We start from the raw sequence: 57,671 nt of genomic DNA, 5'->3' as shown, positions 1-57,671 counted from the left end.
TATGCCAGGCTTATAGAACCGGATTTGACTTATCCGGGGAGATTTAATTTCAAAAAAACAAAAATTCTTGATCCAATTAAAAAAGAATATTATGCTGGAAAAGTAGTGGTATTGGTAAACGAACAAACTCAAAGTATGGCCGAATATTCTACAATGTTTTTGCAAGCAGGAGATAATGTGGTAACTATTGGAAGTCAGACTGCGGGAGCAGACGGAGATATATCCAGAATAGAATTTTTAACTTTCAAATCAGCAATTAGTGGTCTGGGAGTTTTTTATCCAGATGGAACGCCAACGCAACGAGTAGGAGTTAAAGTTGATATTCTGGTTCGTCCTACAATTAAAGGAATTCAGGAAGGTAGAGATGAGGTACTTGAAAAAGCAAAGGAATATCTGGCAAAATAACTATTAAATAAAATTGCAAGAGGATACATAGAATACCAATAGTAATTTCGAAATAAAAAAGCCTTTATTGACATTGATCAATAAAGGCTTTTTTAAATATAGTATTTTCAGATTACATTTTCAAAATCGTTTTGTACTCCGTTTGATTGTTTAAAACATTCACTGCTTTCTTAATTTCCGAATTGTTTTTGATATAATATTGGTACAAACCTTCCTGATATTGATATCTCTTAATTAATTCCTCCTGAATCAGGTTTCTAATCTCTTTTTGATTTTTATCTAACAAAGTCGTTTCGCTTTTTTCAAGAGCGACTAGTAATTGCTGATATTCGGGAGCGATAGTTTCGTCGATTTTTTCATTTTTGGCTGCAGCCAAAGTATTCTTTAATGCCACTTCTGTTTCCGTATCAAAACTAATTTTATTCGCTTTCAGGTATTGTTTAAAGCCTGAATAATCAGCATCAGAAACTGTTGGGATTTTATCTCCAAGATTTGGATTCTTGTAGTAATAGGTTGTAGCGTAATCAAAAATCCCATCATTTTTTAATAAGGCAGTCGTAATCGGACTCATTTTAGCTTCGTCTAATTCGATATCTGGCAAAACTCCACCACCGTCATAAACCGTTCTTCCTTTTCTGGTTTTAAAAGCGTTAAAGTTTTTAGCATCGGTTTTTTGTGCAACACCATTTTTGTCTTTGTGAGCATAATCCAATGCCTGAATACAACGGCCAGAAGGCGTATAATAACGGGAAATAGTTACTTTAAGCTGTGTTCCGTAAGTCAAATCGACAGAACGTTGCACTAAACCTTTACCAAAACTACGGCTTCCTAAAATCACGGCGCGATCTAAATCCTGCAAAGCACCTGAAACAATTTCAGAGGCAGAAGCACTTCTTCCGTTTACTAAAATCGCTAACGGAATTTCTGTATCTATAGGCTCTTTCGTTGTTTTATAAGTATTATTGTGTTTTTCGATTCTTGATTTTGTAGTTACAATTACTTCATTCTTTGGAACAAATAAATTACAAATGTCAATAGCTTCGTTAAGCAAACCACCAGGATTTCCTCTTAAATCAAGAACAATTTGCGTAGCGCCATCTGCTTTAAGTTTTTCCAAGGCTTCTTTTACTTCATTTGATGCCTTACGGCTAAAGTGTGCCAAAACGATATAACCGGTTTTAGCATCAATTTTTCCGTAAAACGGAACCGATTTAATATCAACTTCATCCAAAATTAACTCCGTTGTAAAGGTTTTTCCCTGACGAAGGTATTTGATCTGGATTTTGGTGTTTTTTGTTCCTTTCAATAATTGTGAAGCATCATCTTTAAAATCAGCAATCAAAACATCGCCAATTTGTATAATCTCGTCACCAGCTTTTAGTCCGGCTTTATCAGCAGGATAATTTTTATAAGGTTCACGCACAATTAAGCGATCTTTTTTTCTGGAGATCAAAGCACCAATTCCGGTATATTCTCCGGTATTATTTATCTTGAAGTTTACAACATCCTGTTCGTTAAAGTAAACCGTATAAGGATCTAAACTTCCCAACATGCTTTTAATGGCTTTATCCATCAAATCGCCTGGGTTGGTTTCGTCGACATAATTCGTGTTAACAGCTTTAAACAATGTCGTGAAGATTTCGATTTGTTTGGCAATCTCAAAAAAGTCGTCTTTGAAACTGGTTCCAATAAATAAAAATCCTGCCGCAACAGTGGGTATGATAAATTTCTTTTTGAAATAAGGATACATGATTATGTTTTTTTTCTTTTAAATCTTTTTCTAATAAAATAGGCGAATATGCAAAATAATATAATAAACGGCCAAAGACTAATAATGGATATTAAAAATTCTGAAAGGCTAAAAAATCCGGATTGAATCGCTGTCCAGATCTTAGAACCGTACGAAGTTTTAACACCTTCTTTTTGAGCAATGGTTTTATAAAATTCAATGGTAACAGTACTTTCAGAAACGCGGTTTTCTAAATATTTCAATTGCCCTTCCTTAGCCTCAATTTCTTCGCGAATGGCTGAAATCTGTTTTTCAATTTCCAGAATTTCACTTATTTTAGTTGCTTTTTGAAGGATTTGAAGATAACGTTCTTCAAGTTTTCGTTTCGTTTTTAGTCTTGTCGTTAAGTCAATATATTCTTCGGTTACATTTTGCGAAGTAATATCTTTTCTTTCAAAATAAGAAACCCCTTTTGAAATAGCATTTATAAAAGAATCAAAATTTTGACTGGGAACGCGAACAGTTAAATTTCTATAAACATTGTTGTAATCTTTTCCTTCAGAATCATTTTGTATGCTGGCCTTATTCGCTGCAATTGCAGTTTGAATTTGATTGAAAGTATCTTGCAGATCATTGGTTTCAAATCTGAGAGAAGCTTCTTTAATAATTTTTTGAGGAATTTGAGGAGAAGCAGGGTCGGCCATGTCATCTGTTAGATCTGTACTGGCTGCCGATTCATTTTTTGGTGGAAGCTTAATGGCACTAACTGCCATCTCTTCCATTGGTGCTTCGTGTTTGCTACAACCTGAAAAGCTCAAAAGCACAAAGAATAAAAGGAAAAAATATTTCATATCTATTTCAAATTAAATCTAAAACTACAATTTTTTTATAATTCTTAGTCTAATTTGATCAATAAAGTTGTCATCGAAGGATTACAAATCAGTTTTATCTTCAGAATCACTGGTTTTGTTTACTTGCAGAAGGAATTTCTCGAACAACTGAATCGTTTTGGTATTGATTTCTTCGTAAGATAATTTGTCTTTTGTCTGATAAAAAAACATTACGGAATAAGGTTCCTGAATATTATCTAAAAGTAAATGTTTATTCAATCGGTACGTTTCTCTTAAAACACGTTTGAAGTAATTACGATCAACGGCTCTCTTAAAATATTTCTTAGAAACAGAAACACCCATTTTAATTTTTTCTTCTACATCAACTTCCGCTTGACGGTAAACCAAACGCAACGGATATTTAGAAACCGATTTTCCTTCGGAAAACAGTAAGCCAATTGTCGTTTTGCTTTTTAAGCGTTCGTTTTTAGGGTAAGTAAAATTCATTTAATTCAGAAAAAATTGCAATTCAAGGGGCAAAGGTACAATTGTATTGCAAATGCAAACTACTATTTAGGCAATTACTTTTCTATTATAATGTATAGAGGACAGTTCGTAATCTTTTAAAACTTAAAATTTCAATCATAATAGATGATTTATCATGATTAATGTGTTTTCTATAAATTAAAGATGATTTTCTATAAGGCAGATGGGTAATATCAGCCTTATATTTGTAAAATTCAATTTATAATGCCATTATAATTGGCGCAAATTTGTACGATTTGTAATAAGATTATTTTGGTAACTATAATATTTATTGGTAGTTATATAATTTTTATACAGCTAAAAATTTATTTATTACTTTTGGGCATTAATTTTTTAAGCATGCAAAAAATAATTTCCTATCCAATATCAGCAGTATACTATATCGTTTTTAGTTTGTGTTTGCTTGTATTTCATCCAATACAATGGATTTGCCTAAATGTTTTTGGCTATCAGGCTCATAAAAAAAGTGTTGATTATTTGAATTTTTGCCTTCTAAGATGCACTAATCTTGTGGGAACAACTTATAAAATCGAAAATAGAGAAACTATCCCAATGGGAGTGCCTATTATTTTTGTTTCTAACCATCAAAGTATGTACGATATCATTGCAATGATTTGGTACTTTAGACGTTTTCATTGTAAATTTGTAAGCAAGAAAGAGTTAGGTAGCGGAATCCCGAGTGTGTCTTATAATTTAAAGCATGGAGGATCTGTGCTAATTGATCGTAAAGACCCTAAACAAGCTATTCCGGCTATTAAAGGTTTGTCTGAATATATTGAAAAATACAAGAGATCTGCTGTGATTTTTCCTGAAGGAACAAGAAGTAAAACGGGAAAACCTAAAGAATTTGCACAAAATGGAGTGAAAATTCTATGCAAATACGCACCTTCTGCGTATGTAGTACCAGTGAGTATCAACAATTCATGGAAAATGGTAAAATTTGGGTTTTTCCCTGTAGGTTTAGGAAATCGCCTTACCTTTACCGTTCATAAGGCTTTGGCTGTAAAAGACTATAATTTTGCCGATTTAATGGAGATGACAGAGAAGGCAGTTGTAGAAGGAGTAAACGAGTATAAATAGATTTTTGATTTCGGCAATTAAACCGAAACAGAAATCCCAATCTTAAATAAGTAATGTCTATAAAAAACATTAGATTAGAAGTAATGCAGTTTTTGGAAAAAAACGTGGATAGCTTCGTTGAACAGTATTTAATTCCAGTGGAAAAAATTTGGCAGCCGTCAGACTTTTTGCCTAATTCTGAAGGAGATAATTTCTTTGAGGAGGTAAAAGAGTTACGTGAAATTGCCAAAGAATTACCATATGATTTCTGGGTTACGCTTGTAGGTGATACCATCACCGAAGAGGCTTTGCCAACATACGAATCATGGTTAATGGATGTAGAAGGTATAAATCAGATAGAAAATGGTGGAAACGGCTGGTCGAAATGGATTCGTCAATGGACCGGAGAAGAAAACCGCCACGGTGATTTACTGAATAAATACTTGTATTTGTCTGGTCGTGTAAATATGCGTGAAATCGAAATGACAACACAGCACTTAATCAACGACGGTTTTGATATTGGAACTGGATCTGACCCATACAAAAACTTTGTATACACAAGTTTCCAGGAATTAGCAACATATGTATCACACAATAGAGTAGCGCAAATGGCTAAAAAATTTGGTGATAACAAGTTGTCTAAAATGTGTAAAATGATTGCTGGTGACGAAATGCGTCATCACCATGCGTATAGCGAATTTGTTACAAGAATTTTTGCAGTAGATCCTAGCGAAATGATGTTGGCGTTTCAATACATGATGAAGCAAAAAATCGTTATGCCGGCACACTTTTTAAGAGAATCTGGCCAAAAGATCAGCTCTGCTTTCGAACAATTTTCTGATTCAGCACAACGTATTGGGGTGTATACCGCAAGCGATTATGTAGATATCATGCAGAAATTAATGGATAAGTGGGAAATTGATAAAATGACCGGTTTAACAGACGAAGCCGAAAAAGCACGTGATTACCTGATGAAATTACCGGCGCGTATGGCAAGAATCTCAGAAAGATTAGTAATTCCGCAAGAATCACACATCTTTAAATGGGTAGAACCAGCGAGATTGTAAAAATTTTAGATTGCAGATTTCTGATTTTAGATTAAAAATTGATTTTTGCAATTGACATTGATATTGCAATTGATTTCTGATATTGATATTTAAAACATATTGTTGATTGTTGAGGTTGAAAAACTTTGACAATCAACATTTTTTATTCGAAATAATTAGTGTAAATCCTTAAGTTGAAACATAAAAAGCAAAATAGCACCAATAGATACTCTAAAATTTGGAGCATTTTTATACTTGTTATTCTTTTGTTATCTATACTTCACACATTTTTAAAATGGCCTATTTACGATTTTTTACTTGAGAAGTATGGTAAAACAACCTCTGGAAAAATAGTAAAAGAGAAAGGATATAATGGTAAAGGAGGTCATATTTTAAGGGAAGAAAAAGGAGATGCCATTATTTACCAATATAGTTTTAGAATGAATAATAAAAGTTATTTTGGAGATTCACAAAGTTCTGATTATAATATAAATGACACAATTAATATAATTTATTTAGAAAATTTCCCCGGAATTAACAGACCAAAATATTATTTATACAAATAATTAATATCTGCGTAAACCCGTTTAATCCGTAAAATCTGTGCGCCATTAACCAAGCAGATAAACACAAAACAAAATATGAATAATTCTGAACTGATAAACAAAACAATTGCTTTCGTAAAAGAAAAACTAAACGATGCCGAAGGCGGACACGATTGGTTTCATATAGAACGCGTTTATAAAAATGCGCTCTTAATTGCAAAAGATACCCATTGTGATCTTACGGTTGTACAGTTGGGAGCTTTGCTTCACGATATTGCCGACAGTAAATTTCATAACGGAGATGAAACGATAGGCCCAAAAACAGCCCGTTTATTTTTAGAATCAGAAAATGTTTCAGAAGAGATTATTCAGCATGTTGTAAAAATCATCGAAAACATCTCATATAAGGGCGGAAATTTCGAAAAGAGTTTCTCGTCTATAGAATTGGATATCGTTCAGGATGCGGATCGTTTAGATGCAATAGGAGCGATTGGAGTGGCAAGAGCGTTCAATTATGGCGGATTCAAAAACAGAACCCTCCACGATCCTGAAATTGCGCCAATAACCAATATGACAAAAGAGGAATACAAAAAGAATAATGCACCAACGATAAATCATTTTTACGAAAAGCTTTTACTCTTAAAAGATAAAATGAATACCGAAACCGGAAAACAAATCGCTGCCGAAAGACATCGTTTTATGGAATTGTTTCTTGCTCAGTTCTACGCAGAGTGGGAAGGGATTAAGTAAGTTTACAGTCTCAGTTTCAGTTTTCAGTAAATAAAAAATGGCTTCAATTATGAAGCCATTTTTATTTATTATTGATTCAGTTTATTATTTACTGCGGCTATAATTTTTAGTTTATCAATTATCGAAAGTAAAACAAAGATCGCTATTAAGATGAAAAGCGAAGTAATTGCAATGATTGCAAAATATTTTATAGTCCATTCAAGGGCAACTTTTGTTCTGTGAATAAAGCTTATACTTTTTTCTGTCGCTCCTTCGTACATCGAAAATCTTACGGTGCAGAATTCATTTTCGGTATTAAAATTTCCAAGTTCAACTCCTAATCCCTGCAATTGCTCTTCAACTTCTAAAATTTTATCATTCAGGGAAATAAAATCTGCAATTTGGCCTCCTTTAGACTTTAGTTCAATAAGCGATTGAAGCATTTTTTCGATCGAAATCTTTTTAGCATTCAGTTGACGGTATTCGTTTGTTTTGTCAACTTTTGTGATTTCTGTGTCCTTCAGCATTCCAATTTTTTGAAGTTCAAGATAGAAATTTTCGAATTTTGCAGGATTTATTCCAATGAGTAAATGAATCTGTCTATTGCCTTTTTGTCCCAGATTTTGTTCATATTGAATAATAGCATTGTATGATTTTGTTTTTGATTTAATGAGATTCTCATCTTTATCAAATTCAGATGTTTTTGCTTTGATTGAAGCTGTCTTTTCAAATTTCTGACTCGATGCCATATTTGGTGCAGCCTGAATATCTCCTTTGATTGCGATTTTTTCTGAGGCATAATTTTTTCGCAGATTATCAATACTTCCAAAAAAATTATCGCTGTAATCATTGCGAGAAGCCGGATCTGCTGCGACATAACCGTAAAGCATTCTAAATGCAAATAATAAAATAAAAAGTCAGGCAGACCATTTACTTAATTTCCAAAATCTTGACCTAAAGTTTTTCGCCATTTCTGTAGTTTAGTTAGTTTATTAATTGCATCGAAAATAGCTAATTTTAAACTTATAAAGTAATTATCTATAAAAAAATAATAGAATTTTTACTACTAAATAAAATCTGGTTTCAGTAATAAAAAATGGCTTCAATTATGAAGCCATTTTTTTATGTTTTAATTCTAATCTACATTTACACATTGCTTTGTGAGCTTCTCGCAAAGCGAACTTTACGGATAATACAAAAAATCTTTGTGAGTCTCTGTGAATCCTTCGTGAATCTCTGTGGTAGAAAATCTCTGTGGATTTCGACTTCGCTCAGTCTGACAGTAATAATATAAATACTTTGTGAGTCTCTGTGAAACCTTCGTGAATCTCTGTGGTAAAAAACCTTAGCTACTTTGAATCTCAGCAACTCAGCACCTTTCCTCTAACTACACCCACAATTCCCCTCGCCGCAATCTTTTTTCTTTTTGGATTTCCAAAAGAACTTTTTGATCAAAAAACCAACGGCGATAAATAATATAACAAAGGCAATAATTTCTTGTACCATGATGTTTATTTTAAAAGTTGATACGCAAAAAGCGCTACAAAATAAGCAAGACCGCTCATCAGGAAAAGTTGCATGGCAGGCCATTTCCATGAATTCGTTTCTTTTTTGGTAATGGCCAATGTACTGGCACATTGCATCGCAAAAGCGTAGAATAATAATAATGAAATTCCAGAAGCAAAATTGAAGATCTTCTTACCCGTTTCAGGATTTATCTCTTCCTGCATTTTACTTTTTATAGTAGCTTCGTTATCACTGCTTCCCACGCTGTAAATTGTCGCAAGAGTTCCTACGAAAACTTCACGCGCAGCAAACGAACTGATAATCGCAATTCCTATTTTCCAGTCGTAACCTAACGGAGAAATAGCTGGCTCAATGGCTTTACCCATAATCCCGATATACGAGTTCTCTAATTTTTGCGAAGCCACTTCGTTTTCAAATGCTGTTTCGTCAAGAGGTGTATTAACAAATCTTTCTTTTACAATTTCTTCCGCTTCGTTAAAATCTCTTCCGGGACCGTACGACGCTAAAAACCATAATATTACAGATATCGCTAAGATGATTTTACCTGCTCCAACAACGAAAGCTTTTGTTTTCTCCACAACATTAATTGCAACGTTTTTGAAAAGAGGTAATTTATAACTTGGCATTTCGACTACGAAATACGTTTTGGCACTTATTTTTAATATTTTGTTTAAGATATAAGCCGATAAAATTGCTGTTCCAAAACCTAATAAATACAACAACATCAAGGCCAAACCTTGCACATTTAGAAAACCAAACAAACGTTCTTCAGGTATAACCAATGAAATGATAATCGTATAAACAGGTAATCTTGCAGAACAAGTCGTAAATGGCGTTACCAAGATTGTAATAAGGCGTTCTTTCCAGTTTTCGATATTTCTGGTCGCCATAATTGCCGGAATTGCACAAGCAGTTCCTGAAATCAAAGGCACGACACTTTTTCCGGAGAGACCAAACTTGCGCATGATTTTATCCATCAAAAAGACCACACGACTCATATAACCGCTTTCTTCCAGAATCGAAATGAACAAGAATAGAAAAGCAATTTGCGGAATAAAGATAATAACACCACCAATTCCCGGTACAATTCCCTGCGAGAGCAAATCGGTTAAAATTCCGCTTGGTAATTCCTGAGCCACCCAGCTGCTTAAAGAAGCAAAAGTGCTGTCAATGAAATCCATTGGAATTGTTGACCAACTGAAAATCGATTGGAAAATCAAAAACAAAATCGCTAAGAAAATAACATAACCCCAAACCTTGTGTGTTAAAACACGATCTAGTTGAGCTCTAAAGTCTTTTGCCATCGAGGCATCCACTTTTAAACCTTCTTTCAAAACATCATTGATGAATTGATATCTTTTTATAGTTTCTTTTTGCTGTAAGCGTTTTAATTCTGAATGCGATTTGGTAAAAGTACTTCTGATTTCATTTCGATCTAAATTCAAAAAGTTCACGTCTTGCGTAATAACCAACCATAATTTATACAATAATTGATTAGGGAAAGCGTGTTGTAATTTTTGAAAATATTCTTCGTCAATAACCGAAGCATTCATACAAGGTTCGTTCGGGATGGTTTTATAAGAAACAATGAGTTCTTTTAATGCATCAATTCCTAAACCTTTACGCGAACTTACTAAGGCAATTTTGGTTTTTAGTTTTTCTTCTAAGTAGGGAATGTCTAAAGTTATTCCTTTACTTTCCATACGATCCGACATATTAATGACTAAAATTGTCGGAATTTCAAGGTCTTTTATTTGAGTGTAAATCAGTAAATTTCGTTTCAGATTTTCAACATCTGTCACTACTACCGCTACATCCGGATATAATTTATCGTTTTTGTTTAATAAAAGTTCAATCACCACACTTTCATCCATAGAACTTGCGTTCAGACTATAAGTTCCCGGTAAATCCAGAATATTGGCTTTGATGTTGTGCGGTAATTTACAGAACCCGATTTTTTTCTCAACCGTAATTCCGGGATAATTCCCTACTTGTTGATTTAGTCCTGTAAGCTGATTAAAAACGGAAGTTTTACCTGTATTAGGATTCCCGATAAGGGCAACATTGATATTTTGAATGCTCATTACAAATTGGTTTTGATAAGTTCAACTTCAATTTCACGAGCAGTTTCAACACGAATGGCTACGTGTGAACCATTAATATCTAAATATAATGGATCTCCAAAAGGAGCAATTTGAAGCAATTCGACTAAGTTGCCCGGCAAACAGCCCATTTCTAATAATTTTAGAGGAATAAGATCGATATCAAAATCTTTGATAATGGCTTTCTCGCCTTTTTTTAGAGTGTGGATAGTATTTTGCAAAGCTTATTTAGATTGAATTTAGATTGCAAAAGTAGGCAATTATTCTTTATTTAAAGGCATTTAACACTTTTGTAAATGCTAAATGTTTCTAAAAATAAGGGATTTTACTCCTGACAAAGGAAATTGATGTCTTCTAAAAGGCGCTGAATTTCCTCTTTATTGGTTCCGTCATAAAAACCACGAACACGTCTTTTTTGATCTACCAAAACAAAATTCTCTGTGTGTACCATATCATACAATTGATCAGGGCGACCTAGTTTTACCGCCAGATACGATTTTCTGGCCATTGTATAGATTTCTTTTTTGTCTCCCGTAACCAAGTTCCATTTACTGTCTACAACATGATGTTTTATGGCATATTCTTTAAGAACCGGAATACTGTCAACTTCAGGAAAAACGGTATGAGAAAGCAACATTACTTTAGGATTGTTTAAAATTGCTTTTTGAACATCTTCAAGATTGGTTGTCATTTTTGGACAAATCGAACCACAAGTCGTAAAGAAAAAGTCGGCTACATAAATTTTACCTTCATAATTCTTTTGCGTAATCGTATCTCCGTTTTGATTTACAAATTTAAAATCGGCAATCGTGTGGTATTTGCTTTTATATTGTACCGTACTATCAACCAATTCAGGGTTTACATCGGCAGGATTATAAATTGGCAATGTTTTTTGTGGCTTTAAAGCCGAATAAAATAAAGATATGGTTACAGCCGAAAATACAATTAGAACAATAAAGAATTTGCGGTATTTATAAAGAAACGATTTCATAAAAATAATTTGGCGCAAAAATACAAAAAGCACATTTTAAAATACTAGTTGAGCTTGGTTTTTAACAAGTTTGGGCTATTGTTTAAGAAATAGATTATTTTTTTATTTTTTAATCTCGCAAAGGTGCGAAGGCGCAAAGTTTTTTGAATTTGCCTCCTGCTTTAGCTGGAGGTTTTTTAGAATACTACTAAAAAGGCTTTAGCGGAAACTTGCATTTGGCTTAAGCCTATGCTTTTGATCTTAATTTTTCCTCCAGCTAAAGCACGAGGCAATTCAGCAATTCATTAAACTTTGCGCCTTTTCGAGATTAAAAAAGAACCTTTTAACTCCTAGACTTTCTAATCGATTTATTTACCAGATATAGTCCAAGTAAAGTGACTAAAACCCCAACAGCAATGGCCGGAGTAAGTATTTCCCCAAAAAGAAGAACTCCTAAAATGATCGCTACAATAGGATTCATATAAGCATAAATACCCGTGATTTCTGTTGGAAGATGTTGCAGCATATAGATAAAAGCAACAAATGTTAGTATTGAACCTATTACGACCAAATACGATATGGCCCACCAGGATGTTGTCGGAATTTTGGTTAATGATATATTCATTCCAAAAGTTTCGGTAATTCCAAAAAGTAAAAAGCTTGAAAGCAACATTTGCAATCCCAAACTAAAATACGGATTAAAACTTGCTGCTTTTTTCTTGGTGTGTAAAATCCCAAAAGCCCAGGTAATAGTTGATATAACAGATAAGAAAATTCCAAATTGAAAATCAGGTTTTAAAAAATCGCCTAAATGATCCATGAAAATAATACAAATCCCGCCAAAGCAAATTAGCAAACCTGTAATCGCAAGTTTAGCAATTCTTTCGCCTTGAAAAAAACAAATAACAACAATCCAGATCGGGAAAATAGCACCAATAATAGCACCCAAGCCACTACTGATATATTGAACGCCCCAAGTACTTAAACCATTACTGCAGGCAAAATTTAAAATGGCTAAAATGAGAATCGTACGCCATTGTTTGCCTTTTGGCCAAGGTTCTTTTTTTAGAATAAAATAACCAACATACAGAATGCCTCCAACAAACTGACGAATCATTGCCAGTTGCAAAGCAGGCATATGTTTTACACCTTCTTTAGAAGCTATCCAGGTTGTTCCCCAAAAAAAACTTACCCAGAATAATGCCAATATTGGTAATCCAATGGCATCTATTTTTCCGGAAACGGCACTCTGAATTTTTGCTCTCACTTTTATTTCAATTTTTTGTAACAAATATTCCAAAAACTATTCTAATAATCAGTTAGAAACCGGTACTAAATACATGAAAATATTCGATGATATCGATTAAAATGTTAGGATGATTCGCTTTTTTGCGATTATTTCAATAATTTTAACATAGCCTTTCAGATATTAGGAATACGTTTGTATAAAGACCAAAAACTTAGATATAAATGAAAAAACAACTTAGCAGACCTTTGTTCTGCGCCTTTTTTGCGGCAGTTTCATTTACAGCTGTTCAAGCTCAAAATGCAACTCAAAAGGAACCGGGTATTAATGTTTCGTACATGAATACCAAAATTAGTCCAAGTCAGGACTTTTTTCAATATGTAAACGGTACCTGGCTTAATCAAACTGAAATCCCCAGCGATCGTACCACATGGGGAAGTTTTAATGAATTGATTAAGAAAACAGACAAAGATGCAATGTCGATCCTGAAAGAAGCATCAAAAAATCCAAAATATAAATCAAATACTGATCAGGGAAAAGCGGTTAATTTATTTTCAACGATTTTAGATACAGTTGGAAGAAACAAAGCCGGAATTGCTCCTTTGCAACCTTACTTTAAAAAGATTGATGCCATTAAAAACGTAGCAGATCTTCAAAAGTATTTGGTTGAGGTTGAACCGGAAGGTACAGCTGCTTTTTTCGGAATCTATATTGGTGCCGATGAAAAAAACAGTTCTAAAAACTCCGTAACTCTGGGTGTAAGTCAATTAGGTTTACCGGATAAAGATTACTACACTTCTGAAGATAAGGATTCGAAAGAAAAAAGAGCAAAATACGAGCTTCATGTAGCGAAAATGCTGCAGTTTATTGGCGAGTCTCCTGAAAAAGCAAAACAAAGTGCAGCCACAATTTTAGCTTTGGAAACAGAATTATCTAAGCCAAGATTAGATCGCGTAGAAAGCAGAGACAGCCGTTTGCAATACAACCCAATGACAATTGCTGAACTTCAAAAAATTACACCGGCTATCAAGTGGGATGCTTATTTTACAGGCTTGGGACTGGCAAAATTAGATACTGTAGTGGTAATGGAGCCAAAGTATATGAAAGCTTTGCAAACTATTTTTACCCAAAATAAAGTAGCGCAGTGGAAAGAATACTTAAAATGGGATTTATTAAATACCGTTGCTACAAAATTATCTACAGATATCGAAACGGCTAATTTTAATTTTTACAGTAAAACTTTAAGAGGAGCTATAAAACAATTACCAAGAGAAGAAAAAGCATTACAGGTAGTAAACACGACTGTTGGTGAAGCACTTGGTAAATTATATGTAGAAAAAGTATTTCCTGCAGAAGCAAAAGCGAAAGCAGTAGATATGATTCATAACATTATTTTGGCGTACCAAAATCGTATCAACAATTTAACATGGATGTCTGCGGCAACTAAAGTAAAAGCGATTGAAAAGTTAAATAAGATTACTGTAAAAGTGGGTTATCCTGATAAATGGAAAGATTATTCAGCACTTGAAATTAAAAGTGTAGCCGAAGGCGGAAGTTATTTCGATAATGCCCGTAACCTAAACAAATGGAATTTCAAAAAAGGAATTGAAAAACTAAACAAACCAGTTGATAAAACAGAGTGGGGTATGTCACCGCAAACTGTAAATGCGTATTACAATCCATCTTATAACGAGATTGTTTTCCCTGCTGCAATTTTACAACCGCCATTCTACAATTACCAGGCTGATGAAGCGGTTAATTATGGCGGAATTGGAGCTGTTATTGGTCACGAAATTTCTCATGGTTTTGATGATGCAGGAGCACGTTATAATGCTGAAGGTAATTTGGTAGACTGGTGGACTCCAGAAGATTTAACACAATTTACAGCACTTGGTAAAGCTTTGGCAGATCAATACAGTGCTTTAGAGCCATTGCCTGGAATTCACGTAGACGGTAATTTTACTTTAGGTGAAAACATTGGAGATTTAGGTGGTATCAATGCCGCTTATGATGGTTTGCAATTGTATTTGAAATCTCATCCAAATACTGGATTAATTGACGGATTTACTCCGCAACAACGTTTCTTTATTTCATGGGCAACCGTGTGGAGAACCAAAACGAGAGATGAAGCAATTAAAAATCAGGTAAAAACAGATCCGCATTCACCTGGAATGTACAGAGGATATGTTCCGCTTCAAAATGTTGATGCATTTTACGATGCTTTCGGTATTAAAAAAGGAGACAAAATGTATGTTGATCCAGATAAACGAGTTAAAATCTGGTAATTATAAAATAAGAAAAACGACGCTGATAATGCGTCGTTTTTTGTTTATGTTATTATTTGTAAAGACTAAATTTTAGATATTTTAGAAGACATTTTTGGTTAAAATAGTTGACCATAAATTCTCCAAATCAATTATTGATAAAATTTAACATAGAATTCAAAATAATAACAATACGTTTGTATATATACTAATTCAATAAATAAAAATGATAAAACAGCTTAACAAATCTGTGTTTTGTGCATTTTCAGCAATGCTTTGTTGTGTTACAATCGAGGCACAAAATGCTAAACCAAAAGAACCGGGAATTAATCTTTCTAATATGGATACGAAAGTAAGTCCGGGTCAGGATTTCTTTCGATACGTAAACGGAGCCTGGTTAGAAAAGACTGAAATTCCAAGTGATAGAAATTCATGGGGAAGTTTTAATGAACTACGTCAAAAGACAGATAATGATGCTCTTGCTATCTTAAAAGAAGCATCAAAAGATCCTAAGTACAAATCGAATACAGATCAGGGTAAAGCAATTGCTTTGTTCAATACAATTATGGATACTGTAGGACGTAATAAAAATGGAGTAAAACCACTTCAGCCTTATTTAAAGAAAATCGATGCGATTAAAAACGTAACAGATTTACAAAATTTCTTTATCGAAATGCAGCCTCAGGGCGGAATTGGTTTCTTTGGAGTTTATGTTGGTGCTGATGCAAAAAACAGTAACAAAAACTCGGTGAACTTAAGTCCGGGCGGTTTAGGATTATCTGATAAAGATTACTACAACGCAGATGATAAGGATTCGAAAGAAAAACGTGAGAAATACGAAGTACACGTTGCAAGAATGTTGCAGTATTTGGGAGAATCTCCGGCAAAAGCTAAAGAAAGCGCAAAACAAATCCTTGCATTAGAAATTGAATTATCTGCTCCAAGATTAGATCGTGTTGAGCGCAGAGACCGCAGAAAACAATACAATCCAACTGCTGTTGCTGACTTAAAAAAGAATACACCTTCTATTCAATGGGATAAATATTTTACCGGAATTGGTATGGCAAAACTGGATACAGTAAATGTAGCACAGCCGCGTTATATGATTGCGTTAGAAAAAACCTTAACAGAAAAGAAAGTAGAAGCCTGGAAAGAATACCTTAAATGGACTTTATTAAACAGAACAGCTTCAACTTTATCTACTGATATTGAAAATGCAAATTTCGATTTCTACGGAAAAACATTAACAGGAGCTTTGAAACAACGTCCGCGTGAAGAAGTAGCATTGCAGGTTATCAACGGTGCAACCGGAGAAGCTTTAGGAAAATTGTATGTAGAGAAATTATTTCCTGCTGAAGCAAAAGACAAAGCAAAAAATATGATTGCTAATGTAATGTTGGCTTACGAAAACAGAATCAATGCATTACCATGGATGTCTGCAGAAACTAAGACAAAAGCAATCGAAAAATTGAAGAAACTGACCATTAAAATTGGATATCCTGATAAATGGAAAGACTACTCTAAACTAGAACTTAAAAATGTTAATGAAGGCGGAACTTATTTTGATAATTCAAGAAATATATCAAAATGGGCTTATGCAGAAAACTTAGCGAAATTAGGTAAACCGGTGGATAAAACAGAATGGGGAATGTCTCCGCAAACTGTAAATGCTTATTTCAACCCGTCTTACAACGAGATTGTTTTCCCAGCGGCGATTTTACAACCACCTTTCTATAATTACCAAGCTGACGAAGCGGTTAATTATGGTGGAATTGGTGCTGTAATCGGACATGAGATTTCTCACGGATTTGATGATTCTGGTGCACGTTACAACGCAGACGGAAACCTTGTTGACTGGTGGACTGCTGATGATTTAAAACAATTTACTGCATTAGGTACAAAGCTTGCTGATCAATACAGCGCTTTAGAGCCTTTACCTGGAATTCACGTAGATGGTAAATTTACTTTAGGTGAAAATATTGGAGATTTAGGCGGAATTAACGCTGCTTACGACGGATTACAATTGTATTTGAAAGCAAATGGTAATCCTGGATTAATCGACGGATTTACGCCGGAACAACGTTTCTTTATTTCATGGGCGACAGTTTGGAGAACAAAATCAAGAGATGAAGCTATCAAAAGTCAGGTTAAAACTGATCCACATTCACCAGGAATGTATAGAGCAGTTGTGCCTATCCAGAACGTAGATGCTTTTTACCAAGCTTTCGGAATCAAAAAAGGAGATGCAATGTATGTTGAACCTGAGAAGAGAGTTAAAATCTGGTAATTTTCTACTGTAATCATAAAAAAAAGGGACTTTTTCGAATTTCGAGAAGGTCCCTTTTTTATGATTATTTGTTTAATAAAAGCAGAGCTTTTCACTTTTCTACGCCGGTTTATCATTCCGTAGGAATGTTTCGTAGGTAGAAAAATAATAGCGACCCAAGTTTACGTTCCGTAGGAACGTTTAATGTGTTAGATTGTTTTAAAAAAAATGATGATCTCAAAATCAAACGTTCCTACGGAACGTAAAATAACAATCACAATATAATTTTTCTACCGACGATATGTTCCTATGGAACAACGGAATATAAAAAACAAAAACAAAGTTTTTCACTTTTTTATACCTGTTTATCATTCCGTAGGAATGTTTCGTCGGTAGAAAAAATAATTGCCAGCCAAGTTTACGTTCCGTAGGAACGTTTGATGTGTTAGATTGTTTTAAAAAAATGATGATCTCAAAATCAAACGTTCCTACGGAATGTAAAATAACGATCACAATATATTTTTTCTACCGATGAAATGTTCCTATGGAACAACTGAATATAAAAATAAAAACAAAGTTTTTCACTTTTTTATACCTGTTAATCATTCCGTAGGAATGTTTCGTAGGTAGAAAAATAATAGCGACCCAAGTTTACGTTCCGTAGGAACGTTTGATGTGTTAGATTGTTTTAAAAAAAATGATGATGTCAAAATCAAACGTTCCTACGGAACGTAAAATAATGATCACAATATAATTTTTCTACCGACGAAATGTTCCTATGGAACAAAGAAATATAGGAATGGACAAATTAATATATGAATGCAATCAAAAATATATTAAATAAAAACGGCGCTAATTTTAGCGCCGTTTTTGTTTCTATATTTTATTGAAGCGCGATATAAATAGCAACTTCTGCTTTTTCCGGGTTTTGAGTCTTCTCACCATAAACTTCAAAATCTGTAGTAAAACTTCGATCTAAATCTGAGTTCCAGATTTCCAGCCATTTATTAAAAACAATTCCTTCGGATAAGTTTCCTTTGGCAATCAATTCTTCATAATTTGCTGACTCAATTGTTTTACCAATCATATTTTCAGGTACAACATCTAAATTTTCAACTTTACAGCCTAAAATAGTAGTGTACGGTTTGGTATGATCTTTTTCGTAATCGGTATAAATACAAAATAGATCCTCCGCAACTTTATTTGGAATTTTACTCTGAATTTCTTCAGTCATAAATTGGCTCCAAAGTGCCGGAATGTCTTTTCCTGATTGACCATTTTCGTTTGTCGTTCTTACCGAAATACCAATTACATTGAATTTTTGAATTATCATTTTGCGCTATTTTTTATTAAGCTGTAAATGTAAAACGATGCAATGACAACAGTATGTCAGCAGGAATCGTTAAAACTACTTTAAATTGCTGTAAATATAGCTTTCTATCGCTTTCAACTCCTCGTCAGACATTGCCTGAGTAATAGGTAAATTCGTTTTCATAACTGCAAACTGACTAGGGTCTACGATTGGTTCAGCATTTCCTTTTAAGAAAGTAACCATATCGCCTTTTTTGTCTTTATAAATTTTGGCAATTTCCTGAATACTTGGTCCAATTACTTTTTGATCAACCTGATGACAAGAAATACAATTTCCTCGTCCTTCAAAAATTTGTTTTCCTAAAGCTTCCGGAGTTTTGGCTTCCGCCGAATGTCCTTCTGAATAATTTTCTGTAGGATCCTGAACAGATTCTTCAGTTGCTTCTTTTTTACAAGATGTAAAAGCTAAAAGTGCGGATAAGAATAATACTTTTTTCATGATTATTTATTTAATAGTAAAGCTGCTTCTTTTGCAAAATAAGTTGAGATGATACTGGCACCCGCACGCTTAATGCAATATAGTTGCTCTATCATAATTTTGTCATGATCTAACCATCCTCTTTCTGCTGCGGCCTTTACCATAGCGTACTCACCAGATACCTGGTAAACCGCAACTGGTACATGAACGGCATTTTTTACCTCACGAACAATGTCTAAATAAGCAATTCCTGGTTTTACCATAACGATATCTGCACCTTCTTCAACATCTAATAATGCTTCACGAATTCCTTCAATTCTATTCGCATAATCCATTTGATAGGTCTTTTTATCTTTAGGAATATTTTGAGAATCTACCGGAGCAGAATCTAATGCATCACGAAAAGGTCCGTAAAATGCCGAAGCATATTTGGCACTATAACTCATGATTCCCACATTGTGATGTCCGTTTTCTTCTAATGCTTTTCTGATTGCTAAAACTCTTCCGTCCATCATGTCGCTTGGTGCCACAAAATCGGCTCCGGCTTCGGCATGACTTAAACTCATTCGGGTTAAAGCATCGACAGTTGCATCGTTTACCAATTGACCATTTTCGATAATTCCGTCATGACCATAAATAGAATAAGGATCTAAAGCAACATCCGGCATCACAATCATTTCCGGAACAGCATCTTTAATGGCGCGAATCGTTTGTTGCATCAAACCATCTTTGTTCCAGGCTTCAACACCTTTGTTATCTTTTAAATTGTCGCTAACTTTTACATAAATATTCACCGCTTTGATACCTAAATCCCAGGCTTCTTTTACTTCTTTAATCGTATTGTCTAACGAATGACGGTAGATTCCGGGCATAGACGGGATCGCTACTTTTACATCTTTTCCTTCGGCAACAAACATTGGAAGCATAAAATCCTGTGGACTCAAACTTGTTTCACGAACTAAAGAACGAATAGATTCATTGGTTCTTAAACGGCGGTTTCTTTGTAATGGGAACATATAATTTAAGATTTTTAGATTTTAGATTTCAGATTTAATGTGATTTCCTTGAAAGCAGATCGATTAATTCTTGTTCTAAAAACTACAGTTGTTTTTTTGTTTTTTTTGAAGATTGTATTGCTTTTTAATAAGTGTCGCAAAGTTAAAGAAAAATGAACAGAATAAGGCTGTTAGCGTAGAGTAGAATCCGTTAATATTATCTAAAAATTTACTGATTTTTTAGTTTTAGACTTTAAATTTTTTAAACTTCTCAAAACGCCCTTGTGTTTTTCATTTTATAAATAAGTTTAATGAATTTTTTAATCTTATGGTTTTTAAAAATTTTCCAATTAAATTTGTCTAATGAAGAAATTTCTCGCTTTATGCTGTTGTTTACTTTTAACAAGTTGCTTTGAAATAACAGAAAGAATCAAACACCACGACGATCAAAGTGGTGAATATACCCTCATGGTCGACTTTTCGAAATCCTGGTTTAAGACAAAATCAGCAATGTGGCTGGAAGAAGTCGATGGCGTAAAAATCCCTAACGAACAGGAAATCACCAAAAAACTGGAAGATTTTAAAATAAAAGCTTTAAAAATAGAAGGAATTACAAACGTAACGACCAAGACTGATTTTGACAATTATGTTTTCATTATCAAACTCAATTATGCCAATCTAAAAGCATTGAATGCGGTTGTGAATACGATAAACAATCAGCGCGATCAGATTCACTTTAGCGGAAGCGAAAAAAATTTCGAAAGAATTGCTTCTTATCCGGTTCCCGAAAAAGTGGTTAAAGATCCTAAGAAAAAGAAAGATCTGGAAGCAGCCAATATTATTGCCATTTATACATTCGATAAAGATGTACAGGCAGTACAAAACCCAAACAGTAAAATTTCGCAAAACAAAAAGACCGTATTTTTAAAACAAAGTATGTTCAGCGTACTTAAAAAATCGGCATTAATGAACAATACAATCCAATTAACTCCCTGATTTATGAAGCATTTTTATACTTTATTTTTATTATTCGCCACGTATTTAACTTTTGGATAAATTAATAAAAGCGAATACGATTATTTTGTTCAGTTTAACGGAAATCAGCTTTCTAAAAAAGTAAGCGTTGCCGAAATCCTGAATCATCCTATCATAACGAAATACAGCGCTAAAAAGCCTGATTTAGATTTTACAAAATATACCGAGCTTATTCAGTTAGATCAAAAAATAACCATTCACGGAAAATTCTCAGACAGTATTCCGTATTATCAGGTTACAATTCCTGTAAAAAGCAAAGAAGCGGTCAAACAATTTATAATAAAGGAATTTGGGAATGGATTAGCTGAAAATGTACAGATTCAGGATCTAGGTAAGTATGCTGTTTTTAATGCAAGAGGCAAGAACAAAACATTTGCATGGAACGATAATTATCTGGTTATTCTGGAATTAACCCAAAGACTTCCTTCGAGGTTTTATACAACCGAAAGTGAAGCTGTTTTGCAAGATTCTGTTGCTGTTGATGAGGTTTACGAAGAAACAACAACGGAAGAACCTTCTATCATAATAGATGCTCCAATAAATGATGCTCCAATTGTGGTTGAAGAAGCTCCGGTTCCGTACAATGGGGAACAAGAGTATACTGAAAGCGCACCGTACACAATTCAGGAAGCTACTTTTAATCTGGAACAAACAGAAAAGCTAAATCAGATTATAAAATCATTATTCGAAAATGGATTTACTGCACCAAGTTCAGAAAAAATAAACGCTAATGCCGATATTTCGTCCTGGATCAATTATAGCGCTGCAATGAAAAGTTTATATTCTATGTCCAATTATCCAATGGCCATTTTTGGAGGTTACGATAAATTTTTGCCTACGCAGAAAAGCTTTGGAAATTTTATAAAAGGTATTAATCTTGATTTTTATTTTGACAATAATAATGCGCGTGTAGAAGAAGTTGTCGAATATTCGCCAGAGCTTGCCGAAGTGGTGAGTAAAGTCACGAATAGAAAAATAAACAAGAATGTTTTTAATTATTTCCCTGCACAAAAGCCTTTGGGTTATATGTCGTATCATTTAAATACAAAGGCGGCTCTGGAAAATTTCCCGTCTCTAATGGCAGATATATTTCAAAGTCCAAAACTGGTAAAAGAAGATATTGCAGTTGTTACCGATTTAATTTCGACAATTGTTGATGAAGAAGCTGCCGCAACACTTTTTGATGGTGATTTAAGCGCATTTTTATACGGTTTCAAGGAAATTGAGGTTATGACCAAATCATACGAATATGATGAAAACTATGAAGAGAAAGTAATTGATAAAAAGACTAAAAAATCAGTTCCGTTATTTTCTGTGATTTTTACTTCCACACATCCTACTTTTGCTGATAAATTGATGCAGTTGGGCGTTCGCAAAAAAGTACTGGTGCAAAAAGACAATTATTATGTTGTTACCGGAACCAAAGAATACGGAGACATCTTCATCAAAAAAGACAAAGATGTTATTGTAATAGCGAATACACTGGATTATTTTAATGCCGGTAACGGTACATTTTCTGGCGAAGCCAAAAAAGATTTGAAGAAAAACTATATGTTTGGAAAACTGAATATGGCCGAACTAATAAATGCATTTGGCAAATCAGGTGAAGCTAACCCTTCGGATTTAGGGAAATTCAGCAAGTTTTCGGAGCAATTTTCAGACATCACATTTGAATCTCCTAAAAAGTTAATCAACAATAAATTGGTTTTTGGGTTTAAATTGAACTCGTTGAAATCTGATAAAAATATCATTCTGCAAACTTTAGATTTAACTCAGGAATTAACCTCTAAATAGTTGTAAAATTATAAAAAGCAAATCCCCGAAAGTTTTCAATTTTCGGGGATTTTTTATGTATTAAAGAATATTCGATTATGTGATCGAAGCTGCATAAATTTCTTTGATGGTTTTGCCCAGTTTAGTATTAAAATCAGCATCAGACTGACCTGCTGAAAGACCTTCAGACAATGCTCGCGAGAAACTGGCAATCAATCCGTGGTTTTGCGAAAGTTTATCATTGGCTTCATCCTGACCGTATCCGCCGGACAATGCTACAACACGCACCACATGCGGATCTGACATTAGTTCTTTGTAAAAATCATTCACAGTCGGGAGAGACAATTTCAGCATTACTTTTACCTCTTTACCCAGTAAATTAAGCTGTTTTTTGATTTCTTCTTTTAGAATTTCTTCAGATTTTTCTTTATCAGCGCTGTAAATATCTACTTCAGGTTCGATAATCGGGATAAGTCCTTTTCCGAAAATTTGTAAACCTACCGCAAATTGTTGTTCGACTACTTCACGAATTCCAGCTGCATTGGCTTCTTTAATTACAGAACGCATCTTAGTGCCAAAAACATTTTTTTCTACAGCACGAGTCAGCAATTCATCTAAATTAGCAATAGGCTTCATCAATTGTACGCCATTTACAAGGTCGGCAAGTCCTTTATCGACTTTTAAAAACGGAACTATGTTTTTTTTCTCCCACAAATAGTCGGCTGTCCATTGTTCGTCGATTTTACGATCCATAGTATTTTCGAACAAAATAGCGCCCAGAATATATTCGCGATCAAAGGCAGGACTTTTTATAATTCGGGTTCTCATTTCATGTACAAGAGTATACATTTCGTCGTCGTTTGTAAAACTGCTTTCCTGTACACCGTATTGTGCTAAGGCTTTTGGAGTGCTTCCGCCACTTTGATCCAGTGCGGCTATAAATCCTTTTCCGGAATGCATACGGTTTAGTTGTGCTATGTATCGTTCTCTATTTTTCATAATGTTTTGTTTTAAATTTAATGGCTATTACAAACCTATTTTCTGATTTACTTTATCGTAAACCTCTTTTACTTTTTTTGGCGGATCAAATCGGTAACCTGCAGAAAGTTTTAAAGTAACAATATTATCATTCAATCGCGGACTGACCTTATCGTCCTGAGCAAAACTTGTAGCATTCATACTTGCAAAAGCAAAGAAACGATCGTTATTATACGCCAGTTTTAAATTGAAATCACCTTGATATAAAGCAGATGTGTCTCCGTTGATGTCATTAATTCCAACACCTAAAGCAACTCCGGCACCAATTAAAACCCTATTACTAATTACAAAATTATAGAAATAGGATGGAGCTAAAGTAAAAACATAAATGTCTCCGGGTGGTGTATCGAGAGTGTTTAAGTCTATATTGGTATAGTAAAATGAAAAAGTTGGAATAAAACTTCCGGAACTTTTGGTTTGCCATTCGTTTTGGCTCACCAATGTTTTAAAAGAGAATTTATCATTGAAAACATACGACGTTGAACCGCCAATTTTCATAGTACGCATATTCGGTAATTGTGCCGTTATATTATCATCACTGATATAAAACCCTTTTTGATTGATGTAAGTAAACGACTGCATCCATTTTTTATAATAAAAACGGGTATTGAAATTAAAATGCTTGGATTTTGAATCGCCTTTGTTGCCACCAAGAAATTTTGGTGCAAAACCAAGAGAGATATCAATGATTTTATAGTTTAGATTAAAACCAATCTGTTCTCTTCTATTGGGAGTAAGATTAAGAAATGTTTCTGAATTTTGAGCTCCTGAAGCAATCTGAAAACTATTAGAAGTGTCTAAATAATAAATACTGGTGGTAATATTATCATTGTACGATTTGAAATAGGGATTTTGCAGCGAATCGTTTTGGGCAAAACACCCAAAAACGCTTCCAAAGAATACTATATAAATCAGTTTTAGATTCATTCGTTTATTTTTAATACCCAAAAAACAACCCTAAATTACAATTTTAAATCTATGTTTTTGGGTATTAAAAATAAAATATTATGATCAATTGTATTAAATCCAGTCAACAGGATTTTCTAACACATTCACTAATTTTTCTTCATCACTTCCTGCTTCTGCATGATGATCGTAAACCCATTGCACGTGCGGAGGTAAACTCATCAAAATACTTTCGATTCTTCCGTTGGTTTTTAAACCGAATAAAGTGCCTTTGTCGTGAACCAGATTAAATTCAACATAACGCCCTCGACGGATTTCCTGCCAGTTTCTGTTTTCAGGAGTATATTCCAGGTTTTTTCTTCTTTCTACAATCGGAACATAAGCTTCTAGGAAACTATCGCCAACTTCGGTTACAAAACTGAACCAGTCTTCCATCGACATTTGTTCATTTGCTTTGCAATAATCAAAGAATAAACCGCCAATTCCGCGGGCTTCGTTTCTATGCGCATTCCAGAAATAAGTGTCGCATTGTTTTTTATATTTTGGATAAAACTCCGGATTGTGTTTGTCGCAAGCTGTTTTACAGGTTTGATGAAAGTGTTTGGCATCTTCTTCAAACAAATAATAAGGCGTTAAATCCTGTCCGCCACCAAACCATTGTTCGATTACTTTTCCTTGTTCGTCATACATTTCAAAATAACGCCAATTGGCATGAACGGTTGGCGTCATTGGATTCTTTGGGTGTAAAACCAAACTTAATCCGCAGGCAAAAAAATCAGCTTCGCCAACACCAAACATTTTTTGCATGGCTTCCGGTAATTTTCCGTGAACGGCCGAAATGTTGACACCGCCTTTTTCAAAAACATTTCCGTTTTCAATAACGCGAGTTCTTCCGCCACCACCTTCCGGGCGTTTCCAAAGATCTTCACGGAATTTTGTAGTTCCGTCAACAGCTTCTAATCCGGCACAAATCTGGTCTTGTAACTTTTGTATGTATGCGTAAAATTTATCTTTCATTATTCCAATTCTTTTTTGTTTTCCAAATAATCAATAGCATTTAATTTATTGACCACTTTCTTACCTGTTTTTCTTAAAATTTCAGTTAGTTATAATTTGTAACCCACTCATTCGACATGTTTTTAAGAAGTCTATGTTTTATTATATTCTGATTTAAGCAATCCGAAATAAACAGTATTCTGCAGTTCGCCGTCACCATTTCTAAATTCGTCCCGCAAAATTCCTTCTTGTTTAAAATTATGTTTTAATGCAATTCGTTGGCTTGCTAAATTAATTTCTGAAGTACAGATGAAAACCTTGTTCATCTTCAATTCGTTGAAACAAAATTCAAGTGCATCCACAACCATTTTTGATGTAATTCCTTTTCCCTGATAATCTTCATCAACAAAATAACCTAATTCACATTTCGAAATGCGGTAATCAATGGTTTTTACACACAAATAACCAATTAAATTGTTGGTTTGGATATCTCTTGCGTAAAAATAAAAACCTTCCTTGGTTTTTTCTTTATTACGAGTGACTTCCAGAAAATCTTCTGCTTTTTTTAATGAATCGGAATTGGCCAGAGTTAGCGGGAAAGTTTTTCCAATATGATTACTGTTTTTATTTACTAAATTGTAAAATTCTTTAGGCAAAACATCTTCAATTCGGTCTATTTTCAAATCTGTAAAACTCATGTTTATTTATTTTTGGCCGAAGCAATTTTAGTATTTATTCCAAAAGAAAAAACTTTGCTTTCTTTTTGGATATATTGGTAAATAGCAAGTGCTTTTCCTAAAAAATCAAATTGTTTTTCCTGTGACAATCCTATCAAAATATCTGCAAATTGTTCCTGTTGATTCCAGTCGAGATGACATTGTTGTAAGAGAAGAATTAGATCTTCTTCAGGGATTTCAATTGTTCTTTCCAGGCTTAAGCCAAAACTCTTTAGCTGTTCATCTATAAGACTCGTATCTTCGGCATTCCAAAATTTTGGAACAAAAATTAACGCATGCAAAGTTCTTAGAGTGTTCTCTATTCTAATACTTTCTTCGTCTCTTAAACCTTTATTGAGCATGATTTTTTATCTTTTATCCGATTTAAACTTCTGAGTGTAAGTTGTTTTGCTAAAAATAAGTTTCTCTTCCTGAAAAGTATCACTATTATTTCTTCCAAAACTTTTGATAGTTCTGTAAATAAAATACAAAACCGGCAAAGAGTAGTATATAAAACCCATACATATTGGTACATATGGTTTTTCTATAAACAATCCGCTTGATTTTACAGTGTCAAAATACTTAGATTTTTCTAAAAATTCTTCTGTTAATCCAAATTGCGGAATTATACTATTTCCAAAACTAACAGCAAAAATTAAAAAGAAGTACAACATTGCTTTAGCAACAGATTTTCCTATTTGCATAGCCCGTACTTCCGGACTAACATCAGAAAAAGCAAATCGCATCCGGTTTAAAACCGTTAGCAAATAAATATATAAAATGTTGGTATTAATGACAGAATGATGAAAAGCCAGTGCAAATAATCCATACATGGGAAAAAACACAAAAAGCGACAATTTTTTAGGCATAACCGCCATAAAAACTCCTGAATGCACCATAATAAATTCGAAAGCCATTAGAATAGCCAAATCATTTATAAGACTTACCGGATGTTCTTCCGGATGCAGCCAAACCATCAAAAACACAGTCGCATAATACGCCTGAAATGCATATTCTACAAAAGAAAAGGGCGAGTTTCTGGAGAAGTTTAGGTTTGCGAACATCTAAGGTTTTTTTTAGTTTTCAGTCTCAGTCGCAATTTTCAGTTTAAAAGTAGACTGAAAACTGCGACTGAAAACCGAATACTCTGTTTAGTTCCCGTATTCCTTAACCGCGTCAATAAACGCTTTTGCGTGGTCTACAGGGATATTTGGTAAAATTCCGTGACCTAAATTTACAACATATTTATCTTTTCCGAACTCGTCAATCATTTGGTGAACCATTTTTTTAATGGTAGGAATTGGAGAAAGCAATCTTGACGGATCAAAATTTCCTTGTAAAGTAATGTTTCCACCAGACAAATAACGCGCATTTCTAGGCGAACAAGTCCAGTCTACACCAAGTGCCGAAGCTCTACTTTTACCCATTTCGCCAAGAGCAAACCAACATCCTTTTCCGAAAACAATTACCGGAGCGTGATCTGCCAAAGCCTCAACGATTTGATTGATGTATTTCCATGAAAATTCCTGATAATCAACCGGAGAAAGCATTCCTCCCCAAGAATCAAAAATCTGAACGGCATCAACTCCCGCTTTTACTTTTTCTTTAAGATATAAAATAGTAGTATCTGTAATTTTTTGTAATAATGTATGTGCCGCTGCAGGGTTTGAGAAAGCGAAACCTTTTGCAGTATCAAAACTTTTAGAACCTTTTCCTTCAACAGCATAACAGAAAATGGTCCAGGGCGAACCAGCGAAACCAATTAATGGTACTTCGTCGTTCAGCATTTCTTTAGTCAATTTAATGGCATCCATTACATAACCTAAAGTTTCCTGAATGTCCGGAACATAAACTCTGTGAACATCAGCCATTGAACGAATTGGATTTGGTACAAACGGACCAAAATTCTCTTTCATCAAAACTTCGATTCCCATTGCTTGCGGAACAACCAAAATATCTGAGAATAAAATCGCTGCATCCGGTGCAATTCTGCGAATAGGCTGAACTGTGATTTCTGCAGCCAATTCAGGAGTTTGACATCTTGTGAAAAAATCATATTTATCACGTAAAGCGATGAATTCCGGTAAATATCTTCCGGCTTGACGCATCATCCATACTGGCGGACGTTGAACAGTTTCTCCTTTTAATGCTTTTAAAAATAGGTCGTTTTTTAACATTTTTTTGTTGCTTTAGGCTTTAAGCTTTAGGCTTTAAGCGTTGTTTTCTGTTTTATTATTTGCTTACGGCTTAAAGCCTAAAGCGTATTGCTATATAAATTTTTTTGCTTATGGCCTAAGGCTTAAAGTTTATTGCTGTATTCAGCAATTACATCTTCGATGACGTCTTCAACCGTTGGCTGATCTGCAATGATGATGTTTTTTGTAATTTTATGTAAAGCTTCTGCAGTGGTTTCTCCAATACAAAAGCACTTTTCTTTCTTGATCGTGTTGTCTTTCAGATAACTTTCAACTCCGGAAGGACTAAAAAATAAGATCCCGTCAACAGCAGTTTTTATTTTCTGAGGCGTTAATGAAGTATCATAAACCTGAATTTCATTAAACTTCACATCAGCCTCTTTTAGAGCTTGTGGTAAAGTTTCTCTACGAAGGTTTCCGCTAAAAAAAGTATAACTTTCAGTACGGTAAATCAAAGTGATGATTTCTGCTAAATCTGCTGCGTAACCGGTATACGCAACAACATTGAATCCGCTTTCTGATAAAAGAATTTTGGTTTTTAAGCCTACGCAAAATACATTTTTACTTTTCAGTTGTTCAGATTTTGGATCAGCTAAAACACTGTGAACCGCATTCTGACTCGTGAAAATCAGATTCTCGTTGATATCTTTAAGTTCGAAAGGTTTGTTTTGGGTTTGAATAAAATCAGATTCGGTTACTTCAATATTGGCTTTTACCAATGCTTGTTTTTGTTCGCCCGGCAGCTTTTTTGTAGATAATATTTGAATTGATTTTGCCATTATTTTTTTAAAGATTCTTTAATAGATGCCATCAATTCCGCTCCGCCATTGTTTAAAATTTCCTGAGCAGCAAAGAAACCTAGTTTTTTCCATTCGGCAATATCAACCGTTTTATCGATTTCTAATTTTTGCTTTCCATCAACCGAAAGTAAAACGCCTTGAAAATGCAATGTGTCTTCGTCTTCATTATATTTTACCAAAGCTCCAATTGGCGCCGTACAACCGCCTTCCAGCGTTCTTAAAAACTGACGTTCAATATAGGTACAAATCTCCGTTTCGATATGATTCAATTGCGAAAGTGCATCCAGCGTATAATTGTCGTTCTCCATTGCTACAACTAGCATTGCGCCTTGTGCAGGTGCCGGAATCATCCAATCTAAATCTATAAAGTTTCCTGGTTTTAGGTTAATGCGCTCCAATCCTGCAGCAGCAAAAACAGCTCCATCCCAGTTATTGTCTTCTAATTTTTGCATACGCGTATTTACGTTTCCACGTAAATCAACCACCGTATGATTAGGATATTTGTTAAACCATTGCGCCTGACGACGTAAACTTCCGGTTGCAATCGTACTTGGATTTGCGAAATCAGGATTTCCTTTATGAACTAAGATATCCAAAACATTAGCTCTTTCTAAAACTGCCGCCTGAACAATTCCTTTTGGTAAAGCTGTTGGAACATCTTTCATAGAATGAACCGCAATATCAATACTGCCATTAATCATAGCAATATCTAAAGTTTTAGTGAAAATTCCGGTGATTCCGAGTTCGTAAAGCGGTTTGTCAAGAATAATATCACCTGTAGATTTTACCGCAACAATTTCGGTTTTATGACCCAAATCATTTAGTTTTTTTTCGACAGTATGTGCTTGCCAAAGTGCTAGTTCGCTATCGCGAGTTCCAATTCTAATTGTTTTTTCAGCCATTTTTTACTGTTTTTCCACCATATAAGTTATATAAGTAAATTTAAGCAATGCGTAAACAACTATAATTAAATGAACTTATATAACTTATATGGTGAAAGGAGTTATGTTTTTAAGATGCTTTTATTTTAAAGACTTTTTCGATCCATTCGATGCTTTCATCGACCATGGTATCGTCGTCTTTTAAGTGATTGGCAAAATGAGTGGTGATTTTCTGGATGATTCTGTTGCTGATGATTTCAGCCTGAGCTTCATTAAAATCTGCAATTTTTCTGCTTTGAAAGTCTAATTCCGAAACTTTAATAGCGTTCAGCTTTTCTTTTAAAGCATTTATAGTTGGAGCAAATTTTCTTCCTTTTGTCCAGGTAACAAATTCCTCTTTTACTTCTTCGATAATTGCTTCGGCAGCCGGAATGTGTAGTTTTCTGTTTTCCAGAGTTTCATCTGTCAGTTGAGACAAATAATCCATGTGAATCAACGTTACACCTTCTAATTCCTCTACGTTTTCATTTACGTTTTTTGGAATCGATAAATCTAAAATCAATAAAGGTTTTTTTAGATTCAAAATGGCTTTGTCAACCGTTGGGTTTTGAGCACCTGTAGCGACAACCACTACATCCGCTTTTTGAAGTTCTAAGTGTAACTCCGAATAATCTTTAACAATCAAATTTAGTTTTCCGGCTAATTTCTCAGCTTTGTCTTTAGTTCGGTTAATTAAAGTAATATGTTCGTTTTTGGTATGTTTTACAAGATTTTCGCAAGTATTTCTTCCGATTTTTCCTGTTCCAAAAAGTAAAATATTTTTATTACCGATATCTTCTACATTTTTAAGAATGTATTGTACCGATGCAAAAGAAACTGATGTTGCGCCTGAACTAATTTCAGTTTCGTTTTTGATTTTTTTACTCGCCTGAATTACCGCGTTTACCAATCTTTCTAAGAAAGCATTCGCTAAATTCATAGATTTAGAATGCGCAAAACTGGTTTTAATTTGAGAAATAATCTCAAAATCGCCTAGAATCTGACTGTCTAAACCAGTTCCTACACGAAACATATGATTAATGGCTTCCTGATTTTTGTAAACAAAACCAACTTTCTGAAAAGCATCAACAGAACCGTTGCTGTTATCACAAATTAGTTTTATCAATTGAAATGGATGTTCTGCAAAACCGTAGATTTCGGTTCTGTTACAAGTCGAAGTGACAATCAAACTTTCAATTCCTTCTTCTTTAGCCTGTTCCAGCAAACGCGTTTTTGCAATTGCATCCAAACTAAATTGACCTCTTACCTCAGCATCGGCTTTTTTGTAACTCAGACCAACTGAGTAAAAATAAAGATGTTTCGGTACGTTATTGTTTTCCATAAATTCACTTTCATAAAAGTGTCAACAAAATTATGATTATAGTGTTTATAAAAGTAACGCTCAAAGTACTTTTTGTATCGCTACATGTTTTTTTGTTTCTAAACATCTGTTTTTATGCAAAAAGAAGTACTTTTGTAGTAAAATCAGCTCGTTAGAAATGTTTTGTTTAGAGTGATTCTAAATAAGATATTGTAGTTGTCTTGATTTTTGTACTAAAAAAACATCGCTATGAGTTCTCAGGAAATTATTAAAATTGAAGACGACTTTACGCTTATTCGTTTTCAAAATGACAGTTCAGAGCCCTTTTTCGGACAACACGAAGTAGGTAGTGGCCTGATACAGTTTCATTTCGGGATAAAAGGGAATGCCAAATTCTTGTTTAATCAAGGCAGTTATGCTTTAGATCTGAAAGAAGAAAAATCGTTGCTTTTGTACAATCCGCAGAAAGAATTACCATTGAATTTAGAGTTGGCTCCAAATTCTTGGGTAATTTCTGTAATTGTCTCCATTAAGAAATTTCACGCGTTGTTTTCTGCAGAAGCAGACTATATTACTTTTTTAAGTCCGGACAATAAGGACAAAAAGTATTATAACGAAGGAAATATAAGTCCGTCAATGGCGATTGTTTTGAGTCAACTGTTTCATTATAACTTACATCCGTCGATAAAAAACCTTTATTATAAAGGAAAAGGATACGAATTACTGAGTTTGTATTTTAATAGAACCGAAGATCCAAACGCAGAACAATGTCCGTTTTTGATTGATGAAGATAACGTTTTGAAGATCAGAAAAGCCAAAGAAATTATCATCGCCAATATGGCTGAACCTCCGGGATTGCAAGAGTTGGCAGATGAAATTGGTTTGAATTTGAAGAAACTGAAAATGGGTTTCAAACAAATTTACGGAGATACGGTTTATGGATTTCTATTCGATTATAAAATGGATTTCGCCCGAAAACTACTCGACAGCGGATCTTATAATGTAAACGAAGTAGGGTTGAAAATAGGCTACAGCACCGGAAGTCACTTTATAGCGGCATTCAAGAAAAAGTTTGCTACAACTCCGAAAAAGTATTTGATGTCGATTAATACGAATGTTTAAACACAAATTTCACAGATTAGCACGAATTAAAAAATCTGCAAGATCTGCGAAATCTGCGAGAAAAAGTATAACAACGTTAGGTAGAGAATCAATTTTAGATATTCAACAATAAATAAAAAATAATAATTATCATATTTCTAAAAAGCAGCAAGTTCTACTTTTGACGAAATTTTTAAAAACAAATTAAATGCTTAAAGCCTAGAGCTTAAAGCCTAAAGCAAAGAATAAATGAAAGGCGTATTATTAGTAAACTTAGGATCTCCAGAAAGTCCGGAACCAAAAGATGTAAAACCGTATTTAGACGAATTTTTAATGGATAAATACGTGATCGATGTTCCGTATTTATTAAGGGCTTTGCTAGTTCGTGGAATTATTTTAAGAAAAAGACCAGAAGAATCAGCACATGCTTATAAAAAAATCTGGTGGGAAGAAGGCTCTCCTTTGGTAGTACTTTCAGAAAGAATGCAGAAAAAAGTACAACCTCTGGTAAATGTTCCGGTAGCACTTTCTATGCGTTACGGAAGTATGACAATCGAAAAAGGACTTCAGGAATTGCATGATAAAGGCGTTACCGAAGTATTGCTTTTCCCTTTGTATCCGCAATACGCAATGGCTTCGACTTTGACTATTTTAGTAAAAGCAGAAGAAATTCGTAAAAAGAAATTCCCTCAAATGACTTTTACAGATGTTCCTGCGTTTTACAACAAACCGGATTATATCAAGAATTTGGCCGATTCAATTCAGAAACATTTAGTGGGATTTGATTACGATCATTTATTGTTTTCATATCATGGAATCCCGGAACGTCATATTCGCAAAACCGATGTAACCAAATCACATTGTAAAATTGATGGTTCTTGTTGTAACACGCCTTCACCGGCACACGATTTCTGTTACCGTCATCAATGTTATGAAACTACAAAGCAAGTCGTTAAATTATTAGGACTTCCTGAAGATAAATACAGTCTGACTTTTCAATCGCGTTTAGCGGGAGACAAATGGTTAGAGCCTTATACCGATGTTGAAATCGATAAAATGCCAGGAAAAGGAATCAGGAATCTTGCAGTTGTAACACCAGCTTTCGTATCTGATTGTTTAGAAACTCTTGAGGAAATTGCAATGCGTGCCAAAGAAGATTTCGAGAAAAATGGAGGAGATAAATTCTTAGCAATCCCATGTTTGAATGATGATGACGAATGGTGCGAAACTGTTGGTAATTGGATTAACGAATGGGCTAAATAATTAGAAAATAGAGTAAAGAGTAAAGAAGAAAGATTGTTGCATGAAAATCAACTTTAAAAAAACTTGAAACCTTAAACTTGAAACAAATAATAATGGAGTATTATAACTATCTGAAATCGCTGCATCTTATTTTTGTAATAACCTGGTTTGCGGGTTTGTTTTATATTGTGCGTTTGTTTGTTTACCAAATCGAAGCCAATGAAAAACCTTCACCTGAAAAAGAGATTTTACAAGCGCAATACAAAATAATGACCTACCGTTTGTGGTACATTATTACGTGGCCATCAGCAATTTTGGCGAGTATTTTTGCTTTTTGGATGTTGTTTTTTACAGACTTAGGACAAGCCTGGCTCAAAATGCCATGGATGCATGTAAAGTTGGCTTTCGTGTTCTTGTTGTATTTGTACCATTTAAAATGCCATCAAATTTTCAGGCAATTACAAAATAACGAGGTAAAATATTCCAACAATTTTATGCGTTTATGGAATGAAGGCGCCACGATTATACTTTTTGCAGTGGTTTTTTTAGTAATTTTAAAAAGTGCCATCAACTGGATTTTCGGTGTTATCGGAATCATTTTATTTTCGGTTTTAATAATGCTGGGTTTCCGATTTTATAAAAGAATAAGAGAAAGAAAATAGTTTTCAGTCACAGTCACAGTCACAGTTTTCAGTTTACACTGAGACTGAGACTGAGACTGAATACTGAGACTGAATACTAAAAATATATGCTGAACAACTTCAAAATGTCGATGCTTTCATTGCGTGTCAGGATTTTCCTTTCGATGATTGTATTGATTGTTGTAGCATCTTTTTTATTGGCTTCCATTTCTATTATTCAGTTTAAAAATGAAGCCAAAGAATACCATCAGGAACGTCTCGAGCGCAAAGAAAATGCGGTAAAAGAACATATCAACTATGTTTTATCGACTACAACGTATCCTTTAAAAACTGGAAATCTGGACCTTATTTTTAAAGATAAAATCCACGAACTGGCCCAGATTCACAAAATCGAAATCAATATTTACAGTCTTGACGGGAAACTACTAAAATCATCAAAAGAATCTTTTGCGGTTGATAAAGTAGCGCCGCCAATTCCGGAATATATCCTGAAATTAGTTCGTTCTTCGATCGAAAAGCGTTTTGTGGATATTAAAACCATAGACGGAGTTAAGAACAGATCTTCTTATAGCTTGATCAAAGACGAAAAATTCAAACCGCTTGGTATCTTAAATCTTCCTTATTTAGAAGACGATGGTTATTATGACAACGAACTGAATACCTTTCTGATTCGTTTAAGTCAGGTCTATTCGTTTATGCTGGTTGTCGCTTTTGCATTGGCCTATTTCCTTTCGACTTATATCACAAAATCACTAAAAACCATTTCAGATCGTTTAGAAGAAACCAATTTGGATCAGAAAAACGAGAAAATCGTATTAGAAGCCAATAGCAAGGAAGTGAACTTCCTGATAAAGGCGTATAACGGAATGGTCGATAAGTTAGAAACCAGTGCGATAAAATTAGCGCAAAGCGAACGTGAAGAAGCCTGGCGGGAAATGGCAAAACAAGTCGCACACGAAATTAAAAATCCGCTTACGCCGATGCGTTTAACGGTGCAAAGCTTTCAGCGCAAGTTTGATCCAACAGCACCGGATGTAAAGCAGAAACTAAACGATTATTCCGAAACTTTAATTCAGCAAATCGATACGATGACGGCGGTTGCTTCGGCATTTTCGAATTTTGCGTCGATGCCCGCGCAGCAAAACGAAACTTTGAATGTAGTTGAGGTTGTTGAATTGGCCTTGGATATTTTCAACGAAGATTATATTGTTTTCGAAAGCGAAGAAGAGGAAATCATCTCAAAAATGGATCGTACACAATTGATTCGTGTGATTACCAATCTCGTTAAAAATGCAACTCAGGCTATTCCGGAAAGTCAGTTTCATAAATCTATTGTTGTAACGGTAAAACGCAGAGACAATAATGTAGAGATTGCTGTAAAAGACAACGGAATTGGAATCCAGAAACAAGATACAAGCCGAATTTTCGAACCAAAATTCACCACCAAAACCAGCGGAATGGGACTAGGTCTCGGAATTATAAAAAACATCATAGAAAATTACAAAGGAACAATTACCTTTGAATCAACATACGGAAAAGGAACCACATTCAGAGTTTCTTTACCCATTACAAACTCATAAACTAACGTCATGAACTACGAAAATCTTTTAATCTCGATTGAAGACAAAATTGCAACCGTAACCATTAATAGACCTACAAAGTTAAATGCTTTAAACAAAGCGACAATCAGCGACTTGAGTAAAGCCATTAAATTATTAGGCAAAAACGATGATGTTCGTGTAATTATACTAACAGGATTTGGCGAAAAAGCATTCGTTGCCGGAGCTGATATCTCAGAATTTGCCAATTATACGATTATCGAAGGAGCGCAATTAGCCGCCGAAGGACAAGAATCACTTTTTGATTATATCGAAAACCTTAAGAAACCCGTAATTGCTGCCGTAAACGGTTTTGCTCTTGGTGGCGGATTAGAATTAGCAATGGCATGTCACTTTAGAGTAGCATCAGACAATGCAAAAATGGGATTGCCGGAAGTGACTTTAGGATTAATTCCAGGTTACGGAGGAACACAGCGTTTGCCACAATTAGTAGGTAAAGGCCGCGCAATGGAAATGATCATGACAGCAGCCATGATTTCTGCCGAAGAAGCCAAACAATACGGTTTAGTAAATCACGTAGTGCCACAAGTTGAATTATTAGACTTTACTAAAGTAATTGCCCAAAAAATCATAAAAAATGCTCCGTTTGCGATTAGTAAAGCAATAAAAGCAATCAATGCCAATTATAAAGACGGTAAAGACGGTTTCGAAACCGAAATAAAATCATTCGGAAAGTGTTTCGGAACTCAGGATTTTAAAGAAGGAACAACAGCATTTTTAGAAAAACGTAAAGCCGAATTTACAGGAAAATAATTTTCTTAACCGCAAAGTTCGCAAGGGTTTACGCAAGGCTCGCAAAGTTTTTTAATTTTTTTGTGCCCTTTGCGTAAATCTTAGCGAACTTTGCGGTTAAATATAGACAAAGGTTTTAAAAACTTAGAACCTTAGCATCTCAGAACCTTAGCAACTTAAAAAATGTACGAACCAATATTCGCTCTTTTTTGCGAACGCGTCAAAGAAAGCATCAAAGCCGGAACTTTTGCCAAACTAACCCTAGCAAAAACCATCGGTGATACCGAGATTAAAAACATCTATTTCCGTTTAGCAATAAACGAAGACAATACCTATTCAATCGCCTTAACAACCCGTTACAAGACCGAAGAAATCGAAAGTACACACACTTTAGATGAAGCTTTATTGGTTTTAGGAACCTACATCAAAAATCCGTTTTTGACCGCTTTGTTGTTTACAACAGATAATGATGTGACTTTTAAAGTAAACAAGAAAAACGCAGGAAGTATTATCGAGCAAGAACCAACGTTTAAAAACGCTTCGCCGGTAATGTTAGAAATGATCGAGAAGGGAATTGTTTAATAATGAAGGGATTGGTTTTTAGGAGCTAATCCCGCACTCGAGCCTGAAAGTGCGAACTGGCGAAGCAATTCGTTCCAATCTTTATGTTCGCCGAGGCGGACACAAAAGGATTCCCACTTCTATCGGGGCTATGGCTTTCGGTTTCGAAAGAATGTTTATCGCCGAGTTTGTCATTTCGACGTAAGGAGAAATCCTCGCAAGTAACTCCGCAACAATAATCCAATCTTTCTCGAGCTTCTCGTGAGGATTTCTCCTTACGTCGAAATGACAATATTGTGTTATTTTCGACGGATTAATACTTCCTAAATCAAAAAAGTAAAACCTTCGCGAATCTCTGTGTAATTCTTAGTGAATCTCTGTGAAATAACATTAAACCAGCTTCACAAACAAATTAGAAGCAATTTTATTCGAAATAGACAATTCACGACCATCTATTTTAATCCTAACAGATAAATCAAAAGATTCTTTAGATAAAAGTTCAATCTGAGAACCTAAAGCAATTTCCTGCTTATCCAGATATTTCAGGAATTCAGATGAAGTATCTTTTACACCCACGCAAATTCCGGTTTGGTTCTCTGTTAATTCAGAAAGCAAGTGTTTCTCAATCTTAACGATTCTTCCGTTCGCATCCGGAATCGGGTCTCCGTGCGGATCTTCGGTAGGATTTCCCAGAAAATCATCCAGACGATTAATCAATTGTTCCGACTTGATATGTTCCAGTTGTTCGGCAATATCATGAACCTCATCCCAGGAAAAATTCAGTTTTTCAACCAAAAATACTTCCCACAAACGATGTTTTCTAACGATCATTTTAGCGGCAAGTTTTCCATTTTCGGTCAAAGAAACCCCTTGGTATTTTTTGTAATTTACTAAATCCTTCTCAGAAAGCTTTTTAAGCATATCCGTAACCGATGAAGCTTTAGTCTCCATCATTTCCGCAATAGCGTTCGTGCTTACTTCTGAATCGTTAGAAGTAGTAAGATGATATATCGATTTTAGATAGTTTTCTTCTGAGAAAGTCATTTTTTTTTTTGAGGTTCTAAGGTTCTGAGTTCCTAAGGTTCTAAGTTTTTAAACGTTCAAAGAAAAAATCTTAGAACCTTAGCATCTTAGTATCTCAGCCCCTTTATTTAACAATCAACAAAGGTATTGAAATTTTATGTCTCAATTTGTCTACGGTTGTACCAAATAAAATATCTTTTAATCCAGTGTGGCCGTGGGTTCCCATGACTAAAATATCAAAACTTCCCGCATTAATAATCTTCGGAATCACGGTGTTAGGTTTTCCAAAACCAAGTTCTGTTTCGATCCTGAAGCCCTTCTGCGAAAGCATCTCTTTATATTCTAATAATAATTTTTCGTCGATAGTAGTTTCGTGATCGTCAACATGGCCGCCGTACATTAAGGCGCCAACCGTTTCTACAATATGAATTAAGGTATATTGCGCGTCGATTCCGCCCAATTCGAACGCATTGTTAAGTGCAGCTTCATCGGCTTTAGAAAAATCGACCGAAATCGCTATATTTTTCTTGCCGTAACTTTCTTTTGGCGTATAAACCAATTTTAAGTGATGAGGCGAATGATTCTCGATATTCGATTTTGCTTTGGCAATAAAAGGTTTTGCGATGATATACAATAACAAAGCCAGAAAGGCAAAGGCAAGCGGAACCACGGTAAACCAAAGAATAAGTGGATGACTTGAATTGTCTAGCCACGAAGTAATTTCGTCGTAAACCAATTTCGCATTTAGCGAAACAATAATCAGAGCAATAATCCAGGCTGCAATTTGAGTCGTTCTTGAAATATGAAAACCTTTCATTTTAGATTTATCACTCACAAAGTGAATCAACGGAATAATCGCAAATCCTAATTGTAAACTCAAAATTACCTGGCTCAGAATCAGTAATTTCCCGGTTACGCTATCTCCATAAATTAAAATCACCACAACGGCCGGAACAATGGCAATCAAACGGGTAATGATTCGGCGAACCCAAGGTTGAATCCTTAAATTCAAATATCCTTCCATTACAATTTGTCCGGCCAAAGTTCCCGTTACGGTCGAACTTTGTCCTGCGGCAATCAAAGCAACGGCAAATAAAATAGGTGCCCATTTGGTTCCTAACAAAGGTTCCAGAAATTGATGCGCATCCTGAATCTCGGCAACTTCAAACATTCCGTTTTTGTAAAATGTGGCTGCAGCCAAAATTAAAATGGCAGCGTTTACAAAAAAGGCGAGATTCAAGGCAATTGTCGAATCGATAAGATTATATTTCAAAGCCTGTTTAATTCCGGCCGGAGTTCGGTCGAATTTTCTGGTTTGAACTAAAGAAGAATGTAAATATAAGTTGTGAGGCATTACCGTTGCTCCAATAATTCCGATAGCGATATACAAAGCAGCAGAATTAGGCATTGACGGAATAAGTCCATAAAGTACTTTATCAAGTTCCGGTTCTGCGAAGATCATTTCGAAAATGAAAGAGAAACCAATGATGGCAACTAATACGATAATAAAAGCCTCCATTTTTCGGATTCCTTTGTTAATCAGGAAAAGCAATAAGAAAGTATCTAAAACAGTGATCAAAACACCTTCGATCAGCGGAATATCAAAAAGTAAATTAATACCAATTGCCATTCCTAATACTTCGGCAAGATCACAAGCGGCAATGGCAATTTCGGCCAAAAAGTATAAAATATAGTTGATAAATTTCGAATACGTTTCTCTTGAGGCCTGTGCTAAATCGCGCTGTGTTACAATTCCGAGTCGCGCACTTAAGCTTTGAAGGAGTAAAGCCATTAAGTTACTCATTAACAAAACCCAAAGTAAGGAATATCCAAACTGACTACCGCCGGCGATGTCTGTGGCCCAGTTTCCCGGATCCATGTATCCTACACTTACTAAATATGCCGGGCCTAAAAAGGCTAATATTTTTCTGAAACCTGTTTTTTTATGCTGTGTCGCGACCGATTGGTGAACTTCTTCTAAAGATTTACCCATTGTAAAAATGTTGTTTGAACAAATATATAGAAAAATTATATTAGCGCAACAATATTTTTAGACAAGTCTAAATCTTAATTGTTAGAATTTAAACAATTTGGACATAATCCTGACAACGTAAAGTTTATGTCGTTTACTTTATAGTTATGCGGAATGATATAACTAGGCTTTACATTTTCGAGACAAGTAATTTCCAAACACTTTTCGCAGCTAAAATGAGCATGATTATGTATGTGTACGCGCTGAGCATGATGATGGCATTTTGCATACTTAACCGTTCCGTCAAGATTTACAATTTTGTGTATGATATCGTCATTTACCAAGCGGTCTAGTATTCTGTAAATCGTAACACGATCACATAAATCTCCTGTTTGTTTTTGAATTTCGGTATGAGAAAGTGCAGTTTTAGATTTCTCAAATATCTCTAAAACGGCCGTCTTTGCTGCTGTATTTCTTGTTGTTTTCATTTTATTGTATAAAAAATATTATTGCAACATAGTTGCGATTAAAATAATCTTGTATATTTGCAACAAAATTGCATTAAGCAAAAGTACTGAAAATGAAGAAATCTACCACACCTCTTTACGATATTTTAGGAATCTCAAGCGCGGGCATTTGTTTGATTCATTGTTTGGTTTTTCCGCTTTTAACGATTCTGCCTTTAGGCTTAAGTCATAATCCAATTATAGATTTGATTTTTGCGACCCTGGGATTATTTGCAATTATCAAAATTATAAATAAATCCAGTCTTTTAATCTCTACAGTGCTTATTATTTCGATGGCGCTCATCTGGATCAGTGTTTTGACGGAACTCTTTCTGGATATTCATCTCGATCTGATTTTTATTGGAGGTATCGGAATGATTATCGGGCACCTATTAAATTATAAAATGCATAAAAATAGCAATCATTAAATTATACAATTATGATAGAAAACAATAAATACGACGTTATCATTATCGGTGGTAGTTATAGCGGACTTTCGGCTGCAATGAGTTTGGGGCGTTCTTTACGTAAGGTTTTGGTTATCGATAGTGGTTTGCCTTGCAACAGACAAACGCCACATTCTCATAATTTCATCACACATGATGGTGAGAAACCCGCTGTAATTTCGGCGAAAGCCAAAACTCAGGTAGACTTTTACGATACGGTTAAATTCTATAAAGGACTTGCGATCAGGGCGATTAAAACACAATTTGGATTTGAAATTGAAACCCAGTCCGGAAAAATCTTTACTTCAAAAAAAATATTGTTCGCAACTGGCGTAAAAGATTTACTGTCGCAGATTCCGGGTTTTGCTGAATGTTGGGGAATTTCGGTTTTACATTGTCCATATTGTCACGGTTATGAAGTGAAAAGAGAGAAAACGGCAATCGTAGCCAATGGTGATATGGGTTTTGAATTTTCTAAAATGATTTCTAATTGGACTAAAGATTTAAGATTAATTACCAACGGAAAATCAACTCTAACAATTGAGCAAACTCAAATTCTTAAAAATCATAAAGTTGAAATTATCGAAGATGAAATTGAGTCTTTAGAACATCAAAACGGAAATGTTCAGCAGATTATCTTCAAAAATCAAACTAAAACTACGGTTAAAGCGATTTATTTTAAAGCGCCTTTTGAACAGCATTGTCTTTTGCCGGAATCTTTAGGTTGTGAGTTGACTGAAATTGGTTTATTAAAAGTAGATGCTTTTCAGAAAACGACAATTCCTGGAATTTTTGCCAGCGGTGATTGCCATATTCAGGCGAGATCTGTTGCTTTGGCGGTTTCTTCAGGATCTTTTGCAGGAGCAATGATCAATAAGGAAATTATCGACGAGGAATTTGTTTAGGCTTATTTTTTAAAAATATAGAAACATAGTTATTACAACCGATTAAAAAGGCATTTCAGTTTTGCATCAATTCACATAGTGTGGTTATGTTTAGAAGCTCTCATCCTTATTGATTTTTTTGCATAGCCCCTAGCTTCAGCTAGGGGAAATAAGATTGAATTGGAAAGTGGCTTTAGCCAAATTATATAGGTTTGGCTAAAGTCTTTTTTGTTTTCGTTTATATTTTCATACCGTATTTTTCTGCTAACATCGAAATATAACATATTGACATGATAAAAGTTATAAATTTATAAATTTAAAATAGCTGTTTGTTAAATATAATTTTTAGTTTTGTCTAAATTTAATTTTATAACAATGAAAAAACTATTTTTGATATTGCTTTTATTTGGTTTACAGATTTCATTCGCACAAGAAACTTCAAATATTTCCGGATATATCTCGGGCGAAGGCCATAAATTACAGTTGGTGAATGTTCATTTAATGGGAACAAAACACAAAACAGTTACAGATAGTTTAGGGTATTATAAATTAGAAAATGTTGCGGTTGGAAATTATACTATTCAGGTTTCTCAGGTAGGTTTTCAAACTATAAAGAAGAAAATAGAAGTTATTAAAGATTCCATTCAATCTTATGATTTTGAATTAACCGATAACGAAAATCAGCTGAACGAAGTTGTAGTTTCAGGAACTTTAAAAGCCGTGAAACGATTGGAAAGTGCTGTTCCGGTTGAGGTTTATTCGCCGGTTTTTTTCAAGAAGAATCCAACTCCAAGTATTTACGAAGCACTTCAAAACATCAATGGAGTTAGGCCACAGCTCAATTGTGGCGTTTGCAATACGGGTGATATTCATATCAACGGATTGGAAGGTCCATATACTTTGGTTTTGATTGACGGAATGCCAATTGTGAGCAGTCTTTCGACGGTTTATGGTTTATCCGGAATTCCGAATTCTTTGGTCGAAAGAATTGAAATTGTAAAAGGTCCGGCTTCTTCCTTGTACGGAAGTGAAGCTGTGGGAGGTTTAATCAACATTATTACTAAAAATCCAACCAATGCTCCTTTGTTTTCGGCAGATGTTTTCACGACTTCATATTTAGAAACCAATGTCGATTTGGGAATGAAATTTAATCCCACCAAAAAAGCAACAACACTTTTAGGAATTAATTACTTCGATTACAATCAGGTTGTCGATAAAGACAAAGACGGTTTTACAGATGTGACGCTTTCGCAAAGAATTTCGGTTTTTAATAAGTGGAATTTTCAAAGAGAAAATAACCGTTTGTTTAGTATCGCAGCACGCGGAATGTATGAAGATCGCTGGGGTGGAGATGTGCGTTGGGATAAAAAATACCGTGGCGGCGACGAAATTTACAGAGAAAGCATATATACCAAAAGAGGCGAATTGATAGGAAGTTATCAATTGCCATTCGAAGAAAAACTAATGCTTTCCTTTTCCGGAAACGTGCATTATCAGGATAGCCGCTACGGAACAACATCATACATTGCAAACCAGAAAATAGGTTTCCTGCAACTAACCTGGGATAAAAAGATAGGCCGAAATGATTTCCTTGCCGGAATCGCCACCCGATATTCGTATTACGACGATAACACAACTGCTACAAAAGAAGCCGAAAGTACCTGGTTGCCGGGAATTTTTGTTCAGGATGAAATTACGCTTTCGCCGAAAAGTCAGGTTTTGTTAGGAATGCGTTACGATTACAACTCGATTCACGGTTCGATTTATACGCCAAGAGTAGCTTACAGATGGAAAACGAATGAAAATACTATTTTCCGTTTGAATGCCGGAACCGGATTTCGTGTTGTAAATTTATTTACTGAAGATCACGCAGCGCTTACGGGTTCCAGAGATGTGGTGATAAAAAGTGATTTGAAACCGGAACGATCTGTAAATGCAAACCTGAATTATATTCAGAAGATTAATTTTGCAAACGGAACTTTTATAGGGATCGAAACAACGGCTTTTTATACCCGCTTCAGTAACAAGATTATATCTGATTACGAAACCGATCCTAATAAAATTATTTACGACAACATCAATGGTTATGCGATAAGTCAGGGAATCAGTACCAATGTTGATTTGAATTTCACAAACGGATTAAAGTTTATTCTGGGAGCCACGGTTTTAGATAATAAAAATGTTCAGGACGGAATTTCGGAAAGACCTTTCTTAACCGAAAATTTCACTGCAACCTGGAGTGTATCATACAAAATAGAGCCTTGGAATTTGTTACTCGATTATACCGGAAATGTGTACAGCCCAATGAAGTTGCCTTTGTTGAGTGATTTAGATCCGAGAGATCCCAACTCGCCGTGGTATAGTATTCAGAATATTCAGTTTACGTATTTTGGATGGAAGAATTTTGAATTGTATGGTGGAGTAAAAAACCTTTTGAACTTTACACCAAAACGAAATAATCCGTTTTTGATTTCAAGAACCAATGATCCTTTCGATAAAAATGTACAATACGATGCTGCCGGAAAAGTGTTGGTTACACCGGATAACCCATATGGATTGACTTTTGATACGACTTATGTTTATGGACAAAACCAAACAATTCGTGGGTTTTTTGGATTGCGATATACTTTGAGGTAATATGGCACACGGATAACGCTGATCAAACGGATTTACACTGATTTTTATTATTATAGTATTGACTTTGTAATCTTTGCAATAAAAAAAGTAAAATTTGACACTATTAATTATCGCGAATTAAATTCGAGAAAATTGGTGTAATTCGTGGCAAAAAAATCGTTTTAATCTGAGCAATCTGTGGCAAAAAAAACAAAAACAAATGAAAAAGCTAGCCTTAATTATTTTCTTTTTGGGAATTACTTCAACAGGATTTTGCCAACTCAAAAGCAAATCTTTTGAGGAAGTAGATAGTTTGCAATACTTTCAAAAGAAGAAAATAATCGTTTTCATTCATACCGATTGGTGTCAGTTTTGCCAAAGAATGAAAAATACGACTTTCAAAAATCAGGATATTATCCAAAAACTAAATTCTGATTTTTATTTTATTGATTTGAATGCCGAGGAAAAACGAGATATTACTTTTAATAATCAGACTTTTAAATACAAACCATCGGGAAATAATGTTGGCGTTCATGAACTGGCTTTGCAATTAGGAACCATGAACAACCAAATTGTATATCCGGTTTTGTGTGTTCTGAATGAAAAACGAGAGATTATCCTACAATACAATAACTATCTTAACCCAAAGGATTTTAAACTGCTTTTAGAAAAATTGAAAGAATAAAATTTCTTATTTTTGAAAATGGCTTCTTCACAAATTCCACACTTCAATTATATCTTTACCGGAACAGGTTTATCTGCTTTGATGACCGTTTATAAAATGGTTTTGTCTGGGAAATTCAGCGATAAATCTATTTTGTTATTAGATGAAGATGCAAAAAAGACCAATGACAGAACCTGGTGTTTTTGGGCAAAAGAGGAAACGCTTTGGAAGTCTGTTATCTCAAAAAAATGGGATTCGGCTTTGTTTGCCAATGAAGATTTCAGTCGTGATTTAATACTTGAACCTTATCAATACAATCAAATTCGAGGATTAGACTTTTATAATTTTGTTTTTGAGGAACTTTCGAAACATCAAAATATTACTTTTTTAAACGAAAAAGTAACCGATATCAATGAACTCGAAACGCATGTTTTTGTGGGAACCGAGGACAATCGATATACTTGCGATTATTTATTCAACAGTATTTATACCAAAGCTTTTGCTTTAAGTCAGACCAAATATCCGGTTCTGCAACAGCATTTTGTGGGGTGGTTTGTAAAAAGTGAAACTGAAATTTTTAATCCTGACCAGGCTACTTTCATGGATTTTTCGGTAGAACAAAGAGGGAATACGCGTTTTATGTATGTTTTACCCATTTCTAAAGCCGAAGCTTTAGTCGAATACACTTTGTTTTCTGAAGATCTTCTCGCAAAAGAAGAATACGAAAATGAGATTCAAATTTATTTGAGAAACCTGGGAGCCGATCAATACACAATTGTAGAAAAGGAGCAGGGTAGTATTCCAATGACGTGTTTTCCTTTTTGGAAAAAGAATACCAAACGAGTGCTGAATATAGGAACTGCCGGCGGATGGACAAAAGCGAGTACAGGTTATACTTTTAGAAATTCGGATAAAAAATCATCTGAACTGGTTGTGTTTTTAGATAATAAAAATTCTTCTCCCGAAACTTCGGAATCGCTCAAAATGTCAAATTTTCATAAAAAAACCAGATTTTGGTTTTATGATTTGTTGCTTTTAGATATTCTACATCGCCATAATGAATTGGGAAGTACTATTTTTTCATCCATGTTCAAAAAAGGAAATCCCGCTTTGATATTTAAATTTCTGGATGAAGAAACCACTTTAGTCCAAGATGTTAAAGTTATTTTAAAGTGTCCTAAATTACCATTTATAAAAGCGTTATTTAGAGTGATTTTTCTTTCAAAAAAATCATAATCCTAAATTATCAGCTATTGAAGAATTTTATTCTAGGTTTCAGTTTCTTTATCTCTACTTTTTCTTTCGGACAAGTGTCTGCCAACAAAGCACATGATGCTATTGTTGAAGAATTTTTAACCAATTGTGCCGCAAAACATAAATATACTATCGAAATGAGCGAGTGGCAGTCTTGCCTGGATCAGGGTCTCAAAAAAGACAGCACTGTTGCTTATTTATGGCAGCAAAAAGCAATGCCGTATTTTAAATGCAAAAAGTACGAAGTCGGAATGCAGTATCTCGATAAAGCTGTTTTATACGACAAGAAAGAGTGGCTGCCTTATAGAGGTTTTATGAAATGTATTTTCTCAAAAAATTACAAAGACGCTATCACAGATTTAGAAGAATGCATTAAACTTTATGGAAACGGATATAGAATGGATCATACCTATAGTTTTTATATGGGACTTTGTTATCTGCAGCTGAACGATTATGCAAAAGCAGAGCAGCTTTTTGATGATTATGTAAATGATATTTATAAAAACAGACAACAATTAGAACATCCAACTGCATATTTTTATCAGGGAATTGCAAAATATGAACTTAAAAAATGGGATGAAGCGATTGTCATTTTTGATAAAGCAATTAAAATCTATCCGGAATTTTCGGATGCAAAATTTTATAAAGCCATTTGTTGGTTTAAGCAAGGAAAGCAAAGAGAGGAAGTTAAAGCGTTGATTGAATTGGCAAAAGCAGATGCTGCAAAAGGTTTTTCAATTAATGAAGATAATACAGTATATGAGACTTATCCGTATCAGGTAAGGTTTTGATTTTTTCAATCGAACTATAACAAAACTTTATACTTCAAATTAACTAGTTGCCACTAAACTTTGTAACTTTGCAGATCAAAAGTAAAATTTAAAATAAAGAGATATGTATCCAGAAGAAATGGTAAAACCAATGCAAGCTGAATTGACTGCTGCAGGTTTTCAAGATTTACATAGTGCTGACGCTGTAGATAACGCTATCAAAGCTGAAGGTACCACTTTAGTTGTTGTAAACTCTGTTTGTGGTTGTGCTGCAAGAAACGCACGTCCGGGAGCAAAAATGAGTTTAGAAGGAGCTAAAAAACCAGATCACTTAATTACTGTTTTTGCAGGTGTTGACAAAGAAGCTGTAGATGCTGCAAGACAACATATGTTCCCTTTTCCTCCATCATCGCCATCTATGGCTTTGTTCAAAAACGGAGAATTGGTTCACATGTTAGAGCGTCACCACATCGAAGGTCGTCCAGCTGAATTAATCGCTGAGAACTTGCAAGATGCGTTTAACGAGTTTTGCTAATTTTTTAGTTGCTGAGGTTCTGAGTTGCTGAGGGACTAAGTTTTTAGCTTCAAAGTGGCAAAGGTACAGAGGTACAAAGATTTAACAAAAGCACTATAGAAATATAGTGCTTTTGTTGTTTTATCACTTTTTTGATCTTAGAACCTTAGTCCCTCAGCAACTCAGAACCTTTGTAGCTCAGAATCTTGTCGCTTTGAACCTTTTTCCTTACTTTTGCACCTTCAAAAAATAATTTCTCAACTTAAATTAGTTTATAGCATGCAACTGTACAACACTTTAAGCGCAGAAGAAAGAGCCATCATGATCGATGATGCCGGTAAACAACGACTAACGTTGTCTTTCTATGCGTATGCCAAAATTCAAGATCCCAAAAAATTTCGCGATGATTTATTCTTAGCCTGGAACGCACTTGATGCTTTAGGCCGAATTTACGTTGCCACTGAAGGAATAAATGCTCAAATGAGTATTCCTGAAGAAAATTTGGAGGCTTTTAGAGCCACTCTCGAAGTTTATGATTTCATGAAAGGTATACGTTTGAATGAAGCCGTAGAACATGATGATCATTCCTTTTTAAAACTGACGATTAAAGTTCGTGACAAAATTGTTGCCGATGGTTTAAACGATGAAACTTTTGATGTTACTGATATTGGTGTTCACTTAAAAGCCAAGGAATTCAATGATATTCTTGATGATCCCAATACGATTGTTGTTGATTTTAGAAATCACTACGAAAGTGAAGTAGGGCATTTTAAAAATGCTATTACTCCCGATGTTGAGACTTTTAGAGAAAGTTTACCTATTATCAACGAGCAGCTTCAAAACCATAAAGAAGATAAAAACCTTGTAATGTATTGCACGGGCGGAATTCGTTGCGAAAAAGCAAGTGCGTATTTTAAACACCAGGGTTTTAAAAATGTTTTTCAGTTAGAAGGCGGAATCATCAATTACGCCAAGCAAATTGAAGCAGAAGGTATTGAAAGTAAATTTATTGGTAAAAACTTCGTATTCGATAATCGTCTTGGCGAAAGAATTACCGATGATATTATTTCGCAATGTCACCAATGCGGAAAACCTTGCGACAATCACACCAATTGCGAAAACGATGGCTGTCACTTGTTGTTTATTCAATGTGATGAATGTAAGGCTGCAATGGAAAACTGTTGTTCTACAGAATGTCTTGATATTATACATATGCCTCTTGTTGATCAGGTTCGTTTAAGAACCGGAAAACAAGTTGGAAACAAGGTATTCAGAAAAGGAAAATCAGATAGTTTGAAATTTAAACATTCTGGTGAACTACCTAATACTTCTTTGGCTACAGCCGAAAAGCCACTAGATATTCGTCAAAAAATAAAAGTAAAGAAAGTACTTCTTGGTAAAGCGGAACACTATTATGTGAAAGCGCAAGTTGGTCTTTTTACTATCGAAAACCACGAATTAAATACTGGTGATAAAATCTTAATTTCAGGACCTACTACAGGGAATCAGGAATTAATTTTAGAAAAAATGATCGTCAACGAAGCACAAGCCACTACTGCTAAAATTGGAGATCGAGTTACATTTGAAGTCCCATTTCGTATTCGTTTGTCAGATAAATTGTATAAAATTGTAAATTAGCCGAAATTTTAAGCTAATTTATTGATGTCACAATCCTTTATCAAACTATGGGTTCATGCCATTTGGGCAACCAAAAATCGTCAGGAATTAATTGATGATTCAATTGAGAAAAAATTGTATGATTTCATTTATGAAGAGTTAATTGATCTCGGTTGCCCTGTTAGAATCCTAAACGGAATGCCTGATCATGTGCATGTTTTATTTTTACAAAATCCACAAAAAACTATCACAGATATTGTAAAGCAAATAAAAGGAAGTTCTTCTCATTTTATAAATAGAGAAGAACTTATCCTTGAAAAATTTGCCTGGCAAACAGGTTTTGCGGCTTATTCAGTTAGTGAGTCTCAGTTAGAGGTTGTTTATAATTACATTAAAAATCAAAAGCATCATCACCTTAAGAAAAATGGACAAGATGAATTTGATGAGTTTGTAAAATTGCATGGATTGGAGAAGAAATGATTTTTTAACTCAACGATACATTCCCCGTGGTTGAAACCACGGGCTATATTTTAAACATTGCGAAGGAAAAACATAGCCTGCGGTTTCAACCGCAGGGAGACAATGTTATATCTATAACGATTATTGTATCGTGAAGATTGATAGTTATCAAAACGTTCCCCGTGGTTGAAACCATGGGCTATATTTGAAATACCACACATACAAATGAAAACATAGCCTGCGGTTTCAACCGCAGGGACGCAATGTATATCTATAGCAAAACAAAATAATCAATGGTTTAACCATTCGAATACAATACAAATAAAAATGACAAAAAATAATACAATCGAACTTATGGCTCCCGCAGGGAGTTTTGATTCACTTCAGGCTGCGCTCGATAATGGCGCTGATTCTATTTATTTTGGCGTAGAACAACTTAACATGCGTGCGCGTTCAACGGTGAATTTTACTATGGATGATTTGCAGGAAATCGCCAATCGTTGTGAGGCAAAAAACGTAAGAAGCTATCTGACTTTGAACACCATTATTTACGATCACGATTTATCGGTTGTAAAAACATTGTTGAACAAAGCCAACGAAGCGAATATTACAGCTGTAATTGCATCTGATCAGGCGGTAATAGCTATGGCGAGAACTATTGGAATGGAAGTTCATATTTCGACCCAATTGAACGTAACGAACATTGAAACCATAAAATTCTACAGTTTGTTTGCAGATACTATGGTTTTAAGCCGTGAATTGAGTTTGCGTCAGGTAAAAAGTATTACAGATCAAATTGAGAAAGAACAAATAAAAGGACCAAACGGGAATTTAATAGAAATAGAAATTTTCGGTCACGGTGCTTTATGTATGGCGGTTTCGGGTAAGTGTTATTTGAGTTTGCATTCGCATAATTCATCGGCAAATCGTGGAGCGTGCAAACAAAATTGCCGCAAAAAATATACGGTGATCGATCAGGAAACCGGTTTTGAAATCGAATTGGATAACGAATACATGATGTCGCCTAAAGATTTATGTACGCTTGACTTTTTAGATCAGGTAATAGATTCAGGAATTCAGGTTTTAAAAATTGAAGGTCGTGGCCGTGCACCTGAATATGTAGCAACGGTTATTAAAACCTATCGTGAGGCTATTGATGCTTATTATGAAGGTTCATTTTCGAAAGAAAAAGTTTCTGTCTGGATGGAAGCTTTAAACACGGTTTACAATCGCGGTTTCTGGGCAGGATATTATCTGGGGCAGGAATTAGGAGAATGGAGTGATATTCCGGGATCTGCAGCAACTCAAAAGAAGGTTTATGTAGGGAAGGGGACGCATTATTTCCCGAAAGCAGAAGTAGGACAATTTAAAATTGAAGCTTACGACATTAAAATTGGTGATCGAATTCTCGTTACTGGCCCAAGTACTGGGGCGCAGGAAATGATTATCGACGAAATGATGGTAAATGATTTGATTTCTGAAAAGGCTACAAAGGGTGATGATTGCACTTTCAAACTTCCTTTTAGAATCAGAATGTCTGATAAATTATATAAAATCGTTGAAGCGTAATGGTTATCGTAACTTTACAAAGAGATAAATGCATCGGCTGTAATTATTGCGTCGAAATGGATCCGGTACATTTTCAAATGTCTAAAAAAGATGGAAAATCGGTTTTGATTCATTCGAAAGATGCGAAAGGCTTTTTTACTTTAAAATCTAATAATCATGCCATTGTTGAAAGTTTTGAATTGGCAGCGAAGGCTTGTCCGGTTAAGATTATTACGGTTAAGGAGACTTAGATTATTTGTTTATTATAAATTGAAAGAGCGACATTATTGTGGCTCTTTTTTCTTTCAAACTCTATTCTCTAACAAGATTTACAAACTTAGCATTTGTCAAAGAAGATAAAGTTCCTTTTTTACCAATGCCTTGCCAGTCAGATATTTTCCCGTTTACATTAATTTTAATGCCAACTGAATTTGATGTTTCGTATATTGTGTATTTGATATTACCACTGTTAAACTCCAATTCGTTACCGGTATTTTGTTTTCTGAATTTGAATACTGCTTTATTTGCTTTTTCAGGACTCACCGGATGTGCAAAAGAAACAAATTTGTATTCATCATTTTGTCTAAAAGCATAATACAAAACGTTATCCACTTTAAAAAGTAGTATGCGCCCTTTGCCATTTTTGGTGTCAAAGACAAGTAATTTATCTAAATCAGGTTCGTAAACAGATAAAGAAGTAAAAGGAATGTATTTGTTCTTTTCCCATTTCTTTCCTGTTATTTTATAAAAAGGTGTCTGAGTAAATCCATCTTCTTCAAAACTAGACAAGAGTTTGGCTTCTGTGCCAGAAACGCTATAGTGTTCGATGCCATGAAGAGCAGCTCCTCCAAGACTTGTTGTGATAAGTCGCCTGTTTTTAGTGTCAATGTCAAATGAGCCTCCGCGCATACAATTGGCATCATTATAAACATCGCTAATACTTTGACTGGATATAAAAGAGGTTGAGGTGTTAATAAAAATATGCGCCGTGGCTTGCGGAGTATAACACCCATCATCTATTGCTTCGGTTTCATGAATAACAACATCGGGTCTACCATCAAAATTTACATCGCCTAATACCCGAATGTTTGGGTCAGTAATACTTTTGAATACGACTGTTTTAGCTGTTTTGCTAATTTGAGATTTGGACAATTCTTTTGCACCATATTCCAATACTGTTTTTTTACTTTCATTTTCGGTAAGCTTATAATATTCTTTTGTTTCCGACTTTACTGTTTGCTGGGCAAAATACAAAGTATAACCTTTCATAAAATCATTAATGATATAAGCTTTTTGTGCATTTGCATTATAAAATACTGCACAAAGAAAAAGGAGTAAAGAAATCTTTGGTTTCATATTTGGTATATTGTATAAACGATTTATATTTATTCTTCTGAAACTTCAAGCTGATCAAAATCTTTTATTTCAGATAATTTAAGGAGTTTTGTTTTATTGATTTTTGTTTCCTTCTTTTCAAATATCTCAGGTTCATCGATATTCGGGTTTGTGTTTTCATTTACTATTTTTCTTCTGGTTAAGAAATTTATACTCGTTTCAGTAAGCACTGTAGGTCCGTGATTACTACTTGAATCGTAGCCAATAAGTTCAAGATCTGAATTTTGAAGACTAAACATATATCTCCAATATCCGTATCTTCCATGGGCATAATGTATAAAAAGTTTCCCCTTGATTATTTCAACGCTTAGGTCTGGTGCAAAATAAACTCCACCATCTTCATTCTCAGAAGAAAAACAGTTGTCATTTTTAACAGCCAGTTCGTAACCGTCGCCTTTGTTTAACAGAATAAGTAATGAATCCGGTACATTTTCAAATGTCTAAAAAAGATGGTAAATCGGTGTTGATTCATTTGAAAGATGCAAAAGGATTTTTTACTTTAAAATCGCCTAATCATACGATTGTTGAAAGTTTTGAATTGGCAACGAAGGCTTGTCCGGTTAAGATTATTGCGGTTAAGGAGACTTAGGATTAAAAACAATCCCTATTTTGCATTATTACAAAATAGGGATTGTTTTGTCTTTGAAACTTTCTTATTAAATGCCGATTTTAGCATTGATGTTATGCTTTGCGACATATGCTTTTGCGACATTCATCAATTTTGTAAACTTATTATCAATTTCGCTTTGAGTTGAGGCGTCAAAATCTGCAATTGCTTTTTCTATTTGTTCAGGTGAAGCTTTTTCATCCTTCATTTTGGCAATTGGCAGATAGCCTTCTTTTTCTTTAGTAATTGCATAAGAAAATAAATCTTTTGATGCCTGAAGAAGTTCCCGATTGTCATCATCTTCCTTTACTTCTTTAATTTTTTTAAATTGAGTTTCTAAATTGGTAATATCAAATTTAAAATAATCGTAATATGAAGATGGAATCATTTTTTTTTGAGTTTCATCATAAATCTGTGGTTCAGATTCTAACTTAAAATTAATATCCTTACTTCCAAAACGGGATAATAAATTCGAATTTAGCGCGGCTACTTCAAAAGTTTTTTCTGGAGAAAGGTTTGTACAAGAGGTTAAAAATAGACTTGTAACGATTAATACTAATATGATGGAATTATTTAATGTCTTTTTCATTTTTTAAGTTTGTTTGTTATTTATCCTTTTAAAATTTTACTTTTCTCGGCGTCAAATTCTTCAGAAGTTAAAATTCCCGCATCCAAAAGTTCTTTCAAATCTAATAATGCCTTTTTCTTTCCTTCGATAGAATTTACTGAATCTGTTTTTTGTGGTTCTTCTTTATAAATTGGAGTTACTATGGTTCCGGATGGAGCATATTTCAAAATCAATTCTGTAATTTCATTAAAGCCTTTTACATTTGAATAATCAATTGCCTTTTGCTCTTTTACATTTACGATAGAAGCGTCGGCCTTATTTTCAAGTAAATATTTAACAACATCTTTCTTTCCGTTTGCAGCACTGTAATGCAAAGGCGTGTTCCCGGATTCATCTTGAATGTTGATATTTGCACCGGCTTCGATTAACAATTTTACCATGCTTAAATTGCCTTTTTTTGTAGCAACATGTAGAAGGCTTTCTCCGCCATAAGTATAACTGCTGTTAAGTGTAAAACTAGATTCATTAGCAATATTTGTAGCGCTAACAATCCAATCAAGATAATCATTCATAGACGAAGTGTCGCTGGCCAAAGGTTTACTGTAGTTAACGTCAACTCCATTTTCTAGAAATAAAGAGACAATTTCCTTTTGATTATTCGCGCAAGCGTACCAAATAGGAGAATAGCCGTTATTGTTGGATGTGAATACATCAGCACCTCTTTCTACTAAAAGTTTAGCAAGCATTCTGTTGGTTTCGTAGCATGCAATCAAAAGAGCATTTTCTCCGGAATGATTTACATGATTTATAGCTGCACCATTGTCCAAAAGTAAAGTAACAACTGGAATCGATTTGGTGTAACAAGCATGAAGAAGTGGTGTGTTTCCTTGTTTATCTGTAACATTAATATCGGCTCCTTTGTCTAAAAGCAACTGAATAATTTCCCGATTCAATTTTGTTGAAGCAAGTAAAAGCGGCGATTCGCCATTATTATTCAGTAAATTAACATCAATTCCTGCTTCGAGCAACTTTGTTGCAATTTCAGTTTGAGCGGTCTGGGCTACCAAATGTAAAAGGCTGTTTCCTAATTTATCATTTGTGGTAATTTCGGCACCATTTTCTAAAAGATACAATGCAGTTTGTTTTTGTTTTTGAAGACAAGCAAAAAATAAAGGCGTTTCTCCTTGATGATCTTCATAATTAATATCAGCTCCATCTTCGGTTAGTATTTTTACAATATCCAAATAACCTCTGTGTGCGGCATAATGTAATGCAGTTCTTCCTCCTTCGTCTGTATATTTTACATCTGCTTCTTTATTTTGAAGCAGCAATTCGGCTATTTTTCTGTTGCCGTTTTCACAGGCAATTATAAATGACATTGACATATATTTGTTTTTAAATAAATGATTGTTCTTACTGTTTCATTAAAAGTTCGACCGTTTTAATTTTCAAATTATCCCCAGATGCGAGGATTAAAGCCGTTTCATCTTTGTCATTAGAGATCGAAATGTCAGCACCTTGATCCAGTAATAATTTTACTTTTCTGTAGGTTTCTTTCGCCATTTCAGCATCGTAATTAACATTGTAGGCACACACTTTATGCAAAATGGTATTTCCGTGATTGTCTTGTTCGTTCACATCTAAAGAAACATTCTCTAAAACTGATTTTAAAATGTCAGACTTCTTTTCTACGATAAAGTCAATTCCAGATTTTGGCTGACCGTAATATTGAGCGCAGAAATTTACATCGGCACCATCAGCTAATAATCTTTCCAAAAAGGTAATATCGCTTGGCGAGCCCGAAACAGAACTGATGAAATGAGTCAATAAAGTACGCCCGTCTTTGTTTACAATGTTAAAATCAGGCGAAGAAACTGTCGCTAATGCATCATACATATCAAAAGAAAACTGCTCGGCAACAGCGTAATAAAAAGCGGTATTGTTGAGGTTGTCTGTTTCGTTGGCATCCGCTCCATTTTCGAGTAGAAAGGGAATAAAATCTTTTTTGTTTCTTTTAATAGCACAGATTAACGGAGTTGTACCAATAATGTTTTTTTCGTTAATGTCGATACCATTATCCAGAAGAATGGCTATGTATTCTTTTACTTTATCTGTTTCAAGACCATAAGTGTTTAAAATGGTATAGATGAAATTTTCTCCTGCGTTATTTTTATATTGAACATTCGCCCCAAAATCATCAATCAGAGTTTTAATGATTTTTGGAGATGTATTTTTTTCAAGAAAATAACCAAGCAACGTTTTGTCACTTATTTCATCATTAATGTTTTCCATTTTTGACATCAATTCTTTGAAAAAAGCAATCGATTCGTCGTCATCTTTTAATCGGGTTAAAGAATTAAAAATAGATTTGTCAAAACTATCTAATTCATAGATGTCGGTTTCAATAAAACCTGCTTTAATTAATTTTTCAATGAAATCAATTTCTTTGGCTTCAATAATTTTGGCTGTGATTTGAGAAAAATTGTTTTTAAGATATTGATCGTTAAAAATTTCGCCGTTATTTAGAGATTCTCTTGCCTCGTCAAATTTTCCCTGAAAAAGGAAATTTTCAATCTGGTTTTGTGTTTGCATTTGAAGTGGTATTTTAAATGAAAAATTATGTTTTGATGAAGCCAGGATTTATAACAGTTGACTTCACAAACTATGTTGTAAGATAAAACATAAAATTGAGAAATATATTTCAAGATAAAAATTAAAAAAGTCTTTTTACATCATAAAACATAAAAACAGGCAATTTTTACGGTGAGATTAAAGTGCAATTAATAGGCTATTCTTCAAAAAGCCTAAGTTCATCAAAATCTTCAATTTCAGATAATTTAAGCAGCTTGTTTTTTCTAATCTTGGTCACTGTTTTCTTAAATATTTCTTCACCGCTATCTGCATCCTCGTTTGTGTTTTCGTTTCTTATCATTGTTGAGGTCAAGTAATTTATGCTTACATCGTTGTTCACTATAGGTCCGTTATTATTACTTCTGTCATAGCCAATAAGCTCAAGATCTGAATTTTGGAGTCTAAAAGTATAGCTCCAATATCCGTATCTTCCGTGTGCGTAGGAAACAAAAAGTTTTCCTTTTGTTATTTCTACAGTTAATTCAGGAGAATAATAAATGCCGCCATCTTCGTTTTCAGAAGAAAGGCATTCATAATTTTTAACCGCTAATTC

The 57,671-nt window shown here is 34.4% G+C and carries 58 protein-coding genes (2 of these 58 running past the window's edge); 27 read left to right on the top strand and 31 right to left on the bottom strand.

Going from position 1 to position 57,671, the window contains the following annotated elements:
• Positions 1 to 405, top strand: the final stretch of a protein-coding gene (locus tag LNP81_RS05315) for a S41 family peptidase (RefSeq protein ID WP_230033984.1). It extends 1,242 nt beyond the left edge of the window; only the last 405 of its 1,647 coding nucleotides appear in the window; its start codon lies off the left edge, out of view; the stop codon is at positions 403 to 405.
• A gap of 112 nt (positions 406 to 517) precedes the next feature.
• Here the strand turns inward: LNP81_RS05315 and LNP81_RS05310 are convergent, their stop codons facing one another.
• The 3 genes from LNP81_RS05310 to rnpA all read right to left on the bottom strand — a co-directional run bounded on the left by LNP81_RS05310 (position 518) and on the right by rnpA (position 3,471).
• Positions 518 to 2,155, bottom strand: a complete 1,638-nt coding sequence (locus LNP81_RS05310) for a S41 family peptidase (RefSeq protein ID WP_230033982.1) — start codon at positions 2,153 to 2,155, stop codon at positions 518 to 520.
• Between the two features lie 2 nt (positions 2,156 to 2,157).
• Positions 2,158 to 2,985, bottom strand: coding sequence for a DUF4349 domain-containing protein (locus tag LNP81_RS05305; RefSeq protein ID WP_230033980.1), 828 nt, complete (start codon positions 2,983 to 2,985; stop codon positions 2,158 to 2,160).
• A gap of 81 nt (positions 2,986 to 3,066) precedes the next feature.
• Positions 3,067 to 3,471: a ribonuclease P protein component gene (gene rnpA, locus LNP81_RS05300; protein ID WP_230033978.1), complete on the bottom strand. Its 405-nt coding sequence runs from the start codon at positions 3,469 to 3,471 to the stop codon at positions 3,067 to 3,069.
• A gap of 378 nt (positions 3,472 to 3,849) precedes the next feature.
• Here rnpA and LNP81_RS05295 point away from each other — a divergent pair, with 378 nt between their 5' ends.
• The 4 genes from LNP81_RS05295 (at position 3,850) to LNP81_RS05280 (ending at position 6,910) form a co-directional block, all read left to right on the top strand.
• Complete coding sequence (locus tag LNP81_RS05295) at positions 3,850 to 4,590, top strand: lysophospholipid acyltransferase family protein (protein ID WP_230033977.1); 741 nt, start codon at positions 3,850 to 3,852, stop codon at positions 4,588 to 4,590.
• 53 nt (positions 4,591 to 4,643) lie between these two features.
• Complete coding sequence (locus LNP81_RS05290) at positions 4,644 to 5,636, top strand: acyl-ACP desaturase (RefSeq protein WP_230033975.1); 993 nt, start codon at positions 4,644 to 4,646, stop codon at positions 5,634 to 5,636.
• A 245-nt stretch (positions 5,637 to 5,881) separates the two neighbouring features.
• Positions 5,882 to 6,181, top strand: a complete 300-nt coding sequence (locus LNP81_RS05285) for a hypothetical protein (RefSeq protein WP_230033973.1) — start codon at positions 5,882 to 5,884, stop codon at positions 6,179 to 6,181.
• 75 nt (positions 6,182 to 6,256) lie between these two features.
• Complete coding sequence (locus tag LNP81_RS05280; protein ID WP_230033971.1) at positions 6,257 to 6,910, top strand: HD domain-containing protein; 654 nt, start codon at positions 6,257 to 6,259, stop codon at positions 6,908 to 6,910.
• A gap of 68 nt (positions 6,911 to 6,978) precedes the next feature.
• On the opposite strand, the gene LNP81_RS05275 is transcribed toward LNP81_RS05280, so the two are convergent.
• The 6 genes from LNP81_RS05275 to LNP81_RS05250 all read right to left on the bottom strand — a co-directional run bounded on the left by LNP81_RS05275 (position 6,979) and on the right by LNP81_RS05250 (position 12,755).
• Positions 6,979 to 7,779, bottom strand: a complete 801-nt coding sequence (locus LNP81_RS05275) for a DUF4349 domain-containing protein (RefSeq protein WP_230033969.1) — start codon at positions 7,777 to 7,779, stop codon at positions 6,979 to 6,981.
• Positions 7,780 to 8,272: 493 nt separating this feature from the next.
• Positions 8,273 to 8,395 (bottom strand): FeoB-associated Cys-rich membrane protein, encoded by a 123-nt coding sequence (locus LNP81_RS05270; protein ID WP_078006651.1) that lies wholly within the window; start codon positions 8,393 to 8,395, stop codon positions 8,273 to 8,275.
• A gap of 5 nt (positions 8,396 to 8,400) precedes the next feature.
• On the bottom strand, positions 8,401 to 10,500 hold the full coding sequence (gene feoB, locus LNP81_RS05265) for a ferrous iron transport protein B (RefSeq protein WP_230033967.1): 2,100 nt from the start codon (positions 10,498 to 10,500) through the stop codon (positions 8,401 to 8,403).
• Positions 10,500 to 10,739 (bottom strand): FeoA family protein, encoded by a 240-nt coding sequence (locus tag LNP81_RS05260; protein ID WP_017495803.1) that lies wholly within the window; start codon positions 10,737 to 10,739, stop codon positions 10,500 to 10,502. The genes feoB and LNP81_RS05260 overlap by 1 nt, the downstream gene beginning before the upstream one ends.
• A gap of 104 nt (positions 10,740 to 10,843) precedes the next feature.
• The gene (locus tag LNP81_RS05255) at positions 10,844 to 11,509 is read right to left on the bottom strand and encodes an SCO family protein (protein WP_230033966.1); all 666 of its coding nucleotides are present in this window, start codon (positions 11,507 to 11,509) and stop codon (positions 10,844 to 10,846) included.
• Between the two features lie 322 nt (positions 11,510 to 11,831).
• Positions 11,832 to 12,755 (bottom strand): DMT family transporter, encoded by a 924-nt coding sequence (locus tag LNP81_RS05250; protein ID WP_230033964.1) that lies wholly within the window; start codon positions 12,753 to 12,755, stop codon positions 11,832 to 11,834.
• Between the two features lie 203 nt (positions 12,756 to 12,958).
• On the opposite strand from LNP81_RS05250, the gene LNP81_RS05245 reads away from it, so the two are divergent.
• Together LNP81_RS05245 and LNP81_RS05240 are read left to right on the top strand one after the other, a co-directional pair.
• Positions 12,959 to 15,019 (top strand): M13 family metallopeptidase, encoded by a 2,061-nt coding sequence (locus tag LNP81_RS05245; RefSeq protein ID WP_230033961.1) that lies wholly within the window; start codon positions 12,959 to 12,961, stop codon positions 15,017 to 15,019.
• A gap of 205 nt (positions 15,020 to 15,224) precedes the next feature.
• Positions 15,225 to 17,285 (top strand): M13 family metallopeptidase, encoded by a 2,061-nt coding sequence (locus LNP81_RS05240; protein WP_230033959.1) that lies wholly within the window; start codon positions 15,225 to 15,227, stop codon positions 17,283 to 17,285.
• An 862-nt stretch (positions 17,286 to 18,147) separates the two neighbouring features.
• Here LNP81_RS05240 and LNP81_RS05235 read toward each other — a convergent pair.
• The 3 genes from LNP81_RS05235 to hemB form a co-directional block, all read right to left on the bottom strand.
• Positions 18,148 to 18,597 (bottom strand): GyrI-like domain-containing protein, encoded by a 450-nt coding sequence (locus LNP81_RS05235; RefSeq protein ID WP_230033957.1) that lies wholly within the window; start codon positions 18,595 to 18,597, stop codon positions 18,148 to 18,150.
• Between the two features lie 75 nt (positions 18,598 to 18,672).
• Positions 18,673 to 19,074, bottom strand: a complete 402-nt coding sequence (locus LNP81_RS05230) for a c-type cytochrome (RefSeq protein ID WP_230033955.1) — start codon at positions 19,072 to 19,074, stop codon at positions 18,673 to 18,675.
• 2 nt (positions 19,075 to 19,076) lie between these two features.
• Positions 19,077 to 20,069, bottom strand: a complete 993-nt coding sequence (gene hemB, locus LNP81_RS05225; RefSeq protein WP_121317912.1) for a porphobilinogen synthase — start codon at positions 20,067 to 20,069, stop codon at positions 19,077 to 19,079.
• Positions 20,070 to 20,411: 342 nt separating this feature from the next.
• Here hemB and LNP81_RS05220 point away from each other — a divergent pair, with 342 nt between their 5' ends.
• Entirely contained in the window at positions 20,412 to 21,044 is a 633-nt protein-coding gene (locus tag LNP81_RS05220) for a hypothetical protein (RefSeq protein ID WP_230033953.1), read from the top strand.
• A gap of 498 nt (positions 21,045 to 21,542) precedes the next feature.
• On the top strand, positions 21,543 to 22,877 hold the full coding sequence (locus LNP81_RS05215; RefSeq protein WP_230033951.1) for a hypothetical protein: 1,335 nt from the start codon (positions 21,543 to 21,545) through the stop codon (positions 22,875 to 22,877).
• A 75-nt stretch (positions 22,878 to 22,952) separates the two neighbouring features.
• Here LNP81_RS05215 and LNP81_RS05210 read toward each other — a convergent pair whose 3' ends face one another.
• From LNP81_RS05210 to hemA, 10 genes are all read right to left on the bottom strand, one after another.
• The gene (locus tag LNP81_RS05210; protein ID WP_230033949.1) at positions 22,953 to 23,855 is read right to left on the bottom strand and encodes a fructose bisphosphate aldolase; all 903 of its coding nucleotides are present in this window, start codon (positions 23,853 to 23,855) and stop codon (positions 22,953 to 22,955) included.
• Between the two features lie 27 nt (positions 23,856 to 23,882).
• Entirely contained in the window at positions 23,883 to 24,821 is a 939-nt protein-coding gene (locus LNP81_RS05205) for a DUF4421 family protein (RefSeq protein ID WP_230033947.1), read from the bottom strand.
• A 93-nt stretch (positions 24,822 to 24,914) separates the two neighbouring features.
• Entirely contained in the window at positions 24,915 to 25,817 is a 903-nt protein-coding gene (gene hemF, locus LNP81_RS05200) for an oxygen-dependent coproporphyrinogen oxidase (protein ID WP_230033945.1), read from the bottom strand.
• A 131-nt stretch (positions 25,818 to 25,948) separates the two neighbouring features.
• Positions 25,949 to 26,494 (bottom strand): GNAT family N-acetyltransferase, encoded by a 546-nt coding sequence (locus tag LNP81_RS05195; RefSeq protein ID WP_230033943.1) that lies wholly within the window; start codon positions 26,492 to 26,494, stop codon positions 25,949 to 25,951.
• A gap of 2 nt (positions 26,495 to 26,496) precedes the next feature.
• The gene (locus LNP81_RS05190) at positions 26,497 to 26,874 is read right to left on the bottom strand and encodes a hypothetical protein (RefSeq protein WP_230033941.1); all 378 of its coding nucleotides are present in this window, start codon (positions 26,872 to 26,874) and stop codon (positions 26,497 to 26,499) included.
• A gap of 6 nt (positions 26,875 to 26,880) precedes the next feature.
• On the bottom strand, positions 26,881 to 27,576 hold the full coding sequence (locus tag LNP81_RS05185; RefSeq protein ID WP_230033939.1) for a hypothetical protein: 696 nt from the start codon (positions 27,574 to 27,576) through the stop codon (positions 26,881 to 26,883).
• An 87-nt stretch (positions 27,577 to 27,663) separates the two neighbouring features.
• Positions 27,664 to 28,689, bottom strand: a complete 1,026-nt coding sequence (gene hemE / locus LNP81_RS05180; RefSeq protein ID WP_230033937.1) for a uroporphyrinogen decarboxylase — start codon at positions 28,687 to 28,689, stop codon at positions 27,664 to 27,666.
• A 122-nt stretch (positions 28,690 to 28,811) separates the two neighbouring features.
• Positions 28,812 to 29,486 carry a uroporphyrinogen-III synthase gene (locus LNP81_RS05175; protein ID WP_230033935.1) on the bottom strand — a complete coding sequence of 225 codons (675 nt, stop codon included), beginning with the start codon at positions 29,484 to 29,486 and terminating at the stop codon, positions 28,812 to 28,814.
• Positions 29,486 to 30,409: a hydroxymethylbilane synthase gene (gene hemC / locus LNP81_RS05170; protein WP_230033933.1), complete on the bottom strand. Its 924-nt coding sequence runs from the start codon at positions 30,407 to 30,409 to the stop codon at positions 29,486 to 29,488. The genes LNP81_RS05175 and hemC overlap by 1 nt, the downstream gene beginning before the upstream one ends.
• 109 nt (positions 30,410 to 30,518) lie before the next feature.
• Positions 30,519 to 31,769, bottom strand: a complete 1,251-nt coding sequence (gene hemA, locus LNP81_RS05165; protein ID WP_230033931.1) for a glutamyl-tRNA reductase — start codon at positions 31,767 to 31,769, stop codon at positions 30,519 to 30,521.
• A gap of 228 nt (positions 31,770 to 31,997) precedes the next feature.
• Here hemA and LNP81_RS05160 point away from each other — a divergent pair, with 228 nt between their 5' ends.
• The 6 genes from LNP81_RS05160 (at position 31,998) to LNP81_RS05135 (ending at position 37,665) form a co-directional block, all read left to right on the top strand.
• The gene (locus LNP81_RS05160; RefSeq protein WP_056247889.1) at positions 31,998 to 32,870 is read left to right on the top strand and encodes a helix-turn-helix domain-containing protein; all 873 of its coding nucleotides are present in this window, start codon (positions 31,998 to 32,000) and stop codon (positions 32,868 to 32,870) included.
• Between the two features lie 228 nt (positions 32,871 to 33,098).
• Positions 33,099 to 34,112, top strand: a complete 1,014-nt coding sequence (gene hemH, locus LNP81_RS05155) for a ferrochelatase (protein ID WP_230033929.1) — start codon at positions 33,099 to 33,101, stop codon at positions 34,110 to 34,112.
• Between the two features lie 92 nt (positions 34,113 to 34,204).
• Positions 34,205 to 34,753: a CopD family protein gene (locus LNP81_RS05150; RefSeq protein ID WP_230033927.1), complete on the top strand. Its 549-nt coding sequence runs from the start codon at positions 34,205 to 34,207 to the stop codon at positions 34,751 to 34,753.
• Between the two features lie 143 nt (positions 34,754 to 34,896).
• Complete coding sequence (locus LNP81_RS05145; RefSeq protein WP_230040871.1) at positions 34,897 to 36,312, top strand: ATP-binding protein; 1,416 nt, start codon at positions 34,897 to 34,899, stop codon at positions 36,310 to 36,312.
• A gap of 9 nt (positions 36,313 to 36,321) precedes the next feature.
• Positions 36,322 to 37,104: an enoyl-CoA hydratase/isomerase family protein gene (locus LNP81_RS05140; protein ID WP_194618028.1), complete on the top strand. Its 783-nt coding sequence runs from the start codon at positions 36,322 to 36,324 to the stop codon at positions 37,102 to 37,104.
• Between the two features lie 162 nt (positions 37,105 to 37,266).
• Entirely contained in the window at positions 37,267 to 37,665 is a 399-nt protein-coding gene (locus LNP81_RS05135) for a hypothetical protein (protein WP_055094364.1), read from the top strand.
• A gap of 369 nt (positions 37,666 to 38,034) precedes the next feature.
• Here LNP81_RS05135 and LNP81_RS05130 read toward each other — a convergent pair whose 3' ends face one another.
• The 3 genes from LNP81_RS05130 to LNP81_RS05120 all read right to left on the bottom strand — a co-directional run bounded on the left by LNP81_RS05130 (position 38,035) and on the right by LNP81_RS05120 (position 41,127).
• The gene (locus tag LNP81_RS05130) at positions 38,035 to 38,688 is read right to left on the bottom strand and encodes a metal-dependent transcriptional regulator (RefSeq protein WP_230033925.1); all 654 of its coding nucleotides are present in this window, start codon (positions 38,686 to 38,688) and stop codon (positions 38,035 to 38,037) included.
• 103 nt (positions 38,689 to 38,791) lie between these two features.
• Complete coding sequence (locus LNP81_RS05125) at positions 38,792 to 40,660, bottom strand: Nramp family divalent metal transporter (RefSeq protein WP_230033923.1); 1,869 nt, start codon at positions 40,658 to 40,660, stop codon at positions 38,792 to 38,794.
• A gap of 74 nt (positions 40,661 to 40,734) precedes the next feature.
• The gene (locus LNP81_RS05120; RefSeq protein WP_230033921.1) at positions 40,735 to 41,127 is read right to left on the bottom strand and encodes a Fur family transcriptional regulator; all 393 of its coding nucleotides are present in this window, start codon (positions 41,125 to 41,127) and stop codon (positions 40,735 to 40,737) included.
• A gap of 92 nt (positions 41,128 to 41,219) precedes the next feature.
• Between LNP81_RS05120 and LNP81_RS05115 the strand changes: the two genes are divergently transcribed.
• The 11 genes from LNP81_RS05115 (at position 41,220) to LNP81_RS05065 (ending at position 52,168) form a co-directional block, all read left to right on the top strand.
• Positions 41,220 to 41,573, top strand: coding sequence for a MerC family mercury resistance protein (locus tag LNP81_RS05115; RefSeq protein ID WP_230033919.1), 354 nt, complete (start codon positions 41,220 to 41,222; stop codon positions 41,571 to 41,573).
• A gap of 11 nt (positions 41,574 to 41,584) precedes the next feature.
• A complete protein-coding gene (locus tag LNP81_RS05110; protein WP_230033917.1) occupies positions 41,585 to 42,496 on the top strand; it encodes an NAD(P)/FAD-dependent oxidoreductase in 912 nt (303 codons plus the stop codon).
• A 354-nt stretch (positions 42,497 to 42,850) separates the two neighbouring features.
• Positions 42,851 to 45,112: a TonB-dependent receptor gene (locus tag LNP81_RS05105; protein ID WP_230033916.1), complete on the top strand. Its 2,262-nt coding sequence runs from the start codon at positions 42,851 to 42,853 to the stop codon at positions 45,110 to 45,112.
• A gap of 199 nt (positions 45,113 to 45,311) precedes the next feature.
• Positions 45,312 to 45,776 carry a thioredoxin family protein gene (locus LNP81_RS05100; RefSeq protein WP_230033914.1) on the top strand — a complete coding sequence of 155 codons (465 nt, stop codon included), beginning with the start codon at positions 45,312 to 45,314 and terminating at the stop codon, positions 45,774 to 45,776.
• A gap of 18 nt (positions 45,777 to 45,794) precedes the next feature.
• Positions 45,795 to 46,991: a lycopene cyclase family protein gene (locus LNP81_RS05095; protein WP_230033912.1), complete on the top strand. Its 1,197-nt coding sequence runs from the start codon at positions 45,795 to 45,797 to the stop codon at positions 46,989 to 46,991.
• A gap of 17 nt (positions 46,992 to 47,008) precedes the next feature.
• Positions 47,009 to 47,800: a tetratricopeptide repeat protein gene (locus tag LNP81_RS05090; protein ID WP_230033910.1), complete on the top strand. Its 792-nt coding sequence runs from the start codon at positions 47,009 to 47,011 to the stop codon at positions 47,798 to 47,800.
• 103 nt (positions 47,801 to 47,903) lie between these two features.
• Complete coding sequence (locus tag LNP81_RS05085; protein ID WP_026982321.1) at positions 47,904 to 48,314, top strand: BrxA/BrxB family bacilliredoxin; 411 nt, start codon at positions 47,904 to 47,906, stop codon at positions 48,312 to 48,314.
• 258 nt (positions 48,315 to 48,572) lie between these two features.
• Complete coding sequence (trhO, locus tag LNP81_RS05080) at positions 48,573 to 49,931, top strand: oxygen-dependent tRNA uridine(34) hydroxylase TrhO (protein WP_230033908.1); 1,359 nt, start codon at positions 48,573 to 48,575, stop codon at positions 49,929 to 49,931.
• A gap of 24 nt (positions 49,932 to 49,955) precedes the next feature.
• Positions 49,956 to 50,390: an IS200/IS605 family transposase gene (tnpA, locus tag LNP81_RS05075; protein WP_230033906.1), complete on the top strand. Its 435-nt coding sequence runs from the start codon at positions 49,956 to 49,958 to the stop codon at positions 50,388 to 50,390.
• 306 nt (positions 50,391 to 50,696) lie between these two features.
• Positions 50,697 to 51,938, top strand: coding sequence for a peptidase U32 family protein (locus LNP81_RS05070; protein WP_230033904.1), 1,242 nt, complete (start codon positions 50,697 to 50,699; stop codon positions 51,936 to 51,938).
• Positions 51,938 to 52,168 (top strand): ferredoxin, encoded by a 231-nt coding sequence (locus tag LNP81_RS05065; protein WP_173968852.1) that lies wholly within the window; start codon positions 51,938 to 51,940, stop codon positions 52,166 to 52,168. The genes LNP81_RS05070 and LNP81_RS05065 overlap by 1 nt, the downstream gene beginning before the upstream one ends.
• 61 nt (positions 52,169 to 52,229) lie before the next feature.
• Here LNP81_RS05065 and LNP81_RS05060 read toward each other — a convergent pair whose 3' ends face one another.
• Both LNP81_RS05060 and LNP81_RS05055 read right to left on the bottom strand, forming a co-directional pair.
• Positions 52,230 to 53,273 (bottom strand): XAC2610-related protein, encoded by a 1,044-nt coding sequence (locus tag LNP81_RS05060; RefSeq protein WP_230033903.1) that lies wholly within the window; start codon positions 53,271 to 53,273, stop codon positions 52,230 to 52,232.
• Positions 53,274 to 53,302: 29 nt separating this feature from the next.
• Complete coding sequence (locus tag LNP81_RS05055) at positions 53,303 to 53,551, bottom strand: hypothetical protein (RefSeq protein ID WP_230033900.1); 249 nt, start codon at positions 53,549 to 53,551, stop codon at positions 53,303 to 53,305.
• 176 nt (positions 53,552 to 53,727) lie between these two features.
• On the opposite strand from LNP81_RS05055, the gene LNP81_RS05050 reads away from it, so the two are divergent.
• Positions 53,728 to 53,901, top strand: coding sequence for a ferredoxin (locus LNP81_RS05050; protein ID WP_230033898.1), 174 nt, complete (start codon positions 53,728 to 53,730; stop codon positions 53,899 to 53,901).
• A gap of 67 nt (positions 53,902 to 53,968) precedes the next feature.
• On the opposite strand, the gene LNP81_RS05045 is transcribed toward LNP81_RS05050, so the two are convergent.
• The 4 genes from LNP81_RS05045 to LNP81_RS05030 all read right to left on the bottom strand — a co-directional run.
• Positions 53,969 to 54,508 carry a BAR domain-containing protein gene (locus LNP81_RS05045; protein WP_230033896.1) on the bottom strand — a complete coding sequence of 180 codons (540 nt, stop codon included), beginning with the start codon at positions 54,506 to 54,508 and terminating at the stop codon, positions 53,969 to 53,971.
• A 20-nt stretch (positions 54,509 to 54,528) separates the two neighbouring features.
• The gene (locus tag LNP81_RS05040) at positions 54,529 to 55,872 is read right to left on the bottom strand and encodes an ankyrin repeat domain-containing protein (protein ID WP_230033894.1); all 1,344 of its coding nucleotides are present in this window, start codon (positions 55,870 to 55,872) and stop codon (positions 54,529 to 54,531) included.
• Between the two features lie 28 nt (positions 55,873 to 55,900).
• Positions 55,901 to 57,079, bottom strand: a complete 1,179-nt coding sequence (locus tag LNP81_RS05035; RefSeq protein ID WP_230033892.1) for an ankyrin repeat domain-containing protein — start codon at positions 57,077 to 57,079, stop codon at positions 55,901 to 55,903.
• A gap of 196 nt (positions 57,080 to 57,275) precedes the next feature.
• Positions 57,276 to 57,671: the 3' portion of a hypothetical protein gene (locus tag LNP81_RS05030; protein ID WP_230033890.1), read on the bottom strand. Its footprint extends 357 nt past the window's final position; only the last 396 of its 753 coding nucleotides appear in the window; the start codon falls outside the window, past its right edge; it ends in the stop codon at positions 57,276 to 57,278.

This window comes from Flavobacterium piscisymbiosum, assembly GCF_020905295.1.
Taxonomy (GTDB): domain Bacteria; phylum Bacteroidota; class Bacteroidia; order Flavobacteriales; family Flavobacteriaceae; genus Flavobacterium; species Flavobacterium piscisymbiosum.
This window is presented reverse-complemented; position numbering and strand designations above follow the sequence as displayed.

What these genes read in the sequence shown, in the direction of transcription:
- LNP81_RS05310 (WP_230033982.1), bottom strand. Translation starts at nt 2,155, where the DNA reads ATGTATCCTTATTTCAAAAAGAAATTTATCATACCCACTGTTGCGGCA.
- LNP81_RS05305 (WP_230033980.1), bottom strand. Translation starts at nt 2,985, where the DNA reads ATGAAATATTTTTTCCTTTTATTCTTTGTGCTTTTGAGCTTTTCAGGT.
- rnpA (WP_230033978.1), bottom strand. Translation starts at nt 3,471, where the DNA reads ATGAATTTTACTTACCCTAAAAACGAACGCTTAAAAAGCAAAACGACA.
- LNP81_RS05295 (WP_230033977.1), top strand. Translation starts at nt 3,850, where the DNA reads ATGCAAAAAATAATTTCCTATCCAATATCAGCAGTATACTATATCGTT.
- LNP81_RS05290 (WP_230033975.1), top strand. Translation starts at nt 4,644, where the DNA reads ATGTCTATAAAAAACATTAGATTAGAAGTAATGCAGTTTTTGGAAAAA.
- LNP81_RS05280 (WP_230033971.1), top strand. Translation starts at nt 6,257, where the DNA reads ATGAATAATTCTGAACTGATAAACAAAACAATTGCTTTCGTAAAAGAA.
- LNP81_RS05275 (WP_230033969.1), bottom strand. Translation starts at nt 7,779, where the DNA reads ATGCTTTACGGTTATGTCGCAGCAGATCCGGCTTCTCGCAATGATTAC.
- LNP81_RS05270 (WP_078006651.1), bottom strand. Translation starts at nt 8,395, where the DNA reads ATGGTACAAGAAATTATTGCCTTTGTTATATTATTTATCGCCGTTGGT.
- feoB (WP_230033967.1), bottom strand. Translation starts at nt 10,500, where the DNA reads ATGAGCATTCAAAATATCAATGTTGCCCTTATCGGGAATCCTAATACA.
- LNP81_RS05255 (WP_230033966.1), bottom strand. Translation starts at nt 11,509, where the DNA reads ATGAAATCGTTTCTTTATAAATACCGCAAATTCTTTATTGTTCTAATT.
- LNP81_RS05245 (WP_230033961.1), top strand. Translation starts at nt 12,959, where the DNA reads ATGAAAAAACAACTTAGCAGACCTTTGTTCTGCGCCTTTTTTGCGGCA.
- LNP81_RS05240 (WP_230033959.1), top strand. Translation starts at nt 15,225, where the DNA reads ATGATAAAACAGCTTAACAAATCTGTGTTTTGTGCATTTTCAGCAATG.
- LNP81_RS05235 (WP_230033957.1), bottom strand. Translation starts at nt 18,597, where the DNA reads ATGATAATTCAAAAATTCAATGTAATTGGTATTTCGGTAAGAACGACA.
- LNP81_RS05230 (WP_230033955.1), bottom strand. Translation starts at nt 19,074, where the DNA reads ATGAAAAAAGTATTATTCTTATCCGCACTTTTAGCTTTTACATCTTGT.
- hemB (WP_121317912.1), bottom strand. Translation starts at nt 20,069, where the DNA reads ATGTTCCCATTACAAAGAAACCGCCGTTTAAGAACCAATGAATCTATT.
- LNP81_RS05220 (WP_230033953.1), top strand. Translation starts at nt 20,412, where the DNA reads ATGAAGAAATTTCTCGCTTTATGCTGTTGTTTACTTTTAACAAGTTGC.
- LNP81_RS05210 (WP_230033949.1), bottom strand. Translation starts at nt 23,855, where the DNA reads ATGAAAAATAGAGAACGATACATAGCACAACTAAACCGTATGCATTCC.
- LNP81_RS05205 (WP_230033947.1), bottom strand. Translation starts at nt 24,821, where the DNA reads ATGAATCTAAAACTGATTTATATAGTATTCTTTGGAAGCGTTTTTGGG.
- hemF (WP_230033945.1), bottom strand. Translation starts at nt 25,817, where the DNA reads ATGAAAGATAAATTTTACGCATACATACAAAAGTTACAAGACCAGATT.
- LNP81_RS05195 (WP_230033943.1), bottom strand. Translation starts at nt 26,494, where the DNA reads ATGAGTTTTACAGATTTGAAAATAGACCGAATTGAAGATGTTTTGCCT.
- LNP81_RS05190 (WP_230033941.1), bottom strand. Translation starts at nt 26,874, where the DNA reads ATGCTCAATAAAGGTTTAAGAGACGAAGAAAGTATTAGAATAGAGAAC.
- LNP81_RS05185 (WP_230033939.1), bottom strand. Translation starts at nt 27,576, where the DNA reads ATGTTCGCAAACCTAAACTTCTCCAGAAACTCGCCCTTTTCTTTTGTA.
- hemE (WP_230033937.1), bottom strand. Translation starts at nt 28,689, where the DNA reads ATGTTAAAAAACGACCTATTTTTAAAAGCATTAAAAGGAGAAACTGTT.
- LNP81_RS05175 (WP_230033935.1), bottom strand. Translation starts at nt 29,486, where the DNA reads ATGGCAAAATCAATTCAAATATTATCTACAAAAAAGCTGCCGGGCGAA.
- hemC (WP_230033933.1), bottom strand. Translation starts at nt 30,409, where the DNA reads ATGGCTGAAAAAACAATTAGAATTGGAACTCGCGATAGCGAACTAGCA.
- hemA (WP_230033931.1), bottom strand. Translation starts at nt 31,769, where the DNA reads ATGGAAAACAATAACGTACCGAAACATCTTTATTTTTACTCAGTTGGT.
- LNP81_RS05160 (WP_056247889.1), top strand. Translation starts at nt 31,998, where the DNA reads ATGAGTTCTCAGGAAATTATTAAAATTGAAGACGACTTTACGCTTATT.
- hemH (WP_230033929.1), top strand. Translation starts at nt 33,099, where the DNA reads ATGAAAGGCGTATTATTAGTAAACTTAGGATCTCCAGAAAGTCCGGAA.
- LNP81_RS05150 (WP_230033927.1), top strand. Translation starts at nt 34,205, where the DNA reads ATGGAGTATTATAACTATCTGAAATCGCTGCATCTTATTTTTGTAATA.
- LNP81_RS05145 (WP_230040871.1), top strand. Translation starts at nt 34,897, where the DNA reads ATGATTGTATTGATTGTTGTAGCATCTTTTTTATTGGCTTCCATTTCT.
- LNP81_RS05140 (WP_194618028.1), top strand. Translation starts at nt 36,322, where the DNA reads ATGAACTACGAAAATCTTTTAATCTCGATTGAAGACAAAATTGCAACC.
- LNP81_RS05135 (WP_055094364.1), top strand. Translation starts at nt 37,267, where the DNA reads ATGTACGAACCAATATTCGCTCTTTTTTGCGAACGCGTCAAAGAAAGC.
- LNP81_RS05130 (WP_230033925.1), bottom strand. Translation starts at nt 38,688, where the DNA reads ATGACTTTCTCAGAAGAAAACTATCTAAAATCGATATATCATCTTACT.
- LNP81_RS05125 (WP_230033923.1), bottom strand. Translation starts at nt 40,660, where the DNA reads ATGGGTAAATCTTTAGAAGAAGTTCACCAATCGGTCGCGACACAGCAT.
- LNP81_RS05120 (WP_230033921.1), bottom strand. Translation starts at nt 41,127, where the DNA reads ATGAAAACAACAAGAAATACAGCAGCAAAGACGGCCGTTTTAGAGATA.
- LNP81_RS05115 (WP_230033919.1), top strand. Translation starts at nt 41,220, where the DNA reads ATGAAGAAATCTACCACACCTCTTTACGATATTTTAGGAATCTCAAGC.
- LNP81_RS05110 (WP_230033917.1), top strand. Translation starts at nt 41,585, where the DNA reads ATGATAGAAAACAATAAATACGACGTTATCATTATCGGTGGTAGTTAT.
- LNP81_RS05105 (WP_230033916.1), top strand. Translation starts at nt 42,851, where the DNA reads ATGAAAAAACTATTTTTGATATTGCTTTTATTTGGTTTACAGATTTCA.
- LNP81_RS05100 (WP_230033914.1), top strand. Translation starts at nt 45,312, where the DNA reads ATGAAAAAGCTAGCCTTAATTATTTTCTTTTTGGGAATTACTTCAACA.
- LNP81_RS05095 (WP_230033912.1), top strand. Translation starts at nt 45,795, where the DNA reads ATGGCTTCTTCACAAATTCCACACTTCAATTATATCTTTACCGGAACA.
- LNP81_RS05085 (WP_026982321.1), top strand. Translation starts at nt 47,904, where the DNA reads ATGTATCCAGAAGAAATGGTAAAACCAATGCAAGCTGAATTGACTGCT.
- trhO (WP_230033908.1), top strand. Translation starts at nt 48,573, where the DNA reads ATGCAACTGTACAACACTTTAAGCGCAGAAGAAAGAGCCATCATGATC.
- tnpA (WP_230033906.1), top strand. Translation starts at nt 49,956, where the DNA reads ATGTCACAATCCTTTATCAAACTATGGGTTCATGCCATTTGGGCAACC.
- LNP81_RS05070 (WP_230033904.1), top strand. Translation starts at nt 50,697, where the DNA reads ATGACAAAAAATAATACAATCGAACTTATGGCTCCCGCAGGGAGTTTT.
- LNP81_RS05065 (WP_173968852.1), top strand. Translation starts at nt 51,938, where the DNA reads ATGGTTATCGTAACTTTACAAAGAGATAAATGCATCGGCTGTAATTAT.
- LNP81_RS05060 (WP_230033903.1), bottom strand. Translation starts at nt 53,273, where the DNA reads ATGAAACCAAAGATTTCTTTACTCCTTTTTCTTTGTGCAGTATTTTAT.
- LNP81_RS05055 (WP_230033900.1), bottom strand. Translation starts at nt 53,551, where the DNA reads ATGTTTAGTCTTCAAAATTCAGATCTTGAACTTATTGGCTACGATTCA.
- LNP81_RS05050 (WP_230033898.1), top strand. Translation starts at nt 53,728, where the DNA reads ATGAATCCGGTACATTTTCAAATGTCTAAAAAAGATGGTAAATCGGTG.
- LNP81_RS05045 (WP_230033896.1), bottom strand. Translation starts at nt 54,508, where the DNA reads ATGAAAAAGACATTAAATAATTCCATCATATTAGTATTAATCGTTACA.
- LNP81_RS05040 (WP_230033894.1), bottom strand. Translation starts at nt 55,872, where the DNA reads ATGTCAATGTCATTTATAATTGCCTGTGAAAACGGCAACAGAAAAATA.
- LNP81_RS05035 (WP_230033892.1), bottom strand. Translation starts at nt 57,079, where the DNA reads ATGCAAACACAAAACCAGATTGAAAATTTCCTTTTTCAGGGAAAATTT.